The 57,671-nt window shown below is 41.5% G+C and carries 53 protein-coding genes and 4 pseudogenes; 17 read left to right on the plus strand and 40 right to left on the minus strand.

All coding sequences use genetic code 11. The annotated features are described in order from the left end of the window. Nucleotides 1-193, plus strand: a pseudogene (locus B9T29_RS14690) (IS982 family transposase); the annotation flags it as partial. Between the two features lie 292 nt (nt 194-485). Here the strand turns inward: B9T29_RS14690 and B9T29_RS14695 are convergent. From B9T29_RS14695 to B9T29_RS14730, 8 genes are all read right to left on the minus strand, one after another. Then, entirely contained in the window at nt 486-1,070 is a 585-nt protein-coding gene (locus B9T29_RS14695) for a TetR/AcrR family transcriptional regulator (protein ID WP_228146623.1), read from the minus strand. A gap of 153 nt (nt 1,071-1,223) precedes the next feature. Continuing rightward, nucleotides 1,224-2,567 (minus strand): DcaP family trimeric outer membrane transporter, encoded by a 1,344-nt coding sequence (locus tag B9T29_RS14700; protein WP_086176640.1) that lies wholly within the window; start codon nt 2,565-2,567, stop codon nt 1,224-1,226. A 147-nt stretch (nt 2,568-2,714) separates the two neighbouring features. Continuing rightward, nucleotides 2,715-4,352, minus strand: coding sequence for a cyclohexanecarboxylate-CoA ligase (gene aliA / locus B9T29_RS14705; protein WP_086176641.1), 1,638 nt, complete (start codon nt 4,350-4,352; stop codon nt 2,715-2,717). A gap of 150 nt (nt 4,353-4,502) precedes the next feature. Then, a complete protein-coding gene (gene aliB / locus B9T29_RS14710) occupies nt 4,503-5,660 on the minus strand; it encodes a cyclohexanecarboxyl-CoA dehydrogenase (protein WP_086176642.1) in 1,158 nt (385 codons plus the stop codon). A gap of 13 nt (nt 5,661-5,673) precedes the next feature. Further along, nucleotides 5,674-6,456: a 2-ketocyclohexanecarboxyl-CoA hydrolase gene (badI, locus tag B9T29_RS14715; protein ID WP_086176643.1), complete on the minus strand. Its 783-nt coding sequence runs from the start codon at nt 6,454-6,456 to the stop codon at nt 5,674-5,676. 114 nt (nt 6,457-6,570) lie between these two features. Beyond that, nucleotides 6,571-7,338, minus strand: a complete 768-nt coding sequence (gene badH, locus B9T29_RS14720) for a 2-hydroxycyclohexanecarboxyl-CoA dehydrogenase (protein WP_086176644.1) — start codon at nt 7,336-7,338, stop codon at nt 6,571-6,573. Nucleotides 7,339-7,826: 488 nt separating this feature from the next. After that, nucleotides 7,827-9,023: an acyl-CoA dehydrogenase gene (locus B9T29_RS14725; RefSeq protein ID WP_086176645.1), complete on the minus strand. Its 1,197-nt coding sequence runs from the start codon at nt 9,021-9,023 to the stop codon at nt 7,827-7,829. Nucleotides 9,024-9,047: 24 nt separating this feature from the next. Beyond that, nucleotides 9,048-10,202 carry an acyl-CoA dehydrogenase family protein gene (locus tag B9T29_RS14730; protein WP_086176646.1) on the minus strand — a complete coding sequence of 385 codons (1,155 nt, stop codon included), beginning with the start codon at nt 10,200-10,202 and terminating at the stop codon, nt 9,048-9,050. A gap of 254 nt (nt 10,203-10,456) precedes the next feature. Here B9T29_RS14730 and B9T29_RS14735 point away from each other — a divergent pair, with 254 nt between their 5' ends. The 4 genes from B9T29_RS14735 (at nt 10,457) to B9T29_RS14750 (ending at nt 15,036) form a co-directional block, all read left to right on the plus strand. Further along, complete coding sequence (locus B9T29_RS14735) at nt 10,457-11,236, plus strand: enoyl-CoA hydratase (RefSeq protein ID WP_086176647.1); 780 nt, start codon at nt 10,457-10,459, stop codon at nt 11,234-11,236. Between the two features lie 42 nt (nt 11,237-11,278). Next, on the plus strand, nt 11,279-12,799 hold the full coding sequence (locus B9T29_RS14740; protein WP_086176648.1) for a 3-hydroxyacyl-CoA dehydrogenase: 1,521 nt from the start codon (nt 11,279-11,281) through the stop codon (nt 12,797-12,799). A 32-nt stretch (nt 12,800-12,831) separates the two neighbouring features. Continuing rightward, a complete protein-coding gene (locus B9T29_RS14745; RefSeq protein ID WP_086176649.1) occupies nt 12,832-14,040 on the plus strand; it encodes a 3-oxoadipyl-CoA thiolase in 1,209 nt (402 codons plus the stop codon). 141 nt (nt 14,041-14,181) lie between these two features. Next, a complete protein-coding gene (locus B9T29_RS14750) occupies nt 14,182-15,036 on the plus strand; it encodes an IclR family transcriptional regulator (protein ID WP_086176650.1) in 855 nt (284 codons plus the stop codon). 178 nt (nt 15,037-15,214) lie between these two features. On the opposite strand, the gene B9T29_RS14755 is transcribed toward B9T29_RS14750, so the two are convergent. From B9T29_RS14755 to B9T29_RS14765, 3 genes are read right to left on the minus strand one after another with little or no spacing between them, the layout of a single operon-like run. Then, nucleotides 15,215-16,147 (minus strand): electron transfer flavoprotein subunit alpha/FixB family protein, encoded by a 933-nt coding sequence (locus B9T29_RS14755; protein WP_086176651.1) that lies wholly within the window; start codon nt 16,145-16,147, stop codon nt 15,215-15,217. 17 nt (nt 16,148-16,164) lie between these two features. Further along, nucleotides 16,165-16,917 carry an electron transfer flavoprotein subunit beta/FixA family protein gene (locus tag B9T29_RS14760; protein ID WP_086176652.1) on the minus strand — a complete coding sequence of 251 codons (753 nt, stop codon included), beginning with the start codon at nt 16,915-16,917 and terminating at the stop codon, nt 16,165-16,167. A gap of 1 nt (nt 16,918) precedes the next feature. Beyond that, entirely contained in the window at nt 16,919-18,274 is a 1,356-nt protein-coding gene (locus tag B9T29_RS14765; RefSeq protein ID WP_086176653.1) for an MFS transporter, read from the minus strand. A 295-nt stretch (nt 18,275-18,569) separates the two neighbouring features. Between B9T29_RS14765 and B9T29_RS14770 the strand changes: the two genes are divergently transcribed. The 3 genes from B9T29_RS14770 to B9T29_RS14780 all read left to right on the plus strand — a co-directional run bounded on the left by B9T29_RS14770 (nt 18,570) and on the right by B9T29_RS14780 (nt 20,692). After that, on the plus strand, nt 18,570-19,337 hold the full coding sequence (locus tag B9T29_RS14770; RefSeq protein ID WP_086176654.1) for an enoyl-CoA hydratase/isomerase family protein: 768 nt from the start codon (nt 18,570-18,572) through the stop codon (nt 19,335-19,337). 64 nt (nt 19,338-19,401) lie between these two features. Beyond that, the gene (locus B9T29_RS14775; protein WP_086176655.1) at nt 19,402-19,899 is read left to right on the plus strand and encodes a MarR family winged helix-turn-helix transcriptional regulator; all 498 of its coding nucleotides are present in this window, start codon (nt 19,402-19,404) and stop codon (nt 19,897-19,899) included. Nucleotides 19,900-19,993: 94 nt separating this feature from the next. After that, a complete protein-coding gene (locus tag B9T29_RS14780) occupies nt 19,994-20,692 on the plus strand; it encodes a nitroreductase (protein ID WP_086176656.1) in 699 nt (232 codons plus the stop codon). Between the two features lie 38 nt (nt 20,693-20,730). Here B9T29_RS14780 and B9T29_RS14785 read toward each other — a convergent pair whose 3' ends face one another. The 9 genes from B9T29_RS14785 to B9T29_RS14825 all read right to left on the minus strand — a co-directional run bounded on the left by B9T29_RS14785 (nt 20,731) and on the right by B9T29_RS14825 (nt 27,294). Then, nucleotides 20,731-21,954 carry a CaiB/BaiF CoA transferase family protein gene (locus B9T29_RS14785; RefSeq protein WP_086176657.1) on the minus strand — a complete coding sequence of 408 codons (1,224 nt, stop codon included), beginning with the start codon at nt 21,952-21,954 and terminating at the stop codon, nt 20,731-20,733. Between the two features lie 620 nt (nt 21,955-22,574). Continuing rightward, nucleotides 22,575-22,739: a hypothetical protein gene (locus B9T29_RS16650; protein ID WP_228146624.1), complete on the minus strand. Its 165-nt coding sequence runs from the start codon at nt 22,737-22,739 to the stop codon at nt 22,575-22,577. Nucleotides 22,740-22,991: 252 nt separating this feature from the next. Continuing rightward, nucleotides 22,992-23,609 carry a cytochrome b/b6 domain-containing protein gene (locus B9T29_RS14795; protein ID WP_086176659.1) on the minus strand — a complete coding sequence of 206 codons (618 nt, stop codon included), beginning with the start codon at nt 23,607-23,609 and terminating at the stop codon, nt 22,992-22,994. A 240-nt stretch (nt 23,610-23,849) separates the two neighbouring features. Next, nucleotides 23,850-24,185 (minus strand): carboxymuconolactone decarboxylase family protein, encoded by a 336-nt coding sequence (locus B9T29_RS14800; protein WP_086176660.1) that lies wholly within the window; start codon nt 24,183-24,185, stop codon nt 23,850-23,852. 54 nt (nt 24,186-24,239) lie between these two features. Then, entirely contained in the window at nt 24,240-24,635 is a 396-nt protein-coding gene (locus tag B9T29_RS14805) for a rhodanese-like domain-containing protein (protein ID WP_086176695.1), read from the minus strand. Nucleotides 24,636-24,735: 100 nt separating this feature from the next. Next, on the minus strand, nt 24,736-25,515 hold the full coding sequence (locus B9T29_RS14810; protein ID WP_086176661.1) for a sulfite exporter TauE/SafE family protein: 780 nt from the start codon (nt 25,513-25,515) through the stop codon (nt 24,736-24,738). Between the two features lie 70 nt (nt 25,516-25,585). Continuing rightward, a complete protein-coding gene (locus tag B9T29_RS14815) occupies nt 25,586-26,458 on the minus strand; it encodes an MBL fold metallo-hydrolase (RefSeq protein WP_086176662.1) in 873 nt (290 codons plus the stop codon). Between the two features lie 2 nt (nt 26,459-26,460). After that, nucleotides 26,461-26,877, minus strand: a complete 417-nt coding sequence (locus B9T29_RS14820) for a DUF6691 family protein (protein WP_086176663.1) — start codon at nt 26,875-26,877, stop codon at nt 26,461-26,463. Beyond that, entirely contained in the window at nt 26,878-27,294 is a 417-nt protein-coding gene (locus B9T29_RS14825) for a YeeE/YedE family protein (protein ID WP_086176664.1), read from the minus strand. 111 nt (nt 27,295-27,405) lie between these two features. Here B9T29_RS14825 and B9T29_RS14830 point away from each other — a divergent pair, with 111 nt between their 5' ends. Continuing rightward, nucleotides 27,406-27,726: an ArsR/SmtB family transcription factor gene (locus B9T29_RS14830; protein WP_086176696.1), complete on the plus strand. Its 321-nt coding sequence runs from the start codon at nt 27,406-27,408 to the stop codon at nt 27,724-27,726. Nucleotides 27,727-27,991: 265 nt separating this feature from the next. After that, nucleotides 27,992-28,615 carry a class I SAM-dependent methyltransferase gene (locus B9T29_RS14835; protein WP_086176665.1) on the plus strand — a complete coding sequence of 208 codons (624 nt, stop codon included), beginning with the start codon at nt 27,992-27,994 and terminating at the stop codon, nt 28,613-28,615. Nucleotides 28,616-28,751: 136 nt separating this feature from the next. Here the strand turns inward: B9T29_RS14835 and B9T29_RS14840 are convergent, their stop codons facing one another. From B9T29_RS14840 to B9T29_RS14855, 4 genes are all read right to left on the minus strand, one after another. Further along, nucleotides 28,752-29,252 carry a Dps family protein gene (locus tag B9T29_RS14840; RefSeq protein ID WP_086176666.1) on the minus strand — a complete coding sequence of 167 codons (501 nt, stop codon included), beginning with the start codon at nt 29,250-29,252 and terminating at the stop codon, nt 28,752-28,754. A gap of 43 nt (nt 29,253-29,295) precedes the next feature. Beyond that, nucleotides 29,296-29,745 (minus strand): universal stress protein, encoded by a 450-nt coding sequence (locus B9T29_RS14845; RefSeq protein ID WP_086176667.1) that lies wholly within the window; start codon nt 29,743-29,745, stop codon nt 29,296-29,298. A 169-nt stretch (nt 29,746-29,914) separates the two neighbouring features. Continuing rightward, a complete protein-coding gene (locus tag B9T29_RS14850; RefSeq protein ID WP_086176668.1) occupies nt 29,915-33,370 on the minus strand; it encodes an MASE3 domain-containing protein in 3,456 nt (1,151 codons plus the stop codon). Nucleotides 33,371-33,580: 210 nt separating this feature from the next. Then, entirely contained in the window at nt 33,581-35,143 is a 1,563-nt protein-coding gene (locus B9T29_RS14855; RefSeq protein ID WP_086176669.1) for a sensor domain-containing diguanylate cyclase, read from the minus strand. Between the two features lie 416 nt (nt 35,144-35,559). Between B9T29_RS14855 and B9T29_RS14860 the strand changes: the two genes are divergently transcribed. Continuing rightward, a complete protein-coding gene (locus B9T29_RS14860) occupies nt 35,560-37,308 on the plus strand; it encodes a hypothetical protein (protein WP_086176670.1) in 1,749 nt (582 codons plus the stop codon). 479 nt (nt 37,309-37,787) lie between these two features. Here the strand turns inward: B9T29_RS14860 and B9T29_RS14870 are convergent. The 5 genes and pseudogenes from B9T29_RS14870 to B9T29_RS14890 all read right to left on the minus strand — a co-directional run bounded on the left by B9T29_RS14870 (nt 37,788) and on the right by B9T29_RS14890 (nt 41,427). Continuing rightward, nucleotides 37,788-38,679, minus strand: a pseudogene (locus B9T29_RS14870) (ArsO family NAD(P)H-dependent flavin-containing monooxygenase). A 177-nt stretch (nt 38,680-38,856) separates the two neighbouring features. Continuing rightward, a complete protein-coding gene (gene arsH, locus B9T29_RS14875) occupies nt 38,857-39,561 on the minus strand; it encodes an arsenical resistance protein ArsH (RefSeq protein WP_086176697.1) in 705 nt (234 codons plus the stop codon). A gap of 22 nt (nt 39,562-39,583) precedes the next feature. Beyond that, entirely contained in the window at nt 39,584-40,618 is a 1,035-nt protein-coding gene (gene arsB, locus B9T29_RS14880) for an ACR3 family arsenite efflux transporter (protein ID WP_086176671.1), read from the minus strand. 11 nt (nt 40,619-40,629) lie between these two features. After that, the gene (locus B9T29_RS14885) at nt 40,630-41,100 is read right to left on the minus strand and encodes an arsenate reductase ArsC (RefSeq protein WP_086176672.1); all 471 of its coding nucleotides are present in this window, start codon (nt 41,098-41,100) and stop codon (nt 40,630-40,632) included. 6 nt (nt 41,101-41,106) lie between these two features. Then, entirely contained in the window at nt 41,107-41,427 is a 321-nt protein-coding gene (locus B9T29_RS14890; protein ID WP_086176673.1) for a metalloregulator ArsR/SmtB family transcription factor, read from the minus strand. A gap of 184 nt (nt 41,428-41,611) precedes the next feature. Between B9T29_RS14890 and B9T29_RS14895 the strand changes: the two genes are divergently transcribed. Further along, nucleotides 41,612-42,067: a universal stress protein gene (locus B9T29_RS14895; RefSeq protein WP_086176674.1), complete on the plus strand. Its 456-nt coding sequence runs from the start codon at nt 41,612-41,614 to the stop codon at nt 42,065-42,067. Between the two features lie 85 nt (nt 42,068-42,152). Here the strand turns inward: B9T29_RS14895 and B9T29_RS14900 are convergent, their stop codons facing one another. From B9T29_RS14900 to B9T29_RS14950, 10 genes are all read right to left on the minus strand, one after another. Further along, complete coding sequence (locus B9T29_RS14900; RefSeq protein ID WP_086176675.1) at nt 42,153-42,392, minus strand: thioredoxin family protein; 240 nt, start codon at nt 42,390-42,392, stop codon at nt 42,153-42,155. Nucleotides 42,393-42,411: 19 nt separating this feature from the next. Next, complete coding sequence (locus B9T29_RS14905; protein ID WP_086176676.1) at nt 42,412-43,431, minus strand: permease; 1,020 nt, start codon at nt 43,429-43,431, stop codon at nt 42,412-42,414. Then, nucleotides 43,432-43,719, minus strand: coding sequence for an ArsR/SmtB family transcription factor (locus B9T29_RS14910; protein WP_086176677.1), 288 nt, complete (start codon nt 43,717-43,719; stop codon nt 43,432-43,434). 118 nt (nt 43,720-43,837) lie between these two features. After that, nucleotides 43,838-44,272: an arsenate reductase (glutaredoxin) gene (gene arsC, locus B9T29_RS14915; protein WP_086176678.1), complete on the minus strand. Its 435-nt coding sequence runs from the start codon at nt 44,270-44,272 to the stop codon at nt 43,838-43,840. 325 nt (nt 44,273-44,597) lie between these two features. After that, complete coding sequence (locus B9T29_RS14920; RefSeq protein ID WP_086176679.1) at nt 44,598-46,775, minus strand: TonB-dependent siderophore receptor; 2,178 nt, start codon at nt 46,773-46,775, stop codon at nt 44,598-44,600. Nucleotides 46,776-47,167: 392 nt separating this feature from the next. Next, on the minus strand, nt 47,168-47,725 hold the full coding sequence (locus tag B9T29_RS14925) for a hypothetical protein (RefSeq protein WP_086176680.1): 558 nt from the start codon (nt 47,723-47,725) through the stop codon (nt 47,168-47,170). Between the two features lie 721 nt (nt 47,726-48,446). Then, nucleotides 48,447-49,049 carry a GTP cyclohydrolase II gene (gene ribA, locus B9T29_RS14935; protein WP_086176681.1) on the minus strand — a complete coding sequence of 201 codons (603 nt, stop codon included), beginning with the start codon at nt 49,047-49,049 and terminating at the stop codon, nt 48,447-48,449. A 391-nt stretch (nt 49,050-49,440) separates the two neighbouring features. Further along, on the minus strand, nt 49,441-49,644 hold the full coding sequence (locus B9T29_RS16655; RefSeq protein WP_228146627.1) for a hypothetical protein: 204 nt from the start codon (nt 49,642-49,644) through the stop codon (nt 49,441-49,443). 159 nt (nt 49,645-49,803) lie between these two features. Next, the gene (locus B9T29_RS14945) at nt 49,804-50,703 is read right to left on the minus strand and encodes a ParB/RepB/Spo0J family partition protein (protein ID WP_086176682.1); all 900 of its coding nucleotides are present in this window, start codon (nt 50,701-50,703) and stop codon (nt 49,804-49,806) included. Nucleotides 50,704-50,721: 18 nt separating this feature from the next. Continuing rightward, complete coding sequence (locus B9T29_RS14950; RefSeq protein ID WP_086176683.1) at nt 50,722-51,507, minus strand: ParA family protein; 786 nt, start codon at nt 51,505-51,507, stop codon at nt 50,722-50,724. A 905-nt stretch (nt 51,508-52,412) separates the two neighbouring features. Between B9T29_RS14950 and B9T29_RS14960 the strand changes: the two genes are divergently transcribed. The 3 genes and pseudogenes from B9T29_RS14960 to B9T29_RS14970 all read left to right on the plus strand — a co-directional run. After that, nucleotides 52,413-53,582, plus strand: coding sequence for a replication initiation protein (locus tag B9T29_RS14960; protein ID WP_086176685.1), 1,170 nt, complete (start codon nt 52,413-52,415; stop codon nt 53,580-53,582). Nucleotides 53,583-53,859: 277 nt separating this feature from the next. Further along, nucleotides 53,860-53,966, plus strand: a pseudogene (locus B9T29_RS14965) (type I restriction-modification system subunit M N-terminal domain-containing protein); the annotation flags it as partial. Nucleotides 53,967-53,993: 27 nt separating this feature from the next. After that, nucleotides 53,994-54,688 (plus strand): annotated as a pseudogene (locus B9T29_RS14970) (type I restriction enzyme subunit R domain-containing protein); the annotation flags it as partial. A gap of 789 nt (nt 54,689-55,477) precedes the next feature. Here B9T29_RS14970 and B9T29_RS14980 read toward each other — a convergent pair. Further along, entirely contained in the window at nt 55,478-55,924 is a 447-nt protein-coding gene (locus B9T29_RS14980; RefSeq protein WP_086176686.1) for a hypothetical protein, read from the minus strand. Between the two features lie 350 nt (nt 55,925-56,274). On the opposite strand from B9T29_RS14980, the gene B9T29_RS16665 reads away from it, so the two are divergent. Beyond that, nucleotides 56,275-56,433 (plus strand): DUF6448 family protein, encoded by a 159-nt coding sequence (locus B9T29_RS16665; protein WP_228146626.1) that lies wholly within the window; start codon nt 56,275-56,277, stop codon nt 56,431-56,433. A 260-nt stretch (nt 56,434-56,693) separates the two neighbouring features. Beyond that, complete coding sequence (locus tag B9T29_RS14985) at nt 56,694-57,608, plus strand: cation diffusion facilitator family transporter (protein ID WP_086176687.1); 915 nt, start codon at nt 56,694-56,696, stop codon at nt 57,606-57,608. Nucleotides 57,609-57,671: the final 63 nt, after the last annotated feature.

Consider the following 57,671-nt stretch of genomic DNA (forward strand, 5'->3'; position numbering starts at 1 on the left):
CTCAATATCAGATGAATATCACTTAAAGTAGCGTAATAAAATAGAGACTTTATTCAGCCTGTTAAAAGGGAAATATCATTTGGTGACGAGTAAAGCGAGAAGCATTGAAGGATACTTAGCTGGAATTTATGCCTCTTTATGTGCTTACCAGTTATGCCATCAAAACAAGCCAGCTATTCAAGTAATGGAATGATTGGCTTAAACAGGATTTGGGTTATAGATAGAATTATAAAAATCTAATCTATTTTGAGTTGATAATAAAATCTTAAAATTGATTCTATCTGCTACCTTTTTTATGACAACTACAACATTTAAATTTACAACCAATCGCTTAAACCAATGTACATGCCCTGATAAAAAACCTTATGTCATTTTCTGGGATGAATCAGTTAAAGGATTAGGATTAAAAACATATCTAACAAGCTTACTCAAATATCAAAGCACCTACTAGCTGCTTGCTCAAAAATAATGTATAGATTTCAAGCTTAAATATTCATGACTTGGTCGATGTAAAAGTTGATCAATTTCTCTTTATTCAGCACTGATAGTTTACAATTGTTTGAACTGATCAGCAGAGCAGCCCCATAGGTAATACTCCAAATATAAGAAAAATAATCACGCACAGAAAATCCACTTCCCACCCGTTTTAAATGCTCCGCTGTAATGTCTTTCATTTCAACAATTCTTTTTTCCCGTATCGCATATAGCTCTTGAAACAAGGCATTGAGGTTTCTTTCCTTATTGGTAATTTTTTCTTCTAAATGATGAAATTTAATTGTACGAAGCGACGCATACAAATGGTATTTCATATACGTAGATAAAAACTTATGAATATTTCCATCGTGTTGTATGGAAATTTCGAGCAGACGTTTTTCGTTTTTTATTAATATTTCAAGATATAACTGGTTTTTACTTTTAAAGTATTTATATACCGTCCCTTTTGCCAGATCCACTTGTTTTGCCAGGTCTAAAACTACCAGCTCATGTTCACTTTCAATAATGATCTGTTCTGCAGCCTCCAGAATATTATGGATATTCATCAAGTGTCTTTGCTGTTTAGCTAAATTCATAAGGAATAAACCGCGATATATTTGATAGGATTTATTATTGGCTATTGAATCGTTTCAACTCATTTAAATATCCACCCTGCTATAAACCCTATTTAAGCTTTAAGCGCATAAAATTTATAACAAGATGGATAATCAAATGAACGGCATGATGAATTAAAAATCATAAATCGCTGTAAAATTCAGTCGATTATCGATACCCTTTTTATCATTAAATGTTTTACGCTCACCATACATATACTCCAGACCAAAATTCACTGGTTTCACTGGATTATAAAATAAATTGATCCAGCCTTCTTTCAGCTCGGCATTTTGGGTTTCATCATTATGCACCAGCTGTGAAAAGGCATTATTATCATCTGCTTTCATATAGCCAAAGCCTAATGTTGAGCGGATTTTAGGCGTGATTTTTTGCGTTAAACCGACGCTAATCGCATCAAACTGATTGGCACGCATTTTATTATTTTCATCAAAGACATAGGCCATATTAGACCAAAGTAAGTTTTTGGTATCTCCTTTAATGTGGTTGTAGTCGAAACGAATTAAGGTATTTTCCCCAGCCTGATATTTTCCGCCTAATGCCATACCCCATGCTAAGAAATCATCATTGCCTTCATGATTGGTTGCTTTTTGTGTAATGAAAGCACGTCCAGAAAGCGCCGAACCATTATCAAATTTATAATTCACACGTCCAGTTGCTGATGGTAATTTTAATTTCGCATCGGGATCTGTTGTAAAATTCTGCGTACCTGTACGTGTCACCGTTTCAGCTTTGGAATCTTCCACGCTAAATGCCAAATTCAGGTTAGGGTTCACAGGGACTGAATATTTGATTTGCGGTACACGGGTTAATGACCCACCAACAGAAAGTGATGCATCTACCGTTTCAGGGAAATATTCTACAGCGTTAAAGTTAGACCATGTTTGACCCAAGAGCCATTGATCATAAGTCATATAGGCATGACGAATACGGAAAGTATCACGCCCAGCTCCACCAAAAAAATCCATTTCTACCTTACCGCCAACTGCGTGATCGCCAAGTTGAGATGTTTTAAAATTAAAACCAAAACGTGTGGCATTTAAAGTACTTTGAAATTTATCTGAGTTTTTGTGTTCAGCATCTGTTCCTTCCAGCGGTACAGCACTGATTAAGTTATACATGGTGCTTGGACCTTTCATTTGATAACTCATGTCCGCGCGCACATTGCCGTATAGTTCAAATTCAGCACCGCCCTTTGTCGTATGCTTTAAAACAGGTGCTGGTGATTTTTGTGGTGCAGCACTTTCAACCAATACAGGCACAGCTGCCATTTTCTGTTCATTGAACTTTTGATCATTGGCTTTTTGCTGTTGTTGCACCAATTCCTGCAGGGCTTGGACTTGCTGCTGCAATTGTGTAACTTGCTGTTCCAAACTGACCTTTGCATGAGCCAATGACGTGAAAACCAATATGGATAAGGTCAGAGTGCTTTTAGCAAAAAGCTGTACATTTTTTTTCATTGTTAAAGTCCTTTTATTCCCCAAATGTTTAATTTTGGATACTCACATTTTTTACAGACCGAAAAAAACTATTGATAAATATAAAAAATAATATTTATCGAATAGATTTGTTCAGATTTTGGTTGGTAAAATACGTCTCTGTATTTGTTAATTCTTTAATAATTCACGAATTTTGAATTTTTGAATTTTGCCCGATGGCGTCATTGGAAGTTCATCCCAAATTTCTAGCCGTTCTGGTAAATACTGATTGGCCAGTTGATGCGTTTTCAAAAATTCCAATAGTGATGGCAGCGTCAGCTCATGTTCTGGATTTTTCAGTTTGACTACTGCACAGGCTTTTTCCCCCATACGCTCATCTGGATACGGTACTAAAGCGACTGTCGCAATCTCAGGATGTAGGTAAATAAGAGATTCAATTTCTGCAACTGGAATATTCTCTCCGCCACGGATAATCACATCTTTTTTACGTCCCGCAATGCGGATATAGCCTTGTTCATCTTGATAAGCGATATCCCCAGTATCAAACCAATCTTCGGCATCAGTTTCATTTAATTGTGGACGTTTTAAATATCCGCCAAAATTCGAACAGCAACGAATCATCAGTGTGCCCGATTGCATCGGGGATAAAGTTTTACCATCATCACCGACAATTTTCACTTCAACACCAGGCAATGGCAGTCCATCGGTATTAAATGAACGCTCATCATCATCTTCAGGGCGCGTCATGGTCACTGCGCCGCACTCGGTCATTCCCCAGGCCGAAATCACTTTAACCCCCATATTCTGACGCGCTTTTTGCACCAAAGTACTTGGAATTGGCGCACCTGCACACAAGAATAATTTCAAACTATCTAAGGATTGATGGCTATCCAAAACAGCCTCAGATAAATCATTTAAAAATGGTGTAGATGCCATGGTAAATGACACTTGATGCTTATGAATCAGATCAATTGCGGTATTAACGTCCCATACATCTTGCAATACAGCTTTGGCTTTGAGCAATACAGGCATAATTAGGCCATACATAAAGCCCGTTTGATGTGCCATTGGCGAACCCATGAAGATCACATCATCTTTATTTAAATGCAGGCGTTTAGCATAAGGTACAATATTGGAAAATAAGGTATTTGCGGTATGCATTACACCTTTGGGTTCACCCGTGGTTCCCGAGGTAAAGACCAGCTGAGCAATATCATCTGCTGTAATGGTGACATCATTTAAGGTGTTGAGAATCTGCGGATCACTGTCTAAACCATGATTAAGCAGCAATTTTTCAAAACTGTTTTCGCCCTCACCGCCGATGACAACGACATGCTCAATACTTGGAATGTTGCTTTGAAGCTTATTCGCCTGTTTTTCATAGTCAAATTTTCGGAAGATTTTCGGCACAATAAAGACTTTACTTTCCGTATGTTTCAACATGAAGGAAAGCTCGCGCTCTCTGAAAATCGGCATGAGTGGATTCAGCACTGCACCAATGCGACGGCAAGCAATATAAAGCAGTGTGAATTCCCACCAATTGGGCAATTGGCATGAAACGATATCTTGTTTTTGCACCCCCAGACGCTTCAAGCCTAAAGCCATTCGATTTGCTGTATGCAGCATTTCACGGTAAGTAAAGCTGGTTTCAGACTGATCTTCTGTCTTATAGCTCACTAAGCCAATTTTATCTGGATACTGGTGCACTGCTTCATTTAAGGATTGCAGGATAGTTTTATTCAGCCAGTAGCCTTCTTGAATCATTTTTTCCCTGCGAGGGGGTAAAAGAACCGCATCGAAATCCATTCCATAACTCCAATTTATAATTATCCAACCGTTTTATTTCAAACCGCTTAATTGCCAGCGCACAGCTGCTTTTCTTATTTCATTTCAAAATGTGCCTATTACCCAAAAGTAAATTCAGGTAATAGACATATAAAACTGTTTCACGTTTGTTTACGCTGGCACTGCCTTACGTCCCGCTTTATGTCTGGCAATAATCGTTTTCATAATTTGCGCAGTGCCATCGCCAATTTGAAAACCAAGTACATCACGCATACGCTGTTCCATCACACCACGGTCATAACCTGCATGGCCGAAAGTTAGCAAGCATTGGTGCACAACATCATAAGCCAATTTCGGACCCCACCATTTGCACATGCCCGCTTCTGCGGTATGCGGCAAGTGATTATCTTTCAACCATAAAGTCTGTAAACATAATAAACGGGCTGCTTCTACTTGAGTTTCATAGTCCGCTAATGGATGTGAAACACCTTGGAATGCTGTCAATGGTTTACCAAAAGCTTCTCGCTGCGCAGCATATTGCCAAGCCTCATCCAAAGACACACGTGCTACAGCCAGTACTTGCAAACCAATCAATGCACGGGAAAAGTCAAAGCCCTGCATCACTTGAACGAAGCCCTTATTCTCTTCACCCAAGCGGTGATTAACCGGAACCCGCACATTGTCAAAGAAAATTGAACCACGGCCAATTGCACGCTGACCATGACAATCGAAACGGGTCGTGGTGATGCCCGGTAAATCCATCGGCACTAAAACAGCCGTCACGCCATGTGCACCTGATTCAATCGTACCCGTACGTCCAAAAATGACCGATGCATCAGCTTGGTCGGCAGCAGAAATTGAGGTCTTTTCACCATTGAGCACGTATTCATCGCCATCACGTTCAATTTTAAGACGCAGGCTGCCTGCATCTGAACCGCCGCGCGGCTCGGTTAATCCAATGGAAAAAATCGCTTCACCAGCAGTTAACTTGCGCAGCCATGGCTCTACTACTTCTGGATCGCCATGTTCCGCCAAAATTTGACCATTCAGTGATGCTAATAAATTGATATAAGAAAAGCTTAAATCGGCTTTTGCAACGGCTTCATGAATCACGCCAGCTGCCAATCGCCCCATGCCTTGTCCGCCATATTGTTCAGGCAATTCAGGTGCGATGAAGCCCATTTCCCCCATTTTTTTGACTAAATCACGGTCAAAAATTCGGCTTTGATCACGTTCTAAAAAACCTGGAGCAATATACTTTTGCGCAAATTTTTCAGCAGTTTCTGCTAAGAACTCTAAATCTTCAGTGATGTAAGGATTTTTACTCATGGCTTGTTTCTCCTTACTTAAAAAATTTACGGAATTCAGGTGTGCGTTTTTCTTTTAGCGCATTGACACCTTCACGCGACTCTTCTGTATCGTAATAAAGCTTCAAAGCGTACATGCCCATGCCTGCAATGCCTGCTTGATGTGCGGTATCCATGTTGAAGCTGCGTTTAGCAATGGCAATTGCCGTTGGGCTACGTTCACAAATTTCTTCTGCCCAAGCTTGTACTTCTGCGTCTAATTGATCTGCAGGTACACATTTATTGGCTAAACCAATGTCGACGGCTTCTTGACCTTTATAGCGGCGGCATAAATACCAAATTTCACGTGCTTTCTTCTCACCGACCACACGCGCTAAATACGCTGTACCAAAGCCCGGATCTACTGAACCCATTTTTGGACCCACTTGACCGAAAATTGCATTTTCAGAACAAATGGTTAAATCACAAATGGTAGCTAAAACGTTACCACCGCCAATTGCATAGCCTTGTACACGGGCAATCACTGGTTTAGGCACATCGCGAATAGCGGTATGCAGCTCTTCCATTGGCAAACCAATCGTACCGCGACCATCATAGTTGCCGTCATGTGCAGATTGATCTCCGCCGGTACAGAAGGCTTTCTCGCCCGCGCCCGTCAATACAATTGCACCGATTTCACGGTCATAGCCTGCTTTGTTGAGTGCACGGATAATTTCGTCACAGGTTTGTCCACGAAAAGCATTCATTTTTTCTGGGCGGTTAATGGTGATCCATGCCACGCCATTTTTTACTTCGTATAAAATATCTTCAAAATTCATGATCTTTTCCTTTCCTTGAAAACTGCTTTTAACTTTTACTGCATATATTTTTTAGGACTTGCAAATTCAATAGAGTCCATTGCTCAGTACTTAACTCTGCGCGTTGCAAGTCACTTAACCATTCATGGTTAAACCACCAGAAACACTCAAGACTTGTCCTGTAATAAAGCTTGCGTCATCACTTAAGAAAAATGCGATAGATGAAGCAAGATCATCCGGCTGACCTAAACGGCCTAGCGGGATAGCGCGTGTAAATGCTTCACGAAGTTTTTCAGGATTTGATGCGCCTTCAGTTACGCCAGCTAAAAGTGCTGTATCTGTTGGGCCTGGGCAAATTACATTGACTGTAATGTTATTGCGCGAATGCTCACGCGCTAAAGTTTTAGAGAAAGAAAGCAATCCACCCTTACACGCTGCATATACCGCTTCGCCTGATGAACCCACGCGCGCTGCGTCTGATGCAATATTAACAATACGTCCTTGATTGCGCTCAACCATGCCTTTGAGTACCGCGTGGTGCATGTTCAGCATGCCGACTAAATTGATTTGAATCAGTCTTTCCCACTCTTCAGGAACAGATTTAATGAACGGTTTGAAGATGTCCCAACCTGCATTGTTTACAAGACCATCGATTGGGCCAAGCTCGGCTTCTGTTTGCACAATCGCCTGATCAACGACTTGTTTATTGGTAATGTCGCACTGCACTGCAAGTGCATTCCCGCCTGCATTTTGAATATCCGTTACCACCTTTTGTGCAGCGTCAATATTCATGTCAAATACTGCAACTTTTGCGCCTTCCTGCGCTAAGCGTTTACATGTTGCACTGCCGATACCGCCAGCACCGCCTGTAACAATAATGACTTTATCCTTTAGGCCTTTCATACCAGTATCCTTTCTTCGTGTTATTTGGAATTATGATCTTCTAATCAATAAATCCAACATAGACAAAAAGGAAATTAATTTCAATTATTCATTGTTATATTTTGCTATACGAAATTTTATAAAACACACTAAATAAAACATATCTTATTGTTATTTATTATATTTATTTAAAATACAGGCTTATTGTTGAAATAACTTGTTACATATTTAGATGCGATTTCATTTTTAAAGCATAAAAGTTAAAAAAATGACATCTTTACTTATGCATATAAATTTAAAAATGAGACTTAAATATAAATATATTCCGCATAATGAAATTTAATATTTTTGTCATAAAAAGGCTTTAAGCTGATTTATGGACATAAAAAAAAGGCATTACAGTGAAAGTAATGCCTTTAAAAAAACAGCCTTTTAAAATAACGCGCAACTGTCCATGGTTTATTTTAACAATGGATTGCTGGGTTCTTTTTAAAAGTGAGCGTTACGGTTCAATTGCAAAATGCTGCAATACCCGTTTGCGCTCGCCCGAGAATCAATGCATGCACATCATGAGTCCCTTCGTAAGTATTCACTACTTCAAGATTCACAAGATGACGTGCCACACCAAATTCATCAGAAATACCATTGCCGCCCATCATGTCACGTGCAACACGGGCAATATCAAGCGCCTTACCACAGTTGTTTCGCTTGATCAGTGAGGTGCCTTCTACCGAAGCAATACCTTCATCTTTCATACGACCAAAGCGTAATGCTGCTTGTAAACCCAAAGCAATTTCAGTTTGCATATCTGCGAGTTTCTTTTGAATCAGCTGATTGGCCGCCAACGGTCGTCCGAACTGCTTTCGATCCATAGTGTATCGGTGTGCGGTATGCCAGCAGAATTCGGCGGCACCCATTGCACCCCATGCAATGCCATAACGAGCACTGTTTAGACAGGTAAATGGACCACGCAATCCGCGTATTTCAGGGAAGGCATTTTCTTCAGGGACAAATACATTATCCATGACAATTTCACCCGTGATTGATGCACGTAATCCGACTTTACCGTGGATCGCAGGCGCTGAAAGCCCTTCCCAGCCTTTTTCTAAAATAAAACCACGGATATCACCGACATTCCCCTCAGCAGACACTTCCTTCGCCCAAACCACAAAGACATCGGCGATTGGACTGTTAGTAATCCACATTTTCGCACCCGTTAAACGGTAGCCGCCATCAACTTTCTTGGCACGGCTAATCAGGCTGCCTGGATCTGAGCCATGATCCGGTTCGGTTAAACCGAAGCAACCAATGTATTCACCTGTCGCCAGTTTCGGCAGGTATTTCTGTTTCTGCTCTTCTGAGCCAAATTCATTAATCGGCACCATCACCAGTGAGCTTTGCACACTCGCCATAGAACGATATCCCGAATCGACATATTCAATTTCACGCGCCACCAAGCCATAACTGACGTAGTTTAAACCTGCGCCGCCATACTGTTCTGGAATAGTCGGGCCCAGCAAACCTAGCTCCCCCATTTCACGGAAAATGGTTGGATCGGTTTGTTCATGACGGAACTGTTCCAGTACACGCGGCTGTAAGCGCTCTTGGCAATAGGCATGCGCTGAATCACGGATCATGCGCTCTTCTTCAGTCAGTTGCAGCTCTAATAAAAACGGATCTTGCCAGTTAAACTTTGCATTTTTCATTTTGTTTTTCCTCAATTTATCGTGTTATTCAGTCGCTGCTTTGATCATGTCACGCGCAATAATAATCTGCTGAATCTGGGTGGTACCTTCGTATAAACGGAACAAACGCACATCGCGGTAAAAGCGTTCGATTGAATACTCACTGATATAACCTGCACCACCATGAATCTGTAAGCAGCGGTCTGCAACACGGCCGCACATTTCTGTTGCAAACATTTTCGAGCAAGATGCTTCTGTACTGATGTTTTCACCTAAATCACGGCGGCGCGCAGCATCTAAAACCATGCATTTGGCTGCATAAATTTCAGTTTTAGAGTCAGCCAACATACCTTGAATGAGCTGGAAATTTGCAATCGGCTGACCGAATTGCTTACGTTCAATGGCATAGTTCAAAGCATCATCAAGCATTCGCTCCGCCATACCAGCGCTATAGGCAGCAATATGTAAACGTCCTTTATCCAGGACTTTCATCGCCGTTTTAAAGCCCACACCTTCAACACCACCAATCAGCTGATCCTTATGCACGCGGCAATTATCAAAAATTACATCACAGGTATAAGAGCCTTTTTGACCCATTTTTTTATCAATTTTACCCAGTGACAAACCTGCGGTACCCGCTTCTACCAGAAAGGCTGAAATGCCCGCTGCGCCTTTAATCTCAGGATTGGTGCGGGCCATTACAGTAAAGGTCTGCGCACGCGGAGCATTGGTGATAAAACGTTTTGTGCCATTTAACACATAATAGTCGCCGTCTTTCACAGCTGATGTTTTTAATGCTGCGGCATCTGAACCTGAATCTGGTTCGGTTAAGCAGAATGAACCGATAATTTCACCGCTGGCATAGCGCGGCAGGTATTTCTGTTTCTGTTCTTCCGTACCGTCAATCAAAATACCGCTTGAACCGATACCGTTATTTGTCCCGATTAAAGAACGAAATGCAGCAGAAGTATGACCAAGCTCAAAAGCTACACGGACTTCTTCTTCCATGGTAATGCCAAGGCCACCAAACTCTTCTGGAATCGTTAAACCAAAAAGCCCCATTTCACGCATTTGCTGCACAATATGTTCAGGGATCGCATCTGTTTCATCAACTTCATGCTCTAGCGGTCTTAATACATTTTTCACAAAATCACGAAGCGTCGATAGCAACTGCTCTAACATCTGTTCGTCACGAATCATTTTTTCTCCTAGTCCATTTTTAGGATGAGACTTCCTTTAATTATCAAAATAGGCATTTAATTTCGTTATACGAAATACATTATCAATATTTTCCTATAGTGACAATTAAAATTGTGTATATTTATAAAAATAATTACAAAATTTTGCTTTTATTTTAGATATTTTATTTTTTATTGCTATTTTGATTGAACAATGAACAAATTTGGCTTAAATTATTTTGTAAATTAAATTTTGCTATACGGAATTTTATAAAAATGAATCAAAATGCAGTTGTTCAAATTGATTATGCACTTCCTGCAGTAGCAACAATAAAAATTAACCGCCCTGAAGCTAAAAATGCACTGAATACACAAGTGCGTAAAATGCTTGCTGAGGCTGTTGCTCAGCAAGTTGAAAATGATGATATCCGAGTGATTATTTTAACTGGTGGTGATGATATTTTTGCTGCAGGCGCCGACTTAACTGAACTTGCGGAAGCAAGTTCAATGGACGTGTATTTACGCCGAACTGAACGCTACTGGCAAACCATTGCCAATTGCCCAAAACCGATTATTGCCGCAGTCAATGGTTTTGCTTTGGGCGGCGGCTGTGAACTGGCAATGCATGCCGACATTATTATTGCAGGTCAAAATGCACAATTTGGTCAGCCGGAAATTAAAGTTGGCATTATGCCTGGTGCTGGCGGCACACAGCGTTTAGTTCGCGCAGTCGGTAAATTTCAAGCTATGCGCATGATTATGACGGGCTGCCTTATATCTGCAGATGAAGCCTTCGCCATGGGTCTAGTTTCTCAAGTCACAGCGGATACTGAGACATTAAATACCGCTTATAAAATGGCGCAGCAAATCGCCAAGCTTCCTTCAATTGCCCTAGAGCAAATTAAAGAGGCGGTTTTACTCAGTGAAGATGTGCCTTTGCATGCTGGGCTGTCCTTTGAACGTAAAGCGTTCCAATTGCTCTTCAGTACTGAAGATCAAAAAGAAGGCATGGCAGCATTTTTAGAAAAACGCAAACCGAACTATCAAGGTAAATAATAAACATCAGCGCAACATTGATTAAACGCTATTGAGGTCAACATGGAAAGACGAATCAAAAACATTGGAGTGATCGGTGCAGGAATCATGGGAATTGGCATTGTTCAAATTGCCGTTCAAGCCAATCATGCTGTTTACTTATATGATGCACAGCCAAATGCGGCGAAAAATGCTTATGAAAAATTAAATACGACATTCAGCCGATTGGTCGAAAAAAATAAAATTTCTCAATCTGAACTTAAGCAAGCTTTATCCAACTTACATATTGTCGAAAATATTCAAGATCTGCATGCGTGTGATTTGATTATTGAAGCAATCATTGAAAAATTAGACATCAAGCAAACGCTGATGAAACAGCTTGAGAGCATGGTCAGTCCGCAATGTATATTGGCGTCAAATACTTCTTCCCTGTCCATTACTGAAATTGCCGCAGAATGCCAGCATCCTGAACGGGTCGTTGGCTATCACTTCTTCAATCCTGTACCTTTAATGAAGGTGGTTGAAATCATTCAAGGCTTACATACCGATACACAGATTATTGAACAGCTCTCAGAACTTGCCCGCAATATGGGACATCGCCCTGTACGCACTAAAGATACTCCAGGCTTTATTATCAATCATGCAGGCCGTGCTTATGGCACTGAAGCGCTTAAAATTTTAAGTGAAAATATCGCTTCAATTCCTGAAATTGACCTTATTTTGAAAAAATCACTGGGTTTTAAAATGGGGCCATTTGAGCTGCTTGATCTCACCGGCTTAGACGTTTCTCACCCTGTCATGCTGTCGATTTACAACCAGTATTATCAAGAGCCGCGTTACCGCCCAAATGTATTAACACAGCAAATGCTGATCGGTAAAAAATTAGGGCGTAAAACAAGCGAAGGATTTTACAAATATATTGATCAAGTCAAACAAGAGATTCCGATTGTTCAAAAATATTCAGCAAATTGTCATGACCTAAAAACAGTTTGGCTCAGCACTGAATTTAAAGATGACTTTGAAAAGCTCTCTGCATATTTAGCTCAAAAAAATATTCAGATTAATCCAAATACCCAACCAGATGCCGATGATTTGATTTTAATTGCCAATTATGGCGACGATGCAACACACAGTGCGTTGTGTTTAGAGGTCAATCCTGAACAGGTGGTCTGCATTGATATGCTGGGCAATTTTGAACAATGCCGCACTTTAATGCCAAGCCTCATCACCAAACAGAAAATGATTGAAGCTGCGCTAGATCTATTCAGCCAGCCAGACTGCGAAACCATTGTGATTGATGAAAGCCTTGGTTTTGTCTCGCAGCGTGTGCTTGCCATGGTGATCAATTTGGCGTGCGATATGGCACAGCAGCAAATCGCGACGGTTGAAGATATTAATGCTGCCGTAAAACTTGGACTCGGCTATCCATTTGGCCCAATTGAATGGGGCGATGTGATTGGCAAAGAAAAAATATTACGGATTCTGGAACGCATCTCTAGCATTAGCCACGATCCGCGCTATCGCCCGAGCCCATGGTTACAGCGCCGCTGCAAACTAAATTTATCACTGATGCATCAACAATAAATTTTAAATTAAAACTTCAAGGAAAGAATAGTATGAACGCTTATATTTACGATGGTTTACGTACCCCAATTGGCCGCTATGCAGGCAGTCTTGCCAGTATCCGTCCTGATAATCTGGCTGCTCTGGTCATTAAATCCTTAGTGCAAAAAACGGGCGTAGATGCTGCTGATATCGAAGAAGTGATTTTAGGCAACACCAACCAAGCCGGTGAAGATTGCAGAAATGTAGCTCGTCATGCTTTATTACTGGCAGAGCTGCCGGTCAGTGTTGCAGCTCAAACGGTCAATCGCTTATGCGCCAGCGGTTTAGCGGCAGTGGTTGATGCAGCCCGTGCCATACACTGCGGCGAAGGCAGTCTTTATATTGCCGGCGGGGTTGAAAGCATGTCCCGTGCGCCCTTTGTTTTGGCCAAAGCTGAATCGGCGTATAGCCGTGACGCGAAAATTTTTGATACCACCATAGGCGTGCGTTTTCCTAATCCTGCTTTAATTAAAATGTATGGCAATGACTCCATGCCGGAAACAGGTGACAATGTTGCAGAAGCTTATGGCATCAGCCGTGAAGAATCCGATCGTTTTGCAGCAGCATCACAAGCCAAATATGAACAAGCCAAACAAGAAGGCTTTTTTAAAGATGAAATTTTAGCAATTGAAGTGCCACAAGGACGCAAAGCACCGCCGAAAGTCATTGATGAAGATGAACATCCTCGCCCAACTTCGAACTTTGAAGCATTACAAAAATTGAAGCCACTATTTGAAGGTGGTGTCGTGACTGCTGGAAATGCCTCCGGAGTAAATGACGGTGCCGCAGCCCTACTGATTGGTAATGAAAGTGTCGAAGAAAAATACGGTATTCGCCCTTTGGCAAAAATTTTAGCCTCTGCATCTTCAGGGATCGAACCGCGCCTCATGGGTGCAGGCCCTATTGAAGCAATCAATAAAGCTTTAAAACGCGCCAATCTCAGCTTAGATGACATGGATATTATTGAAATTAATGAGGCCTTTGCACCACAAGTTTTATCTTGCCTGAAAGGCTTAAATGTCGAGTTTGATGATCCGCGGGTAAATCCAAATGGCGGTGCAATTGCGATTGGTCATCCATTGGGCTGCTCGGGTGCACGTCTTGCCTTGACTGCAGCGCGTGAATTAAAACGCCGCAGCAAAAAATATGCTGTCATCAGCTTGTGCATTGGGGTTGGACAAGGTTTAGCCATGGTTATTGAAAATACCCAGCTGAATTAAATGCATTTAAAAAATAGGCATTGCTCTAAATAATAAAGTTCGCTATACAGATATCTTCAAGTCAAATCTTTAAAAAGTTTTGTATAGCGAAATTTATTGATATTATATGTTATATATTGTTTGACTAACGAATGGAACACTATGAATCATCAAGATGAGATTACTCCTGAGCAATTAGAAAAAAAAATAAATTTAGATGAAATTCGCCTTGATCCTATTTCACATATCCATCGTGAAAATAATCCCCAATTTATTGCATCTCTTGCACGCGGCTTAGAAATTCTGCGCTGTTTTACCGCAACCACTCAAATTCTAGGTAATCAAGAACTCTCACAATTAACAGGCTTACCAAAGCCTACGATTGCACGGATTACCAACACACTGGTTTCCCTTGGTTATTTAAAACAATTACCGAATTCAACAAAATACACATTAGATACAGGTGTTTTGGCTCTGGGCTATGCATCTTTATCAAATATCTCTGCGCGCATACATGCCCGTCCTTATATGGAAGAAATGGCCAAATATGCGCAAGCGCCAGTAGCGATGGCAACCCGTGATCGTTTAAATATGCTGTATTTAGACGTGGTGCAGGCTGAGTCAAATTTAACCATGCGCCGCCCAATTGGTTCAACAATCCCTTTACACAATACTGCAATGGGCCGTGCGTGTTTGGCTGCGCTGCCTGAAAACGAACGCAATTTCATTATGGATGCCTTATCAAAACGCCATCAAGATGAATGGCCAATGATGAAGCGGGGTTTAGAACGTTCATTTCACGATTATCGAAACTATGGTTATTGCCTTTCCTTGAGTGAATGGCATAAAGAAGTCAATTCTGTTGCTGTACCTATGGTGCATCCAATTCATGGTTTACTGGTCTTTAACTGCGGCGCACCAAGCTATTTGGTCAATCAAGAAAAGCTTGAAAATGAAATTGGGCCGCGTCTGATTTACATGGTTCAAAATATTGAAGATGCGTTAAATGCGCTTTAAAAAGGCTTTTTTTAATTCCGCGATGTCATTCCGTAAGTGAGATCACTCGATACTAAGATTTGATTTGACCCACCTCAGTCTATATACATTTATTTAGCTCACTTGAATTAATAGTAACCCATTAAAAAGCCAGTCTGTTTATACAGACTGGCTTTTTAATTTAAGTCATCAAATATCTTTAAATATGAGATACCCATTCTGGAACTACAGTGTTCAAGTCACCCACTAACCAGTAGTCAGCTACTGCATTGATTGGTGCTTCTTCATCTTTGTTGATCGCAACGATCACTTTAGATTCTTTCATACCCGCCAAATGCTGAATCGCACCAGAAATACCGACAGCGATATACAGGTCAGGCGCAACGATTTTACCCGTTTGACCCACTTGCATGTCGTTAGGAACGAAACCGGCATCAACTGCAGCACGTGAAGCACCTTGCGCAGCACCCAATTTGTCAGCCAATGGATCAAGTACAGTGTGATAGTTTTCACCTGAACCCACACCACGACCACCAGAAACCACGATGCGTGCAGCGGTTAATTCCGGACGTTCAGATTTTACGATTTCTTCTGAAACGAATTTAGAAAGACCCGCATCGCCAGTAGACGCAGCAGCTTCAACGCTAGCCGCACCACCATCGCTTGCTACAGCATCAAATGCCGTACCACGAACAGTCGCAACAACAACAGACTCAGCAGACTCTACAGTGGCAATTGCGTTACCTGCATAGATCGGACGTTTAAACGTTTTAGGGCTTTCAACAGCAATGATGTCAGTGATCATGCTGACATCTAACAGTGCAGCTGCACGTGGCAGTACGTTTTTACCATTTGAAGTAGATGCAGCAAGGATATGGCTATAACCTTTACCCAATTCAGCAACGAGTTTAGCCACGTTTTCAGCCAACTGGTTTGCATAAGCAGCGTCGTCAGCAAGTAATACTTTGCTTACCCCTGCAACTTTAGCGGCTTGGTCAGCGACAGCTTGCGCGTTCGAACCAGCTACCAATACAGTGATATCACCACCGATTTTTTGAGCTGCAGCAACAACGTTTAAAGTTGCACCATTAAGTGCTTTGTTGTCGTGCTCAGCGATAACTAAAATACTCATGATTTTATCCTTCTGTATTAGATCACTTTCGCTTCGTTTTTAAGTTTGTCAACAAGCTCATCTACAGATTTCACTTGTACGCCAGCTTTACGTTCAGCAGGAGCTTCAACTTTAACTGTTTTAAGTTTAGTTGTCGTAGTAACACCGAAATCTGCAGGAGACTTGGTATCCAGCGGTTTTTTACGCGCTTTCATGATGTTTGGCAGAGCTGCATAACGTGGCTCGTTCAAACGTAAGTCCGTGGTGATGATTGCTGGAAGTGCAAGCTCAACAGTTTGTAAACCGCCGTCAACTTCACGAGTGACCTGTACTTTGTCGCCATCAACTTTCACTTCAGAAGCGAATGTACCTTGACCTGCGCCAAGTAGAGCGCCAAGCATCTGACCAACCTGGTTAGAGTCGTCATCAATGGCCTGTTTACCTAGAAGGATTAATTGTGGTTGTTCAGCTTCAACAACACCTTTCAGGATTTTAGCAACTTCCAAAGCACCGAGTTGGCTGTCATCCGCTTCAACCAGAATACCGCGGTCAGCGCCAAGCGCCATGGCAGAACGGATTTGTTCTTGCGCTTCTTTAGGACCAATAGAAACCACAACGATTTCTGAAACAGTTCCTTTTTCTTTTAAACGAACCGCTTCTTCCACTGCGATTTCACAGAATGGGTTAATTGACATTTTAACGTTGGTTAAGTCAACACCACTGTTGTCCGGTTTAACGTGAACTTTAACGTTGGCATCAACCACACGTTTTACAGCAACCACTGTTTTCATTTTACGCTTCCTCAGCTTTTAAATTAAAATTGGTTTTACTCTGTACTTGCGCCATATCTGCACGTCTATGATTAATTAAAGATAAAGCCACAGCGCCAATTAAACCTGCCAAAGCAATCACAAAAAAGTTTTGCTGAATCGGTAAATTTAAAGCCACAATAAAACCAATTAATAGCGGTGCGCCAATTGCGCCTAAACGCCCAACACCTGATGCCATGCCAATTCCTGTTGAACGGATCACGCTTGGATAAAATTGACCGCAGTATGAATATGCAACGATTTGCGCACCTGTTGAACAAGCGCCCACAACAGCAATAATCAAATACAGCATGGTAATCGGCATAGGTAAGGTCATTAAATACAGAAAGACACTGCCCAAGGCATACATAATGACCAGCACCCATTTAATGTGGAAGCGGTCTGCTAACCAGCCGCCGCCGACTGCGCCAACAATTGCGCCAATATTCAGAGCTATCACAAAAGTAAGTGCTGAACCCAATGAATAGCCTGACATTGCCATTAACTTGGTGAGCCAAGTGCTTAGTGCATAAACCATAAACAAGCAGGTAAAAAATGCCACCCAAAACATCAGCGTACTAAAAGTACGTCCGTCACTGAATAACAGCCCCACTGTTGGTTTTAGATTACTATTTGATGAACCATTGACAAAAACTGCATCCGCAGGGAATTGTGCTTGCGGTGCAATTTGCTCTGCAATCTTACGCAGTTCAGCCTGTTTATTGTGCTTCACCAAATAAACCACAGATTCCGGCATAGATTTTAAAATAAAAGGCAGCAAAATGACCGGTAGACCTGCAGCATAGAACACCACCTGCCAGCCATGTTGCACAATAAACTGCTTGCCTAAAACCGCCGCTAAAATTCCGCCTACGGCATAACCCGAAAACATCAATGAGGTCATGACATTACGCACTTTCTTTGGTGAATATTCCGTCATTTGCGCAACCACATTCGGCATCACACCACCAATGCCTAATCCCGCAATAAAACGCACGATACTGAATGTCACAGGATCATCGGTTAAACCTGCAATCGCAGTAAAGGCACTGAATAAAAATACACAAATGGCAATGGTTAAGCGACGGCCAATTTTATCGGCGAGACCACCAAAAAAAATAGCACCAATCATCATTCCAAATAGCGCTGAACTCGCCATAAATCCAGCAGTTGAAGCACTTACATTCATTTGCTCCATAATCGAAGGTAAAGCTGCACCTGCAACAGAAATATCATATCCATCGAGAATAATAACCAGCATGCACCATATTAAAACTGTGGCATGAAAACCGTTGAATTTAGCTTCACTCGCTAAATTCTGCATATCGACTTGACTCATCAATCAACTCCTTGATTGTTATTGTTGTTTTAGTTCATTACTGTTTTTAGCAATCTATCAGCTATAGGCACCCAATTGTATTCTGGATATTTCTGACAGAAACTAAAACCCGAACTTGTTGAATAAACAGTCAGTTCAGATTAGTGAATTATTTTTTTATGTCAATACCATTACATATATATAAATATAAAACCCTAATAAACGGTATTTTTTTAATTAATTTATATTTATATATTGACATAAATAAGATTCAGCCTATGCTTTTTATAAATCTGATTTTCCAAGGAAATGGAACATGCCTGCTGAACTTCACTATGAAAACAATATTGCGGTTATTCGATTGAACCGCCCTGAAGCAAGAAATGCATTAAATGCAGATATGATTGAAAAATTACAGGAAATTGTGTCCGAAATTTCAGCACTGAATCTGCGTGCAGCCATTTTCACGGGTGAAGGCAAAGCCTTTTGTGCAGGTGCAGACATTACAGAATTACTGAATAAAAGTCCTGCAGAACATCTGCATAAAATACAAACAGGTCAGGCATTATTTCAGCAAATACATGAATTAAAATTTCCAACACTGGCCTGTATTCATGGCATAGCTTTGGGTGGCGGACTTGAACTGGCTTTGGCTTGTACATTTAGAATATGCAGCCCTGATGCAGGTCTTGGACTTCCTGAAATAAAACTCGGTTTAATTCCTGGCTATGGCGGAACACAGCGCTTACCGCGTTTAATTGGCGTATCAAAAGCGCTTGAAATGGTTGCCAGCGGCAAAATTGTGTCTGCAGAAGAAGCCTATAACATCGGCTTGGTGAATCAGATTATAGAAATGCAAGATCCGATTGCAAGCGGAAAAGCCTATTTAGATTCATTGGCAATGCAATTTCCAGCAGCGATTCAGCAAATTATGCAAGCGGTTCAATCCGCATCCGATTTAAATCTTCATCAAGGACTTGAATTGGAAGCCGAACTTTTTGTGGAATGCAGCCAAAGTGCTGATGCTGCTGAAGGCATACAGGCGTTTTTAGAAAAACGGGCAGCGAATTTTTCTCAAAAATAACTGTACTTATATTCTAAGCCGATATACTAGCTGCAAATATCAATAGAAAACGTGCTTAATAACTATGTCTGATTCAAAACTTGGAATTTACGATCAATCTTTATATATGATTCATAATCGGCTGTTTTTTCGATTATTTCAGGTAGGCAATAGTCTTGATCGCCAATGTTTAAATGAACTTGGTATTTCACCCGTTCATTGGGCTGTGATGGGCGCGCTTTCACGCCCGCACCTCAATAATGCAGGCATGTCATTTTCCGATTTAACCGAATACTTAGGGATTAGCCGGCAAAGTTTAGACAATGTTTTAAAACGATTAGAGCGTGAAGGCAGTGTACAGCGTGTCACCTCTCATCAAGACAAACGGGCTAAAAATGTAGCTCTCACGCCATCCGGACAACAAAGCTGGCTCGACTTACAGGAACAATTTTTTCAGTTCTACCGTCAAGCAATGTCTGGCTTTGCCTTGGATGATTTAGCCAGTTTAATTCACTTACTCAACAAGTTGAATACAGGCCTCAAGCAGATTGACCTTGCACGACCTGATGCTGACACGAATTAATACGATTTTTATTTCTAGCAATGCCTAATGTTTGAACTGATAAAATTTATAAAGTTACATAAAATCAAAATATGAAGATTAAAAGGAGTTTCGAATGCAGCAACATAACTTGGTGGATCAAACCATTAGCTCAAGGCATTCTGTACGTGCTTTTAAAAATACCCCACTTGATACACAGACCATCAAAGATATTTTAAACATCGCCTGCCGTGCACCGTCAGGCAACAATATTCAGCCTTGGAAAGTTTATGTTGTGACTGGCCAAAAACGCAAAGAGCTGATTCAGCAGGTCTGTGCAGCGCAAAGTCAGATTTTTGAGCAGCCTGAAACTGCGAGCCGTCATCAAGAAACGTTTAAGTATTATCCCGAGCAATGGACGTCGCCATTTATTGAGCGCCGCCGTGAAAACGGCTGGGGACTTTACGGTTTGCTAGATATTAAAAAAGGTGAACAGCAGAAAATGCAGCAGCAACATTTACGTAATTATCAGTTATTTGATGCTCCCGTAGGCCTATTTTTTACTTTAAGCACGACTTTAGAAACTGGCTCAAAAATGGACATTGCGATGATGATTCAAAATGTCATGATTGCAGCCAAAGCACGTGGAATTGATAGCTGCCCTCAAGCCGCATGGAACCCATTTCATCAAATTGTAGCCAAGGTTCTTGACATTCCGGAAAATGAAGAATTAGTTTGCGTTGTGGCGTTGGGATATGCCGATCAAACTCAAGCAGTGAATCAATTACATACACCGCGTGTTCCTGCCGAAGAGTTTGCTGTTTTCTGTGATTAAAATCAAAAGATTAAAAGGCACATAACGTGCCTTTTACTTTAGCCTTGCTGAATGATATTTTTATGCTTTAAAGCTTTCAATTCATCTTCAGAAACAAAACGGTTTAAAATTTTGTCAGTATCCTCACCCAAATAAGGGGGTGCTTTAACATATTGGACTGGGGTTTTAGACAATTTAATGGGTGAACCAATTGAAAGATAATCGGAACGTAATGGATGCTCCATCCTGACGAGTATTTTACGGGATATCACCTGCTCTTCTTCTAATGCTTGCTGTAAATCATTAATCATACCAACCGGAACCTTCACCGCGTGAATACGTTCGATCCAATACTGTGCGGGTTGAGTCATAAAATGCTGCTGCAATAACGCGGTAATTTCTTCACGATGGGTCACACGGTCCTTATTTTTTACAAATTTCGGATTTTGAGAAAGTTCTGGTAGGCCAATACTGTCACATAACATCTGAAACTGCTGGTCATTACCGCAAGCGATAATAAACTCACCTTGCTTCGCCTTAAAGACTTGGTACGGGACAATATTGGCATGTGCATTCCCTAAACGGCCCGGTATTTTTTCTGACGTTAAATAATTCATTGCTAATACCGAAAGAGAAGCCACTTGAGTATCTAGGAGCGCCATATCAATATGCTGACCTTCACCAGTACTCACTCGTGAAAGCAATGCGGCCTGAATGGCAATTGCAGCATATAAGCCTGTAGTTAAATCTGCAAATGCCAGACCTGCCTTCTGCGGCCCACCTCCGGGTAAATCATCACGTTCACCTGTGACACTCATCATGCCGCCCATGCCTTGTATAATAAAGTCATATCCCGGTTCAGCGGCGCGTGGGCCTGTTTGTCCGAAACCTGTGATCGAACAGTACACTAATTTAGGATTGAGTTGATTCAGGCTTTCATAATCCAGACCATATTTTTTTAATGAGCCAGCTTTGTAATTTTCAATCAGCACATCACAGTCTAAGACCATTTTTTTAATTAGCGTCTGACCTTCTTCTGTTGCAATGTCAATGGCGACTGAATACTTTCCTCTATTCGCAGATAGATAATAAGCAGATTCACCAGTCTCATCACCCTGATCCTTTTTTAAAAAAGGAGGTCCCCAGATACGGGTATCATCTCCCTGAAAAGGTCTCTCAACTTTAATCACCTCTGCGCCTAGATCTGCTAGTATTTGACTACACCACGGCCCTGCCAGAATTCTACTTAAATCAAGAACTTTAAATCCTGTTAAAGCACCCATAATTTTCCTCAATTTTTCTAGTTAGTTTTAGACTTCCATTCATTAGGTGTACTGAATCCCTAATTTGCCATTAAAATTATAAAATTGTTTGAAAAAAAACTAACTGGCATAAATCACTTAAATTGTTAAAAAACATTAATTTATCAGGAATTAGATCAATAGGTAATAAAATATAAGTAGCAATTATTACTGCTAAAATTTTTATAAAATTGGATGTTCGTTTATCTTTTGCAATGAGCCAAACAACTAAAATGTCTTTTTTTAATTAATTTAGCCCATTGTTTGATTGTTTGATTGTTTGATACCTACTGGATATTAAAAAGCCATCGAGATCTAATCCTAAGAGAGTTTTCTTAAATTGATATATTTTTTGTTTTTATTAAAAATTTATAAAATTAACACAATAGCTGTTATCTGAAATTCAATAGCTAGAAACCATTTAAAAACAATATATGCAGAATTTCCCACGTTTTAATGTAGGGGTAGCCCATGCGGACCAACGGATTATGAGTTGATTCTGTCACAGCAGCGTATGCGGCATTGCTGCTGTGGCTTCATCAATCCATAGCAGCAGACAGCGCAGAATGGGCTGGGTTTCAGACCCGTCATGCTACGAGCGATCAATGATCAAACAGGGTATATAAAAGAATAATCAGGCCCACCAAAATGTACGGACATAAGTACAATGCCAAAGCTGCAGGCCAAGTCCAGTCCCATCCATAATGTACCCCAAGCACCCCCACAGTCGTACCAACAACAGGAATCCCCGCTGTAATAATCGCCACGATTATTCCCACTATACCATGCCAATCAAGTACCTCATTGAAATAGGTATAAACTCCAAAAAACTGAATAATGGTGATTATCCAATAAGCTAAAAACTTAATGACTTTCATTACTCCACCCCCTATCAGAACTCATCCCATTTAAACGATCCATTCCATCAATGCTTTGTCATTTGATGTTATGAACCCTCTCAATGTGTCAAAGGAGATGTTTGAATATCATCTCCTTCTCTGTTCTGCGTTCTTATAAGCTTAGCTAAAATAGAAAAACCAGAAAGCAATCAACACACCCAGTGAAAAGAGTGCAGCAAACAGGGTGAACCATGAATGCGATTCGGTCCCCCAAAACATCCGTTTTGCCAGCCATTTTTTAAGCAGAACACTATTCAGTGTCAACGCTACCAAATGCAGCAACACACTGGCTAAAAACAGATTGGCAAAGAGCTCATGAATTTCTTTTAAAGTGTGGCTATAGGTATAGTCGGTAAAAAAGCCGGCCAGTACCGTTAAAGGCAGCAGGAGAAAAATACCCAGTATGCTGAGCTGAAACAGGCTGGAACTGGCGGCTTTTAAAAATGTTGGCGAAAGCCATTGCTGCGGCTGTGCCCAATAACGCTGTACAAAGGGCTTGATCACCTGCCATCGTCGGCTTGGCGCTGAAGGCTGAGTATGGGCCAGTCGAGGAGCGCCAAACTGCCATAAAATTCTTAATATCAGACTGATTCCGAGGGTATAGCCAAAGGCCATATGGATTTGATGCCATTCTTCTGCATCCCCAGTCAGATAAGCCCCGGTAAAACTCAACATGATGACAATATGCAGAAACCGGATCAATAAATCCGTTGAAGAAGTGGTTGTACGCTGAAGCATAAAAAACCTGTGCTGACTTTATTTTAAGTGCAGCATAGCAACTCAAGCTGAGTTGAATCTTAAGATACAGCCAAAAAAAGTGCGCTTGTTAAAGCGCACTTTTTAGCATGAGGAAATCGTATCAAGATCAATGCCAAGAAGCCCCAATAAGCAGGTTTTTTTGTGATTTGTCCAGCTGTTATTCCATCAGCTTGATTCTAAGCTCGGCAGGACTGCCAGCCCTCTCGGCCCCTTATCCAATCAGCTAGAAAACTCTTTAAAGGCATCCAGTGCATTTGCGGCATACATTAATGACGGTCCACCACCCATATATACAGCAACACCTAAAAGCTCTTCCAGCTTCTGCAGGGTCATCCCCATTTTAACCAGAGTTCTGACATGAAAACCGATACAACCATCACAACGCGATGCAACACCAATCCCCAGAGCAATCATTTCCTTGGTTTTGGGATCAATCACGCCGTCGCGCATAGCCGTCTGGGACAACTGATTAAAACTTTTCATTAAATCAGGTGAATCCTGAGTTAAGGTTCTTAAACTGCCTGAAATGTTCTGGGTTAATTCTTTGTATTTCATCACTGCCTCTCACATTAAACAATCAACAATAAAGTTGTTCACCTATTCCATAGCTTATTTTTCTACCGGATAGCCCTGTTGCAGCCAAGCCTGATAACCACCCTGCACAGACTTGACCTGGGTAAACCCCATATCCTGTAAGGTATCGGTTGCCAATGCTGAGCGCCCACCCGTACCACAGATCAGATAGATCGGCTGATCTTTAAGATGTTCCAGTGCCTGCAGGGTATCGCAATGATGGCTCGCCACAGGATGCTGGTGAATTCTCATTTCTAAAACACCACGAGGATAATTCACGGCCCGGTCTATCGCTGCCGCCTGAAATTCATCCGGTTCCCGAACATCAATCAGAATGGTTTTATGGTTTTTCAGCGCTTCAAACAGTTCATCTACGCTCACTTCCTGAATCCGGCTTTTTGCATTCTGGATCAATTGCTCTGCAGTTTTCATCATTTTCATTCTTCCTCAGCCATTAAAATCACATTTATATTTTATAAACTATGATTAGGTAGATTAAAAGCGGTTTAGTTTAAATTCCCAACCAGCTGTTTTAGCCCATAAGCGCTGAATAGATTAAATACATCGCCACCCCCATCACGGTCGTGGCAAAAATTTTCTGCACCTGATTACTGTCTATCCGGTGAATCGCACGACGTCCTATTAACATGCCCACAATACAAGCCAGAACGAAAGTCAGCGTGACCGAAACAGGGTATTGAAAGCCATCCAGTACGTGTACATAAATACTGACACCGCCAATCAGGAAAATAATCATCAGCGAAGTTGCAACGATGCTGCGCATATCCAGGTCAGTCACTTTACGCAGTGCCGGAACAATCACGAATCCCCCACCCACCCCAAGCAAACCGGTCAGTAAACCTGCCACAACACCAATGGCGCCGAGAGACAATGCGGTTTTCATATTCCAGATCAGGCGACCAGTCGTTTGATTGACCTTGCACAGTGCATTTCCATGATCATGGACTTTATTAAAGAAGATCCGGTAAGCGATGATCAGCATCACCAAACTGAAAGCCAGCGTGAGCCATACAGGAGAGATAATTCCAGCCAGATGCACGCCATAACGCGCTGAAGGAATACTGATCAGCGCAATCCAGAACGCGGCACGATAACGCACGATGCGCTTGGACAAACCTTCAAATGTTCCAACCAGTGCTGATAGGGTCACTGCCAGTAAGCCTACAGGTGCAGCCTGTGCTACCGTCCAGCCCTGACTTGCCATCAGTGCCGGTACAGCCAGAATACCGCCACCCGCACCGGTTAAACCCAGCAAGCCACCGATGGCCAGCCCTTCCAGTATCAACCACATCACACCTATACCTCTCTTGACTCCAGTGATTCAAAACAAAAGAACCTGCTGGTTTAATCCTGAAACTTGCCTATTTGAAGTAATTCAGCGGAAGCTTTAAATAAGAAACCCCATTCTCTTCCGGTTCAGGGAACTGTCCTGCTTTCATGTTGATCTGAATCGAAGGCAGAATCAGTTTGGGCATACTCAAACCTGCATCGCGCTTGTTACGCATCTCGACAAATTCAGCTTTGGTCGTGCCATGATGAATATGAAGATTGCGGTTTTTTTGCGTCTGGATATCCGTCTCACACACATAACTATCCCGTGTTTCTGGCAAATAGTCATGGCATAGAAACACCCGGGTAGTCTGCGGCAATTCGAACAGGCGCTGTACCGAATCAAACAGCATGGCAGCACTGCCACGCGGAAAGTCACAGCGTGCCGTGCCATAATCCGGCATAAACAAGGTATCACCCACAAACACGGCATCACCAATGACATAACTCAGGCAGGCCGGCGTATGTCCAGGGGTGGGAATGTTATATGCCTCGATGGAACCAAGCTGGAATTTCTCATCATCCTCAAACAGGTAGTCAAATAACTGCTGGGTATTCCATTGCTTGATATCTAGATGGTAGATGGCAGCAAAGGTTTCCTGGACCATCGCAATTTTCTGGCTCATGGCAATCTTGCCCCCCAGTGCAGCTTTGAGATACTGCGCCGCGGTCAAGTGATCGGCATGGACATGGGTTTCCAGAATCCACTCGACGGTTAAACCTTGCGCTTTGACATAGGCAATGATCTGATCAGCATGTGTGGTCGAGGTGCTAGCAGATGCAGCATCATAATCCAGCACACTGTCAATAATTGCACAGGCTTTCGTTGAAGGATCACTCACCACATAACTGAACGTATTGGTATCTTCATGGAAAAAGTCTTTTACAACTGGGGAATTTGACATGATTAGGCTCCTGCCCACTTACGGTGAATCAACACGCCTGCAAGCATCGCGACAATAAAATACAGAACCTGATAATGCCCAAGACCAATCAAGGTAAAACTGGGTGCAGGACATATCCCGGCAATCCCCCAACCGATACCAAAGAGCAGGCTGCCCGAAATCAGTTTAGGATCAATCTTGTTATTCTTTGGCAAATCGATCGGTTCATTAAAGATCGTTTTCGGTGCCTGGCTGCGTAGCGCTTTTTGAAAGGGAATAAAGGCTACAGCAATTGCACCCATCATCACAAAAGCCAGGCTGGCATCCCAGTCCCCAAACAGATCTAGGAAGTCGAGCACTTTTTCCGGATTCGACATCCCGGAGACCATCAGCCCCACAGAAAACAAACCGCCGAAAATGAAAGCCAGAAAATTCTTCATTTAGAAAGCTCCTGTGATATGGCGAATGATATAAACCGTGACAAAACCAGCGAACATAAAGCTCATGGTGGCCAGGATAGAACGCTTCGATAAACGGCTCATCCCGCAAATCCCATGACCACTGGTACATCCTGAACCCAGGCGCGTACCAAAGCCAACCAGCAGACCCGCGATGATCATCATCAGCGGACTGGCATTCAACTCGATCTCAGGCTGGACAAATAATCCATAAATAAAGGGCGTGACAATCAAACCTGACATAAACCAGATTGCAGGGGTTTTAAACACGGTCTGTGGATTCAGTACCTGTCCAATCAATCCGCTGATCCCTGCGATACGGCCATGCACATAGAGATAGCCGACCACCGCTACTCCCAGTAATAATCCGCCGAGAAATGCGATGAGAAAATCATGCATAATAAATCTACTCATTTACAATATATGTTTTTATATTATATAATAAATAAAAATATTCAAGCGGAAATGCTGATTTTTTTGTATCTCATCATGGCTTATCAGGACACCTACATGAACCCTGCACCGTTAAAAGCACAAATAGACTTTTCACAAGTTGAGTTGGTCAGTGATTGTCTGAAAGTTTTATCCAACCCTGACCGTCTTAAAATTCTCTGTGTCTTGGTCGATGGCGAGCTGAATGTACAGCACATAGAACAACGTACGGATATCCACCAACCCACCTTGTCACAACAGCTGACTGTATTAAGAAACAGCCAGATCGTATCGACACGACGGGAAGGCAAACAGATTTTTTATCAATTCAGCGATATACGGGTGCTAAAAATCATGCAGACCCTATATGAAGTGTACTGTAGCCAAGATTGTGATTGATATAACTCCCCCATTTTCAGATCACTCCTGGCCAAACAGATTTTTCAGGGATTCTAAGAGCAAAAGCCTTTAGCTGATTTGCTCATTTAAAGAATTCATTTTTTTAAATTTGCGCTTATTTTCTTTTAGTCGTGCATGTTGTTTGGCATTAAAAAATTTAGATCATGCTGCAAGATGACAAAGCTGTTGTTGTAGCGACATGTGTTTGGGGTAGCTACAATCGATGAGGTATTTTTAGATTTTACTGAATAGCAGGGTGATACAAATGCATCAAGAATGGGACAAACGTTATCGAGAAACACGACATTTATATGGCTCAGAAGCAAATGTATTTATTCAGGACATCAGCCAGCATTATACGATTTCTGGCCGTACCTTGGCTATTGCAGAGGGTGAAGGGCGTAATATCCTATATTTAGCACGTACAGCAAGAGAGAAGCATTTAGCATTTAGTGCCGAGGCGTGGGATTATTCTCAAGTTGCTCTTGAAAATGCGCAGGTATATGCACAAGAACAAGGGATTGAATTGCAAACCCGGCAGGTCGATTTGACTACAGTGAAATGGCCAGAAGATCAATATGACAATATTCTGTGTGTATTTGGTCATGTCGATCCAGCTACCCGATTAAAAAACTTGCAGGGTGTACGTCAGGCACTAAAAAATCACGGTCATTTTATTGGTGAGGTATATTCCAAAGCGCAATTTGCTTATAAAACCGGTGGTCCTGGCAATCCTGATTTTCTGTATGATCCTCAGGAGATTTTAGAAGTATTTCAGGACGATCATATTGTTCACTTTTTTGTCGGAGATGTAGAACGTTATGAAGGAAAATTGCATCAGGGCAAAAGCCATGTGATTCAATTTATGATAGAAGTGATCAAACAGTGAAGCTGACCATTAAAGTATGGGTGAGTCACTCTCAAATTTATCTATAAAAAAATGAGAACCATCTATTTTTGCAACAGATGGTTCGCTTGATTGATCAGCTTGCGGAGATATCTACTGGTTGAATAGCAGTAGATCATTACTCTTCTAACAGGCTTCTTAACATCCAGGCTGTTTTTTCATGGACTTCAAGTCGTTGTGTGATCAGATCCGCGGTTGGCTGGTCATTAACTTCATCCACGATGGGAAAGAGACTTCGAGCAGTTCGCGCAACAGTTTCATGGGCATTGACCAGCAGGCTGACCATTTCCTCGGCTTTAGGAACACCTTCTACTTCTTTAATTGCAGTTAATTTTACAAATTGTTTATAGGTTCCTGGAGCAGGAAATCCCAATGCCCGAATTCGTTCAGCAATAATATCCAGGGCATTCCATTGTTCGGTATATTGCGTCATAAACATGTTATGTAAGCTATTGAATTGTGGCCCAGTCACGTTCCAATGAAAGTTATGGGTCATCAAATACAAGGTATAGCTATCCGCTAGCAGTTTGGATAACCCTTCAACAATTTTGGCACGATCACTATGAGAAATGCCAATATCAATTTTCATTGTTTTAGATTCTTTTTTAGAATTCGCCATTTTTGAGACTCCTTATACTTTAAGTGTATATTTTATATAGACATTAAGATTTTATGACCATCACTGGCAATTCCGTTGAGCAAAGTACAGCTGTGGCCACACTTCCGAGTCTCCATTTTTTAAAACCTTTACGCCCATGCGATCCCATTACAATGAGATCAGTTTCAAGCTGTTTGGCAGTTTCAACAATACCTTCTTCAAGCAGTACGCTTTTTAGGACTTTTGTTTCTGCTTGAACGCCCGCCGCATAGGCAATTTCACTTGCTTGCTTTAATATCTCTTCTGCATTCGCATAGGCCTGGATAAAGTGTTCTTTCATTGGAGCAGATACATAATAGTAATAGAAATCTGCATCTGTAAATGGATCTTCTGAAACCAGACTAATTAAGGTCAACCTGCTATTGAAGAGCTTAGCAATTTCGACCGCATGTTTTACCGCTGAGAAAGAAATTTTTGAACCATCGACTGGTACTAAAATATTCTGGTATGACATTGGTGAAACTCCAAATATTTACCTTTTATTGAATTATAAATAACATAAGCTTGCTAGAGCTTCAATTTAAAGCATTAAAAAATATAAAATTCTATCCTGACTGTTACTCAACTTGAAAAAAAGTGAATAGCTTTTGGGCTGCTATTCACCTGATGATTATCTAGCCTGTTTAACTGGGCAGGACATATCCCTTTTCATTAATTAAACGTACTGCTGCATCACAAACTTCCGCATCATAAATCGTCCCGCGTCCACGTAAAATTTCTGCCAGAGCCACCTCAACCCCCAAAGCCGCACGATAAGGACGATGCGAAGCTATTGACTCAATCACGTCTGCCACGGTCAGAATACGCGCCTCAGGATAGATCTCATCACCTTTTAATCCTTTAGGATAACCGGTGCCATCCATCCGTTCGTGATGCTGGCCAATGATTTCAGCAATCGGAATATTGAAAGGAACATCCTTGAGAATTTCATAACCGGCCTGTGCATGGCCTTTCATCATTTCCATTTCCAGATGGGTCAGACGAGAAGGTTTGGTCAGAATCTCGGAAGGAATAGAAATTTTACCGATGTCATGTACCAGCCCAATTTCTTCCATCTGCAGACAGCGTTTTTCATCCCAGCCCATTTCTTTGGCAATCGCACGGGCAATCAAGCCTACACGGCGTTCATGGCCTGCGGTATAAGGATCGCGCAATTCCACCATAATCGATACCGCCTGCAAGGTGCCATACATGGTGGCCTCCAGCTGTTCCAGCTGCCGGGCAATCTGGTCTTGTGCCTGCTTTTGCTCGGTGATGTCTTGCGCCATTACAATCGCGGCAGGCAAACCATCATCCCAAAGGATAGGACGGGCATACAGGGAAAATTCCCGGATCTGGCCATTTTGATGTCGCACGGGAATCGTGTAAGGCAGGTTCGAGTGTTCTGCCGGCTGTGCCTTATCCTCAGCTTGGTGAATCAGCGCCAGAGTATCTGGGGTCGCATCGCTAAACTCCTGAATATTATGTCCGTTGAGCTCTGCGGCAGATCTACCCAGCAGGTTGGCATAACTTGGATTGACGTATAAATACTGATTGTCGCGCAGTACATACATTCCGACCACGGTTTGTTCCACCATGCTACGGAAACGCTGCTCGCTGTCTCTTAATGCCTGCTCGGTTTGCCTGATAGCGGTCAGATCAGCCCAAGCCAGAATCGCATCATTACCAACAATTGCCAGCGTGCGCTGCGCAATACGCTGACTACCGTCTTTTGCCAGCAGGGTAATTTCAGGAAACTGCACCTGTTTGCCATTTTTCGCCAGCTGCAAGGCCGCTTGCCAGTTTTGTTGCATAAACTGTCTTTGTTCTGCATCTGGTGCCACTTTTTTCAGCCAGGCTTCCCGATCCTGGAAATCCTCCAGGCTGTATCCCAACCATTTTTCATAGGCCAGATTGACTGCAAGAATGCGTTCATCCTGTATGGAAATAATATGCATCGGTACCGGCGACTGTAAAAACACCTGCTGGAAACGTTGTTCCATCTGCTGCGAATAGGTTTCAGCTGTTTGACGCTGCTGCTCAGCCGAAAAACGTTCCAGCGCAAATGAAATATCTCTGGATAGATTTTGCAGCAGCTGAATTTGCTCCTGATCAAATTCCACCTGGCCTGTGGTGTACAGCCCGACCAGCCCCCAGAAATGGCCTTGTAACAGCAACGGCGTTAATGCCGCTTGACGGATCTGCTCCTGTTTTAAATACTGTCTCCAGGTCCGGTATTCTGGAGAAACACTGTCATCAGGATTATTGGCTAGGGTATAGGTATAAACCTCCACATCCGGGCTGGTATTTTTCAACTGATTCAACGGAGTATTCTGCTCCTGCTGCAAGGCAGTCTGCAAAGTGGGCAAAATGTTGGCGCTAATATTATGATGGAACTGAATCACCAGTGGACTGTCCGCCTGATCATCAACTTTTAGCGCAATCAGAATTTTGGCAAAACTACCCAGCTTCAGCAGCACCTGCTGCAACTCAGTTAGCAACTGTTGCTGGTTCTGACTATGCGCAATCACCCGGTTGGTTTCACTGAGCAGCTGGTACAGATAGGTTAAACGTGCTACCCGCCCCTGGGACTGTAACCGGATATAAACATCGGTAATCTGGCTGGTGATGTGATCGATTAAACTCTGTTCTTCATCCAGAAAAGCGGGCACATCCGGTGCCTGAGCATACCAGATGGTTAAGTTTCCGAATTTCTGGGTGTCATTGCCAAAGGCCGACTGCAGATAGGGCATCTGGGCAGGAAGCTCGGTGCCAAAAATGCCCCAGTCACTGTCAATCCTCAGATGAATCCTTTCCGGAGAGGAAAATCCAGAAGGAATGATTTCCATGGCTTTGTGCAACAGCTTGGCCATGTCGCTATGCGTGTTATTGCAGAGCTGGTTGATCTGGTTCAGACAACGTACTTCTTTGACCCGTTTTTGTACATCCTGCAGCAAAAGCTGGCGGTCTGTAATATCATGCACCACCATAACCCAGACCGGTTTTTTGCCCAGGCGTTCCGCAAAGGGGGCGACATGACACTCGACCGTTTTGCGGTCCGGCAAGGTCAGCTGGATTAAAAACTCTTGCGGTGCCTGCTGCAGTCTGGAACACACCGGACAATCCTCGGTCTTTACACGAGGATCATGTACCAGTTCATGCACGGAACATCCGGTCAGTTGTGCCGCAGCAATACCATGCAGCCGGGCTGCCGCCAGATTGACCTGCTGAATAGTGTGGCTGGAACTGACAATATAGGTCGGATCCGGAATGGTGTCATAGGTACTGGCCGCCTTGGACAGCATGCTAAAAGGCTCTTTGATGGTCGACTCGACCAGTGCCATATAAATAAACCAGTAGGAATAAACTTTCAGGATATGCCCCAGCAGATTGGCATCGGCATATACGGATACATATTGGGTAAAGGTAAATTCAGAGGCCATCATGGTCAGCATGGAAAGGCTGACCCCAAACGTCAGTTGGGCCGATAAATATTCGCGGCGGCGCCAGACCAGTATTATCGCCAGTGCCAGCACCGCAATAATCAGATATTCACTGTAAATTTTAAAAGGGGTAAGACCCTCCCCATCAACAAAGGCCGTTGGGAAAAAACCCAACATGACTGCAGTCACAATCCCGATACTGAGCAGACCAAAAAACAGATTCAGCGCGACGGGCTTGATCGCGCGTGTCAGCATGAACGGTGCGGCAAGCATGGCAAAAGCCTGCAACAGGCGGGCGCCAATCCATAATTGCGTGGCCTGATTGGCACTGTCCAACGGAAGAATCTGCATGCCTTTGTAGAGCAGGGTATGGAACAGATCAATAAAGCCACACCAGCCAATGGCAATCGCAATGAAAACTACAAAATAATTTTTAGTAAAATGCCGCGATACTACAGTCACTATCAGCGCCGTAAGCGCGATAATGATGGAAATCAGTTCCGCCACGGTATGGGTAAACAGGAAACCAAAACTTTGATTGGTCCACCAGATCAGCAAGACAAAAATCGTCGGAGGAATGACCATCATATAAGGAGAAATAAACGACTTGAGGTCGAATACATCCGGTGAAAATAAGTCACGAGATGATTTAGGCATAAAGTTCCCCAATAAAGTTAGAAAATGGTCTTATGTCATAGCGCTGTTTAAAATTTTGTATTGTCTGAAAATTCACATGTTTATTATAACATTAGGCCGGTGTAAATAATCTGTGAATACCTGGTGGCATGAGAGCTGCCTACAGCCAATCGCATATATCAGATACCTCCAGGTCTCTCCGTCGTGTTTGCATCAGTTAGATAGCTGAAATTAACGCGTGCAGTTACGTCCCTCACGCTTGGCCTGATACAGCTGCTGATCTGCCATTTTCAATACCTCTTCCACATCCTCAGAACTATGCGGCCAGTAAGCGATACCAATTGAAATGGTCACTGTTCCCATGTCATCCATTTCGGTGAGCCCAACCGCTGTTCGTAGCCGTTCTGCCGCCTGAAAAACGGTGGTCGGGTCTGAAGCAGCCATTAAAATAATAAACTCCTCTCCCCCTGAACGGCAGCAGATATCATTGTCACGGAAATGATATTTCATCAGTCTGGCCAATTTTTGTAAGACGATATCGCCTTTGTCATGGCCATAGCTGTCGTTTACATTTTTAAAGAAGTCGATATCCACGGCCAGCACAGCAAAATCCGTACGCATACGCACAAATTCTTCAATAAACAGGTTCATCCCGCGGCGATTATATAAACCGGTTAGCGGATCGGTATTCACCGACTGATTCAGCTCATCAATTTTTTCATTAAAATTCTGAGAACTGAGCATCAGGGAATTTTTGAACTGATCAACCTCAAAATATACAGGGTCAATTGTATTAATTTTTTCCTGAATCTCCGGCTGATTGAGCATACTGGCCATTTTCGCCAAATGGTTTAAAGGCAGTGCAATAAAACCGGATAAACGCCAGACCACAAAGAAAATGAAGAAATAAAACAGGGTAATCCCGATGGATACTTTGATAATAATACTGTTGGCTTGAGCAAACAGCTCGTCAATCGGCTGCTGCGATACCACAATCCAGCTCACGCTGGCAATATGTGAAAAACCAACCAGACTATCTATTCCTTTACTGTTCATCAGACGGAAAGCGCCATCCTGTTGCTGAAGCATGGTTGTTAATCCATCACTGGCCTGGACTTGCTGGCCAATTTGCTGAGTATCGGCATGAAAAATGATGCGTTTTTGGTCATCCATCACATAGGTATAATTTTTCTTGTAGCCATATTTGGATGCCAGCATTTCACTGACCAGATTCTTGCTCTGCAGATAAATCGTGCCCGCAATAAAGCCCAAGTATTGCCCTTGGGCATCGAAGATCGGTTCAGAAATAATCACGATCAATTTTTTGGTCGAAGACCAGTAGGGAGAAGAAATATAAGTTTGCTTGCGTTTGATTGACTCGGTGATGCCATAGGTTTTATAAACCTGTTTAGAATCAATATTTAAGGTGGTCGGGAAAAATGAAATGATATGTCCTTCCCGGTCAGCCAGAAAAACACTGTTGAAATTTCCTGACTGGCTTTTCAGGCGTGCCGTTTCACTATTCCGCAGGCTGGCACTAGCAAAATCTTGACCGAGCAGCTTGGCGCTAAAGCGTAAATTTTTTAAGATTTCTTCAAACTGATAGTTGGTATGGGCAGCAATCCTGGAGGAATATTCGGCATTCAAGGCCAGAGAGTTGTCGATCAGGCGCTCTTTCACGGTATAGTTAACAAAAAATAAGGCAAAGATAAACAGACAGGTCACGCTTAAAACCGTTAAAAGTAATATTAAGCTGCGCAGATTTAAACGAGGCGCCAGTAAAACCTGTCTCAATAGGGCAATTCCAAGTCATTATTTATGATACTTATATCACAAAAAAACTGAAGTCTATTGCTTATTTCATGAACATCTGCATTAGTACAGTAACCCGAAAATGGTAGTCAGTTTTCCCTGCCATGCTTCAGATACCTAGAGTTCAGTCAATGAGCTATAGAGGTAATCTTGAAGGTATTGCTGACACAGTTTGCTATGGATGGAAGGCTGATTTATTGGTCTTAGGCATTGAATGAAATTTCTGGTTCACACTATTTGCACTTCTACTCTGCTTTTAGATCTTTTAACAAATAAAAAATACATTTATTTAGATTTTTTTCACGTAATAAGGCCAACTAATCCTTGTTTTTGTGATATAAATCACAGTGCTGCATCTCTCTAAAAGTTTGAATTCACTACAATGGTTTTGGATCTCCATGCAAACATATATTCCTTATCAGCTGCGGGTAAAATTAAAGCAAATTGACCCTATTCTTGATAAGCATTGGCAACAACAACTGCAGTCCATCCTCTCTGCGACACCGCAGACATTGCATCAAAAAATAGAGGACCAGTACTTAAAAGCCAAGAATATCTCGTGGAACTACCTGACCCAGACTTTTGAGTTTAAAGGTCATACTAGCCTGAAAAATCTTCAGCTTGACACGAAAAACTCCGAATTACTGCAACTTGCAGATCGAATTAATAGCACCTTCAGCTATCTGCAAGGCTATCAAAGCGATTTTCAGGTCGCAGATTACCTGGAAACCATTGTCCGTGAAATTAATCAAATCGATCTGGACAATCAAAAAGATATTCAGGCACAACAATTAATCAAACAATCATTTCTCTATGATGCTGCCCTGATTATTCGGGACTTAGATTTTACTGTTTCTGAAAATCACCGGCATTTGGATATTGAGCAAGTCCGAACTTTTATCTTTGAAGTCTTCATGAAAAGTGAAGTTCTGGGAAGCTGGTTTGCCCATATTTTACCGAGTGAATATGCCGAGCAGGAACTGGCGATTTTTCAGGATTATTTTATTCAGCAACAACGCATTCGTGACTTTGAAATTGTCAAAACATTTCAATATTATTTTGTCCTGAGCAGCTCTTACGACAGTTCAGCTTCGACCTATTCAATTCGCCGCTTTTTAACTGAAGAAAACTTTGGTAAAGAAGACCGATTCTATATCAGTGGTTTGGTTCTTGACCCACAACAGCTGGATCAAGCAGATTATTTTGAAAATTTTAAACAACTGATGAACCGAATCATTGGTATTCAACGCAAAATGAATTCGCATATTGTGGAACTGGTTGAATCCCTCCATGAATATAATCAGCACAGGCTTATCCCGAGTTTAAAAGAAATTTTAAATATTCAAAGTTTTTCCATCGATCACCTGGTGAAAGAACATCTGGAAATCCTAGAGAAAGACTTATCCTTAAATATTCTTGAACCTTTTCTAAAAGGCTTAAAAAACAGTGTGCAGCATACCGATGAACTAGAATATTGCTATTTAAATATTTTAAGGCTAATCAATGAGTTTCTACATCAGCTGGAAATTTTATCGCAGCAACCGATGCTGCAGTTTAATCCGCATGCGCGTCTGTTCAAATATCGCTTAATTGCCTATTTAAAATTACTGGAAAAACGTCGCACCCAAATCTTTGTGATTTTTCATGATGAGTTTCACTATCAGCAACAGGTGCGGGCCGTTTCAGCACCCACCCAGGAAATTAGAGAACTGCTGAATGCCGCGATTGAACAAACTCGCGAGATCCAGCAGCAAATACGCCAGTTAGAACGCGAAATGCAAAATACCGAAAATAGCAGTTTTCTTAAACGGTTGTTTAAAAAAGCTGAAAATCATGAATTTAAGATCAATCAATTAAAACAGAATCTGATTGAGGTTCGTGATCATTGCTATCTCAGAATTATTGCCATGCAAAAGCAGGCTTCTCAGGAGAGTGTTTATCTGGAAGCAAAGAATTTAATTCCAGTGATTGACTCTAAACTACGCCATTATGCTTTTGCCAATGGTGAAAATGGGGTGACACGTTTGCCACTTCTATTACAGTTACCTGAAGACCGGGATAGCTTCAATATGCAAAGCATTCTCATGGCTTTAAATCATGAATTTCTGCTCTCTACTAAAAGTTGGGGAATGCCACAAAAGGCTTAGGCAAGACTGGTGAACTATCAAGAGGAAGGTAACTCAACGAGCTGATTTAAGAGTTGATTTTGGTGCTGAAAAAGTTACGGCAAGCTGGTTATTTGGACAGATCTTTAAACCCGGTCCTTCCCTACTCAACAGGCATGATTAATTTTTTAGAAAATTTCATATCGACGACCTGGCATGAGCTGAGACAACACAAGCACAAGCTGGAATGAAGATTTCGTGAACTACTCGATGATGCAGAAATTGATTCCATGGAAGATCAAGAAAAATTTAAATTTTTACCTAAAAAAGGCGAACTGAGCACCAAACCAATGCAAGATCTGTTATGAAAGCTTATTCATGAGCATAAGAAAGAACAACTCGAGCAGCAATCTCAACATTTCATCATGAGCGTATAAGGCACAGGCTCATTACTTTTGTAGGGCTGATTGGAGACAGATTTTATGTACTCAATCTGCTCCTTTGAGCCAGAATTAAATCTCTTAGGCTAGAAATACGGCGATGTCTTCCGCCACCGCCCTAGCTGTGCGGGAAACCCCGACCAGCGTTGCCGAAGCAGCACCGGTCCATTCTCCATAGCCCAGCAGCCATAAATTCGGCACCTGAACCGAACGGCCATTATAAACCGCGATGGTATGGTCCTGATGAATAATCCTGAGGCTACTGAGATGATTGAGTGCCGCTTTAAATCCGGTACACCAAATCACCGCATCCACCTGTTGAGCAGACCCATCGTCCCAAATCACGCCATGTTCTGTAAATGCTGAAAATGGACGCTTGCTCTGTAAAACGCCTCGCTCACGTGCCGCTTTGACTGAATCAATCATGACAATATCGCCCAGCCCACCAATCGGCTGCTCGATGCTTCTCCCTTCCTGCTGGGCTTTCAGGCGCTCAGTCGCCCTTAAGAACAGGATACGGCCGTCGACATCATCTGCCAGAAACTGCGGTGGTGTCTGGGTGATCCAAAGCGTTTCGGCAACCAAAAATACTTCTGCCAGAATTTCCACCGCCCACCACCATGACTTTTTTGCCCTTGAATGGTTCGGCATTAAGATAATCTGCCGAATGCAGTTGCATACCCTGAAAATGTTCACGACCGGCATATTTGGGAATAAAGGGTTGACTCCATGTTCCCGTGGCACTCAACACTGCTTTGGTTTTCCAGCATCGTTCCCCGGCATAGACCTCTACATACTGGTCCTTGCTTTCCACAATATCCACATGCACGGGACGAATTACGGGAAAGTGATAGTGCTGTTCATAGGCCGTCAAATAGTCGATCACTTCGTTACGGGCCGGATAGGTCTGTTCGGTTGCCGGCATCATCCAGGAGGATAAACGGAATGTTTTTGCACTTTAAAAATAGGCCATGGAAAAAGCGGTCTGTCCAGCACCAATGATGATCACTTCTGTTACAGTCTGTGTTGCGTCCAAAAGCTTTTCCCCTTGCATTTTTCTATTGTTTTTGATGTAGCATCCCGCTTTTGCAGCGGGTGCCAGCCTATTTATCTGATTGATAGGACAGCATGAGTCAAAAACGAACCTACCCTACAAGCTGCGCTGATTTACCCGTTTGGAGAGCTCTTCAGCCGATTCCTTGCGTTCCGAATAACGGTTGGTCAGATAAGTACTTTGCCCACGGGTCAGCAAAGTAAACTTATACAACTCTTCCATCACATCCACGATCCGGTCATACAGAGACGACGGTTTCATGCGCCCCTCTTCATCAAATTCCAAAAAGGCCTTGGGAATGGAAGACTGATTCGGAATCGTGATCATGCGCATCCAGCGCCCCAAGATTCGCATCTGGTTGACGCTATTAAAAGACTGCGAGCCACCGCTGACCTGCATCAGTGCCAGGGTTTTGCCCTGCGTGGCACGAATGGCCCCCGCCGCCAGTGGAATCCAGTCAATCTGTGCCTTGAGAATTGAACTCATCGAGCCATGTCGCTCCGGTGAAGACCACACCATGCCTTCCGCCCAAGCTAAAAGCTCATGCAATTCCTTCACTTTAGGATGGTTCATGTCCGCATCTTCAGGCAGTGGCAGTCCCTTAGGATGAAATATTTTCACTTCAGCACCGAAATATTCCAGAATACGTCCCGCTTCAAGTACAGCCAAACGGCTATAAGAACGCTCACGATTCGAACCATACAGTAAAAGAATACGCGGTGGATGCTCAAGCTGCTTGGCTTGCACCTGTTCAAAGCTTGGTTTTTCCAGCAAGTCTAATTCGATATTCGGCAGTGTCATGAAAATTTCATCCCAATTGTTTTTAAGCAAAATATTTTTTCTTTAGCCACAAAGACACGCTGACCAAGGAAATCAGCACCGGCACTTCCACCAAAGGACCAATGATCGTGGTAAATGCGATCGGAGAAGCCAGACCAAAGGTGGCAATCGCGACCGCCAGCGCCAACTCAAAATTATTCCCTGCTGCGGTAAAGGAAATGGCCGTGGTTTTCGGATAATCATTACCCATCCATTTGCTCATAAAGAAGCTGACAAAGAACATCAATACAAAGTAAATGGTCAATGGAATCGCAATACGCAGTACATCCAAAGGTAAACTCAGCACATCCGCACCTTTGAGACTAAACATCGCCACAATAGTGAACAGCAGCGCAAGCAAGCTCAATGGGCCAATTTTTGGCAAGAATTTCGTCTGATACCAGTCCAGCCCTTTAGCTTTAACCAAAGACAGACGTGTCAGGAAACCCATCAGGAATGGAATACCGAGGTAGATCAATACTGCATTGGCTATGGTCCAAAAATCGACATTGATCACATGGCCTTCTACCCCAAAAAATGGCGGCAAATAAGTCAGGAAGAACCAGGCATAACTACTAAAGAACAGAATCTGGAAAATACTGTTAAAAGCCACCAGTGCCGCACCATATTGGTTATCCCCACAAGCCAAACCGTTCCAGATCAGTACCATGGCAATACAGCGTGCCAAACCGATCAGGATCAGGCCGGTCATATATTCCGGATAATCGCTCAAAAAGACGATTGCCAGGACAAACATCAGTACCGGGGCAATCAACCAGTTCTGGATTAATGACAAAGCCAGGGTTTTCTTATCCTGAAAAACTTGTGGCAGTGTCGCGTAATCCACTTTGGCCAAAGGCGGATACATCATGAGAATCAGACCAATCGCAATCGGCAGATTGACCGAATTCACGCTCATGGCATCCAGTGCTGTTGATGCTTGTGGAAATACCACCCCAATCGCAACACCCAATGCCATGGCCACAAATATCCATAGCGTCAGGTTGCGATCTAAAAAGGATAAACCTTGTTTAGACATAATGTGCTCGATTAAATATGGGAAATTTTATTGATTTCAGCAATGAGCTCAGGACGGCTCAATTTTTTTGCATCTAGAGCGAAAAATGCGTCTAAACGTTTATTAATATGCTCGACAGTGGTCAAGAAAGCCTGTAATTTTTCTTCTTCAGGCAAGTCTAGGTGTGAAGGATCAGATAGCCCCCAATGCGCCTTGATGGCTCCCCCCAAATATAGTGGGCAAGCTTCCTGTGCCGCAGCATCACACACGGTAATCACGACTTCTGGCTGATATTGTTCGCAAGCATCAATGGTTTTGCTGGATAAACCCTCAGTCGATAGACCTAGGTTCTGTAAGGTCTTGATCGTTAAAGGATGCACCTGACCGGAAGGTTTGCTGCCTGCACTGTAAGCCACCCAACCTTCTGGCGCACGGCTATTGAACAACACTTCAGACAGAATACTGCGGCAACTGTTGCCCGTGCACAAAAACAAAAATTTCATGAAAATTTACTCGCAATGGCTCTGGATCGGCAGAGCAGATGGATTCAATAAAACTGGAGCATGGCTACGTTTGAGCGCATCAAGAATTTCAAAGCACCACGTAGGGAGTTCAGGATTGATGCTGTAATACACCCACTGGCTTTGCCGGCGGTCGTTTAACAAACCACAAGAACGCAACAAGGCCAGATGGCGTGAAATTTTCGGCTGGCTTAACTGGAGTTTATCGGTCAGATCACAGACGCATTGCTCTTTATTTTCTGCAATCAGCATGACAATACTGAGACGTGTCTCATCGGATAAACATTTAAAAAACTGAACATGGTCCATAGCTGCTCCTATCCTGTTATGCAAATATATACATATCCGTATATATAGTAAATAGTATAAGTTCAAAATTATAAACGGATGATTATAATGAGGCTAGAAATATGCCGATCAAAAAATCTCCATTTCATATTTTGTGTTGTGAATAAAGAAAATTTTAACGATTAGAAACTTTAAGGAATATCGAATGACTGATAAAAATATTTTAGTACCCATTGACGGTTCTGATCCGGCGCTAGCGGCAGTCAAGCAAGCCTCGATTATAGCTGCTGCTATGGATAGCAAACTCACTATTACCAGCATCGTCGAAGAAAATCCGTTTACCAATACCGATTTTTATTACTTCGGTGCAGACTCAACGACCATGAAAGCATTTTTTGATGAAGCCTGTCGTAATGCAACACAGGCCTTAGTTGAAGCAGAGAAATTATCAGTAGACTCAGGGGCAAGTGAAGTTAAAACTCAACTGATTAAAGCTGAAGTTTCTGCGCAAACTATTGTAAAAGCAGCAGAGGAAGCAGGAGCTGCTCTGATTGTGATGGGATCGCATGGGCGAAAAGGTATCCAGAAACTCACTTTGGGCAGTGTGGCTGAAGAGGTATTAAAGCTGGCCAAATTACCGGTGTTAATTGTGAAACAATAACGAACCTGATTTTTTTTTGTTCATTCAATAAAAAAACCAGTGGCCTGAACCACTGGTTTTTTTTAATAAGGCGTGATTTCTGAAGTTATTTATTTTTTTCAATCAGTTCTGCTACAGCTTGAGCTTCCAGAACTTTACCACTCGACACGATTTTATTGTCAATAATCAGACCTGGGGTACTTAACAGACCGGTTTCAGCAATCTGCATCATGTCAGTGACATATTCAATTTCAGCTTGCACACCGGTGCTTTTGACTGCTTCCTCTGTCGCTGCCAAGAGTGCTTTACATTTACGACAGCCTGTACCGACGACTTTAATTTGCATATTTTATTCTCCAAACGTTTTATAAAAACCAGTAACCAAAAGTATTCAGGCTATAACCAATAATCAAGATCCCCACAAAAATAATCCCAACAAACAGGCTCAATAAGCGGGTTTTTACCACTTGTTTTAACAGGATCAGGGATGGCAAGGAGAGAGCTGTTACCGCCATCATAAAGGCCAATACTGTACCTAAGCCCACACCCTTCGCCACTAAAGCTTCCGCGATCGGCAAGGTGCCAAAAATATCCGCATACATCGGCATACCCACAATGGTCGCGACCAATACGGAGTACCAGTGTTCCTGGCCAAGCAAGGCCGTAATCCATTGTTCAGGAATCCAGTTATGAATCGCTGCGCCAATCCCTACTCCGATTAGCACATACAGCCAAACCTTGCTAAAAATTTCGACCACCTGTTCCCAAGCAAATGTACGCCGCTCTTTTGCAGTCATACTGAAATCTTCATCTCCTTGTACTGCCTGATTATGGGTTACAAACTCAGCCACATACTTTTCCATTTTTAAATAGCTAATCAATGATCCTCCTAAGACTGCCAGTATCAAACCGAGTAGTACATAAACTATGGCGATTTTCCAGTTAAAAATACTGGCCAATAGAATAATTGAAGCCAGATCAACTAACGGAGATGAAATTAGAAATGAAAAGGTCACACCCACTGGAAGCCCGGCACGGGTAAAGCCGATAAACAGCGGAATGGAAGAACAGGAACAAAATGGGGTAATGGTTCCGAGTAAAGCCCCCATGATATTGGCTTTAATCCCGGTCATTCGGCCTAAAATCTGTCGGGTACGTTCAGGCGGAAAATAACTCTGGATATATGACAGGGTATAGATCAAGACTGATAACAGAATAAAAATCTTGAACACATCATAGATAAAGAAATGAATACTGCCACCGAGCCGGGTTGCGACCGATAAACCGAATACATTTTCAACCAGCCAGCGTACCCCATTGGACAGCCAGGTCATTTTAAGCAGGACATCATTTAACCAAGCAAAGATCGCGATTATGCTTTCCATTCAAAGCTCCTGGTTTGGGCTGAATAAAAGCGCTTGTGTAAATACACACAGTTCTTCAGCACGAATGGGATTAAGAGAATAGTACATCCAGCGTCCATCTTTTCTACGCTGGACCAAACCGGAGTTGGTTAGGCATTTCATGTGGTGAGATAATGTGGACTGGGTAATTGCCAGATTTTGTAGCAATTCGCATGCACAACATTCCCCTGCCTGTAGCATCTGCAAGATCTGAAGACGGGTAGTATCCGTCAAAACCTGATACAGGGAAACTGCTTGCTCATTGTCCAATTATTTTTATCCATCAGTGACTTATCGTATTGAGTATGTAACTTATATCGATCATCGTCAATGTGTTTTTCGCATAAAAAAGCCCAACCAAGTTGAGCTTTTTCGTGTCGGAGTCTTTTTATTTCATACGATTACCGTGTTCATCAATGATGACTTCACCATCTTCTTTGGCAAAGGCTTTTAATTGTGGTGAAGGCAGGATATCCAGAACCAACTCTGACGGGCGACATAAACGTGTCCCTATATCTGTGACGACCAATGGGCGGTTAATCAGGATCGGATGCTCTAACATGGCATCAATCAGTTTCTCATCTGTCCAGCTGGCATCATCTAGATTCAATTCGGTATAAGGATCCACATTTTTACGCAACACTTCACGAACGCTTAAGCCGGAATCCTGAATCAGTTTGACCAGCTGCTCTTTCGAAGGTGGAGTGACCAGATACTCAATCACTTCTGGCTCAATGCCCGCATTACGAATTAACGCCAGCGTATTACGTGAGGTACCACAGGCCGGGTTATGATAAATTTGAACTTTGGGCATTTGATTCATGAACTTTCTCCCTATAAATGAATCCTAGCTTTATATATGAATATACATATATTCGCAATATGAAATATATGAGTTTATAGGATTCACCTGATAATGAAAGTCCATAAACATTTGACGCCGCTTCCAAGTAGAGCCGCCTCATGTCTATATTATTGGATCAGGTCATAGTGAACTGTACCCCATAAGTGGAGTATGCTTGACTCAAATAAGTTTTACCGAATACTTACAGTTAATGAGCTGCTGATGAGTAGTAAAAGATATCCAAATAAAAAACTGCCTGAGCTAAACACCCAAACAGTTTTCTATAGCAAAATCTAAGGTCAAATTAAAAATTTACAGTCCATGACAGTTGTGCTGTACGTGGTGCCCCAAGGAACAAATAGTCATCGCCGAAGAAACTACCCGCATCTCGCCAGTATTTCTTATTGAACAGGTTATCAATATTGAAGCGCAGCATATTGTCATAACCATAAGCTCGGAAGTTATAGCTTGTACCTGCATCAAATACGGTATAAACAGGTACTTTCACGGTGCCTGTTTTGTTGGCATATTTACTGCTGCTGTACTGCATGCCGGCCAATAAACGCCATCCCTCTACTTGTGGAACCTGATAAGACAGATGACTGGCGAAACGGACAGTAGGTACATTTTGAGTTTGATGACCCTGATACTCAGCTGTTTGTATTCCTGTGAGACGTGAACGGGTGAACGCCAAAGTCGAATTCAGATCTAGATTGTCACCTACGCGCCCTTGTAGACCCAGTTCCAGGCCAAGGTTATGCTGTTCACCATCCGAGACATAGTCACTCGCAGTATTGGTATATTGGTTGTCTTGGGTTAAATCAAACACTGCCGCGGTAAAGAGTACCTTCTGCCACTGCTGCTTAATCCCCAATTCATACTGGGTGGAATGTAGAGGGGCTAAAGTTGCAAAAGCATTGTTGGTATACCATGGAGCCTGTCCCCCATCACTCAAACCTTTGGCATATGACGCATACAGATGGGTGTGTTCCCCCGGCTGATACATTAAGGCCAGCTGCGGCAGGAAGCGGTTCAAATCGGTATCCCGGATGTTGTTGCCATTGGCATTATAAGCACTTTCATTGACATGCAAGAGTTTGCCACCCATTAAAACGGACCACACCTCATTGAACTCAATCTGGTCGAGTAAGTTCAAGGCCGTATGCTGGCTGTCCAATGATTTGTAATGATTGCCTAAAGTCTTATCACTTGGTGTGTAGGTAATCGGGTCAGTATAAATATTTCCTGTCGATTCAAGATTATCTGTTACAGGCAGGTTGATGGCATCATGTTGTGCATGCCGTTTATAGGTCTGTGACAGTTCCAGGCTAAGCTTATGTTGCCATGCGCCAGTGTTGAATTGGCCATTTAATCCTGCTTTAAACTGATTGGTCAGATAGCTGTCATTCGGACTACGGAAATCATAAATATCATAGTTGCCATTTTGGTCAAAGCTGTTGCCTAAACCTGAGTATTGGCAGATGCTGCTATAGCAACCCCACGGGAATGCTGAATAATCATCCACCACCACACGGCTTTGCGAAGCAGCCAGATTGGCTGTCCAGTTGTCATTGATCTGGTAAATATATTTTAAGCTGGTATTCAAGCTTTCATTGGTCACCGGTTGGCTCCAGCTTTGATAGCCAAGCAAACGGTCCCATTCAACACCCGTAGGTACCGTTTTACCATCCAGCAACTGATAGCCGGGTACGGAACGCTGACGTTGGCGCTGGGATTCGATATCAAATTCCAGTTTTGAACGATTCGAGATTTTCCAGTCTAAAGCCAAAGCACCAAACACGCGCTTGCCATCGGCATGTTCCACATAAGGATGAATCTCTTCATGTGCCAAATTCACGCGATAGCCAAACTGTTGATCTGCTCCAAGGAAACCGCCCAAGTCCGTTGCCACGCGGTTGCCGCCATGACTGTCGGCTTCAACAGTAAATGAGTGAATGTCTTGGGGGCGTTTGGTCACATAGTTCACCACACCGCCCGGCGTCGCCATGCCACTTTGAAGCGCACTGATGCCCTTTAAAATTTCGACCTGTTCTTTGTTTTCAAGCGCCACATTTTGCTCACCGCGCAGCAATTGACCATTGACTAAATAGCTTGATCCCAGATTTAAGGCAAAACCGCGCATGATAAAGTTCGGATAATAGCCAATCGGTGCATAGCCATCCCCGACTGCAGCGTCATTTTTAACTACATCCGTCAGGGTTTTGGCGTGCTGATCCGCGATACGCTCGGCTGTGATTGTGCTGAGCGATGCCGGAATTTCAGCCAGGTTTTGCTGGCTAAAACCGTATACATTCACCTGAGGTTGAGCATAGGCCGTTTGCGCAGTCACTGTGAGCTTTGCCAGTTGTGGGGTCTCATTCTCATTTGCAGCATGTACCCACACCGGGCTTAAGCCTAGACATGAAAATGAACCCGCAGTGAGTAATACTTTTTGTAAATGAGAAAATGAATACGTTTTCACAGTAGTTGTCCAACCCCAAAAGATAATCTTGCAGCATGCATTTTGCGGGCATGAGTATTCACAATTTTCTCAGATTGAACAAGCATTTCTACCACATATCCGAGATTTTTTATCTTGATTCCGATACGGCTTTTTAAACCAGGATTTCTGGGTTGGGTTTATCCTGCCAGTATTCAAATTTAAGCCGCAACTTGGGTGAAAGGTCTGCATCATTTAGCCGGTTGAATGCCATACCGGCATATACCTGAGACCTGATTTGAGAACGCTGAATCGCCTCGGGCCAAGTTTGATTTTGACCTTGTTTGTCTTTTGATTGGATTTAGCATTAAATCACAAGGACGGTATTGCTTAGCCTGTGCCTTTTATTCAAAGACAACAGGCTATTAATTTTATTAAAGCCTGCGCTGTAAATCTAAATGATTCAACTTACTATACTGCTGCTGCATATCATTAAATGCGTCAGAAAAACCAATTAATGAAACTTCATTCACAACCAGTTTAGCATTATGAGATACATTAAACTCGGTTTTTACCTCAAAACCACGCTTGAACTGATCTATAATGGCTTGAGCGTCACGGTATAAACCCTCACGCGCCTGCAAAACACTATTATTATCTACTTTAAGTAGTGTAATAGAATTTTTTGCATGGTTTATGCCAACACTTAAGCTGTAAGAATCGTTCATACGCATTACCGTAATATGGTTTTTACGCATTGTGCAAATTTTAGTATTTTCACTACTCTTTACCCAGCATTGAATATCCCAGCTTGCACGTCCCAATAACCGATTTTCAGATTTTTCAAGAGAGTCATTTATATGCTGATAATCTACCTGTTGTATTAAATAGCCCAACCGATCATTCTTCATGCTTATAGTTGCAGCTCCTGCCGCATTTGCAATCGTTAAACCTAAAACTGCCCCAAACAAAATATAAGTATTATTTAACATTAGTCTATATAAAAAGCTAAATTCAGCACACTATAGCAAGCTTTTAGCCTTTCACATCTTATACATTAATTTTATTTACTAAATTAAAAATCCATGATCCATTATTTTTATAATATACATTGTCTTGTCAATGTATAAGATTTAAAGCTAGCGTTCAGATGAAGATGGTATCTCTTTAATTTCATAGTTTTTAACTTTTAAACTAAAGATAATACCTTTAAGAGTGTTAATAGACGGTTGTCTCTCAATCAGGTATAAGGTTATTTTGGAATAAAAAATGCAATATGAATATAGATTTCAGAAGTTAAACCCATCAGCAAGGTTTTTTAACCGCCTTATTTCCATAAAATAAAGCTTTAGAATATGTGATATATAAAAGATCTCTTTCATAAATCAAAAATTAAGCTATTTGTTGTTGATTATTTGTACTGTAGAATTTTTAACATTCATGCATAATTTTTAGATGAAATACATCGACTCAAAACAGCTTTCTGAAACACAGCTTAAGCGATTACGAGCATCTCATGGTCAACGTTTTATTTAATGGTTGAGCAATTGCATAAGCATGTTCTAGCTAAAGGCAGACTACCCAAATTAAGCCTAGAGGATCAGATTCTGCTTTGTCTAGGATACTGGGAACAGTCCAAAAATCAAAGTTTCTGTAATCCTCATATATTTAAAAAATGATAAGAAGAATTGAGATGTGTAGGCTTAAGCTAGGCTAAAAATCACTGTTTTCATACAGATGTGCCATACGCTTTTGCTTTGTTTCTAAATAAGCTTTATTAAAATGATTTAAGCCTACCGTCAAAGGAACGCGGTTAACCACATTAATTCCTAAATCAGTCAATGCCTTGATTTTAAGTGGATTATTTGTAATCAACTGAACATCTTTAATTTGTAGGTAATCCAGCATAATGCTACACATGTCATACTGCCGGGCATCTGCAGGTAAATTTAACAACAGATTGGCATCAAGCGTATCATGACCTTGATCTTGCAGTGAATATGCACGAATTTTATTGGTCAATCCTATTCCACGCCCTTCCTGACGTAGATACAAGATCACCCCTTGCCCTGCATCATTAATCATTTTCATGGTCGCATGTAATTGTGAGCCACAATCACATTTTAATGAACCAAAAGCGTCCCCTGTGAGACACTCAGAATGCATTCTGACTAATACGGGTTTTACAGGAACCGTTTCTAATCCTTGAGCAAGAGCAATATGTTCTTCACCCGTTGTTTGATCTTGAAATGCTAGAATCTCAAAATTACCGAAAGCAGTCGGTAATTTAGATTTAGAAACAAATTGTATCGCCACTGATTCATCCAATTAAATTTTAAGAGTCAGTAAAAACACTGTTCATCAAAAAATAAAAGATCTGTCATATCAATTAAATTAAGATTGATTCAGTATTTTTGTATCTTCGAAATATTACATTTCGGATCTGATCATAGTGATTTCAAAGTGAATTTTATGTGAAACCCGAGAACATCTTGTTCACATTTTTAAACTGCTCTAGACGACAAAGCAAAAACCAAGAATTGAATACTTTCATCCTTTAAAATGAGGCGGGACTTCACTTTTTTGCATATTGGTAAATAGTGTCCAGATCTTTCTGTATAGAACCTGAAACTATACCCGGCAGGACTTGATTCACCTTAACGAATATTTTTTCAGGATAGCCGACCTGATAAGACGGGAGATCATTTTACATGAACTGATAAAGTTCTTTTGCTACAAACTCTGGTTTGTCTATTTTCACTCCTAGCTTAAGATTCATCTCAATCACATCAGGATGATTCATCCCCGTCTCGGTGGCACGTGGCGAGAAATATCTGAATAATGGGGGGTCTTGCTGTATTTCTGTGGAATGCACCACGTAAAGCAAACTTACTGGCACAATAGCTGACATAGCCCGGATAACCAATGCTGCCGAAGGTTGAACACATATTAATGATCTGTTCAAAATTTCAACCTATCATATCCACATCTATACTTTAGTGATGAAGCTCAAGTCTCGCCATTTCGCTTAAACCCAGCAGGTGTAGCAATTTGCTACACCTTTTTTCTATTACTGACTCAGCATTTTTTTCAACAGGTTTTCCAGCTCCTGTAAGTTTTGATCATCAAATTCACTTATTTTTAATGATACTTTTAAAGTATTGTGATCAAACTTGATATTGCCTGCGACTTTTCCATCATATTCAATTTTATGCACGATCGATGTTTTAATCGGTTGTTTGGTTTCTTTCGACTTTAGAATTTTTTCTGCCAATACTGCCAGTTTTGTTTGCTCTACTTCTTTTTTCAGTAATTTCGCCCAGGCTTCTAAAAGTGCTTTTTTAGCATTGCTGTAATTTTCTTCGTAATCCGAGAGAAATTTTTTGACAGCCGTGGCGGCAGTCCGCGCCAATAATGCCGGCTGTTGCTCTAAATCTGCAATCAGTTCTTTCGGTAATTTTTCGAAAGATAAATATTTATACATATCCTCACGGTTCATGCCTAAGGACTTTGCCAGTTTTTGCTTATTCTTTTTTAATTTCTCATCCAGAGAACTCAGACCTACATAAATTTCATAATCAGTTAGGTCTTCGCGTTTTAAGTTTTCAGCTAAAGTTAATAGTGCAACCTCTTCATCAGATGCATCGATGACAATCACTTCAATGGTGTTTTTATTGAGAATTTGATGCGCTTTCAAGCGTCGTTCACCAGCGATTAACTCATATTTGTCCTGGATCCGTCGGACTGCAATCGGTTGTAGTAAGCCAATTTCTTCAATCGAAGCAGCCAAATCTTCAATATCTTGTTGATTAAATATTTTTCGTGGCTGATTTGGACTAGGCTGAATATCTGTAATTTGTACATTACGACGCAGTTCTTTCACATCATTGACATGCTCTTGCTGAGCTTGTTGATGCTTTTGAGTATTTTGCTGAAGACGTTGTGCCAGCAATTCTTTTGTACTTACCATAATATTCTCAGAAGACTTTTATTCAACACGATGGATAATTTCTTTCGCTAAATCTTGAAAAGCTTTACGAACTTTAGAATTTTTATCTACACTGAATAAGGGCTGTTGTAAAATTGCTGCCTGATTCACTTTAGTACTCATTGGAATGGTCGTTTTTAACAATTCACCGACCTGGCTTAAAGCTTCATCTCTAATCAATTTACACACGTTTTGACGTTCATCATGTTTAATCAACAAAGCGCCTAAAAGTTTTAACTCAGGATTAACCCGTCTTATTTTACTTAAATGGTTAATCAAGTCAGTTACACCATACAAACCATATTGAGAACCTGATTCAATCGGTACCATAACATGTGTAGATGCTGCCAATGCATTACTGGTGAGCAGTTTTAGGCTTGGAGGACAGTCAATCAAAATGAAGTCATATAATCCTTTTAATAACTCCAACTTATTAGATAATTCTTCAGATGGTCTTGGGGCATCATCTTTGAGTTGATCTTCAGTTTTACCTAAAGTCAGTGATCCATAAATTAAAGAAACGTTTTTGAAATTGGTTTCTTCTTCTAAAGCATCAGATAATAGGCTTAAATCACCCACCAATAATTCAGCAGATGTAGTTTCCACTTCACTTGGATGTCTTGATCCGATATGTAAACTTGCATTGGCCTGAGGATCTAAATCAATCACCAATACTTTATTACCCAAGTCGGCTAGCTCTGATGCCAGATGAACAACAGTGGTTGTCTTTCCGCAACCACCTTTATGATTTGCCACCGCGATTATTTTAGTTGACTTAATTGTCATAATAGACCTCACTTGAGTTCATGTAATATAAAGAACTTTGTAGCAAGTTGCTACACCTTATTTACTTTAGCTTGAAGTTATAATCGGAAGTTTGATAAAAAACAAACATATTCTTTTTTTTATAAAATATAGCTAGCTAATTATAATTAGTATTAATTAATATAATTAGTTAATTATAATTAGAACACTTTTTTATTTTTTAAAATCAATATCTTATGAATTTAAAAGTGGAAGGTTTGTCACCGAAAAGTGGAAGACTTGTCACTGAAAGGTGGAAGACTCGTCATTGAAAGGTGGAAGGTCTGTCACTGAAAGGTGGAAGGTCTGTCACTGAAAGGTGGAAGGTCTGTCACTATGGTGGAAGACTTGTCACTGGTTTTTAAAAAAAATTAAATATAAGTGATAAAATTATTTGAATTCAATATTTTAATCTGTTGATAAGTTGAAATATTTGACTTTAAAGGTGGAAAGCTTGTCATTTTGATATTTTTATTCTGTGGATAAGCTGTTTGTTGCTAATTTCATCAAGGATACTGTGCATTTTCACTTCTGAGTCGGCTAAAAGTGGAAGCTTTGTCACTGTTAAGGTGTATTTTTTATTATACTTTCCACTTTATTGGGGTGCTTAGTGCATTTTTTCCCTTTTTATATGACTGAAAAATGTCTGAGAAATATTAAAAGTGGAAGCTTTGTCACTAAATGGTGCATTTTTAATTTTATTTTCCACTCAATGTTTAAAAAGTGTTTTAAATGACAAAACACAGTGACAAGGTTTCCACCATTAGCTTTGGGTTTGATGGCTTCTTGACCAAGGAGGGGTTTTGCCTGAGTTAAAATGGTGGATAATTTGCATGAGATTCCACTTTTGTGTATAACATGTAGAAAAGCACTTTTATTTTCCACTTATGAATAAGCTAAATGAAAAAGAAGAAATAGAATATTTACCGTACTGTATTGGGAATATTCGAAATAATGGCGTGGTCAGCACCAGCAACCGCCTGATTCGACCGATTGAACTATCATCCAATGAGTACAAAGCGCTGCTTTATGCGATGGCGGTTGCGAATTACGGTGAAAAAAATAATCAAGATCGTGAAATTACCGAGCAAACCTATATTTATTTGCATAAAGATGATTTAGGTGAATTGTTGGGTTTGGATAAAAAGAATTCCATTAATGTCGCGATTGACCGGATCTATAAAGAACTGTCATCTCGGGTGGCTCATTTTGTGATTGAAGAACCTGTAGATGAAACCAAGCGCAAAATAAAAAAAGTTCATTCTGTGGTACCGATTATTCGAGAACTGCGTTGGGAAGATGATGCTAAAAATGCCTTGCAAATCCGTTTTACCAGTGAAGTGTTACCTTATTTTACCCGTCTTGCAAGTGGCAATTTTACCACTTACCAATTGAAAGATTTATTTGCTTTAGACTCCGTGACCAGTATGAGTCTATATTCCTATTTTATTAAAAATGAGTTCAAGTACGCCAATCAAGAGTCTTATGAGGTTGAACTGTCACTGGAAAATATAAAAGCATTAACCGACATTGGTGAGAAGAAATATGATCGTTGGGTCGATTTCAGACGTTATGTGCTCGATAAAATTGTTGAAGAAATTAATGAAAGAACCAGTCTGAAGCTAGAATATGACACCATCAAAAAAGGCCGTCCTGTTGTGGGGGTCCGGTTTAGAATTGTGAGTGGACATACTGAAACTGTTATCCTGCAAGCTAATGAAAAGACTCAAATCTACCTGGATGTAGATTTTGATGATAATGCCATCGTGAAAGAGCTGGGGGCGAAGTTTGATATGACAGTACGCTCCTGGTATATCTATGCCAATGATCCGAATTATAAACAGTTCAGCAAGTGGTTTAAGACTGAAGGCTGCTTAACCGATTCTCAGGCGAACGTGATTGTGAACGATATTATGTTTCAAATGGATTTTGCTGTGGCGGGTGCATCCATGAATGATTTCAAGAGAGAGATGAAATATAAGCTCAAAAATGATCCTAACTTTGTTCAACAAAATCACGCGCGTTTGAATGAGATTTTTGGTAAAGAAATTATTTAAAAAGTGTAGCAACTTACTACAGGTTTTGTGGCGACACTTTAAATCATATTTTGGGATCATCTATTATTTTCAGCGTGTAGCAACTTGCTACAAGTTTTAGCATGTGCCCCCATTTCAATTCAATATTTGAAAAAGTAAATCAAAGCGACAAAAGAGGTCATATAGGGTGAGAAGCTTTTGATAATCAAGCTAAACTCTATCTATTGTTAAAAATTAAACTGATGGATTCTGCATGACCCAGGTATAACGGCAACAGCTACAAAAACAACTTTGGAATATTGCCAATACTTTACGCGGTAGCAGGAGGCAGATGAATTCCGTGATTACATTCTGGGTTTTATTTTCTTTAAATATTTGTCGAAAAAGTTAGTCAATTTTGCCAATGAATGACTGGATCGGGAAGAGTTCAGCTATCTTGAACTGTTTGAAAAAGTCCAGGCCAAAAAACAGCAACAGGACGAAGAGCAGGGGTAACTGTTCAAACCGCTTAGGATTGCCGCGAATGAAGTCGTCTCGTGGATGAGAAAAATGGGGAGATTCATGAAGAAGCGGCGGATATTTCTCGTCAGATCAATCGGTCCAGGCGGAATAAGCTGGACCGCTATATTGCCAAGTACAACCAGCAGTTTAAAACAAATTACAATTCTGGCGATCAGTTTTATGCCTATTACCGCGACATTGCGGACAGGGTCAAAAAGAAGCAGATCGATATCTGCCAGGTCATCACCATGTTCATGATCGGTTTTGACTCCAAACTTTTAAATACCTTGTATGTCGATAAAAACCTGAAATACCATGGTCTGATCCAGGCGTTTATTGAAGAGGATATGCTCAAGATGATCAATGGACAGAGCGTGCAAAGTGCCTGTGCTGCATTCTGGGATGTTTAGAAAGACCAAGCCCCTATCAGCTCTCTGTGAACAGGAAAATCTGAAGCCATGAAGAGTGTCCTGGAGCATTACGAGTTCACCAAATGCTTATCTCGAAAGAAAGAGCTGAAAAACTGGTTAAACTACAAGGTTAAACTGTTTGAAGGGGATAATGTATTTAGCAATCTGCTGGTGAAAATGCGACAGCTGATTGAGAAGTTTTATATCGGGTTTTAAAAGTACATAGCGAGGTGATCTGGCAGGATAATATAATGCTCTATCAGAGTGAATATTTAAACGGCTGCGCTTCAGTTGATTAGATTAACTGAGCTCATTAGCGAATGTATCAGCTGAAATTTTGATTCGATTTACAGCGATTTTTGCAGATATAGATTAATTTTTTACTCATCAATATAGTTGGCCTTTAGTATTCGTGATCATATTTTATTTCGAATGCCATCAGCGCATTGCAAGACTGTAACTAGTCCACTGTTACTTTCTATTTGTTCCACAGGAACTCCACCTGTCCAAACCATTAGAGGTATTCATAAAGTGACGCATCCAGTCCATATCACCGCCTGTCAAGGCATATAATACGCTATAGATACGAAGAAATAATAATGCCAGTTCGCCTTGCTGAGAAGCAGGATCTAACACAGGATTTCCTTTTTAGCCGGTTGATTGCTGTGTGATGTACATGAAGAATGCGTGCGAGTTGAGCTGATTTAAAATCAAGTTGTACCGCGGCATTTAGTACAGCCTTTGCTAAAATTACTTTTTTTATCTGATGGCTGTTTTAATAATGTACTCATGATAAACATCTCGTGTCATGTATTGTTATTTTCAGCCAAATCTTCATATATGAAGTTTACTGTGATTTCATTTGTGTGAGCATTCCTTGCATCTAAGTTTTTCAATCATTCTTTTTCTGAGAATCGGGATGTGGAAACACCCGATACATCAATGTCCATTATGCGATTTTGACTAAATAGGAGACATTGTTTACGCACAATATTTTTCATTTTTTCAATATCGTCTGTACATGTGTAGCTTGTCTGAAGGTTCTCGATCAACATGCGAGATGGTTTGCAGAAAATCTGCTTCCAGACCACAAAAGCCCCTGGATAGGGTTAAAGCAAAACTGAAAGTGCCATCGTCGTAGTTGCGAGCAGACAGGGAGTTAAAAGTACGGATGTGATGGAACGGCAAATGTCGAACTTCTAATACGATTGAAACTTTAAGTAAAGATTTAAGAACCAAATCGTAATACTTGCGATCAAGCTCCTCGAAACCTAAATCACTGCACATTTCTTCCCATGTAAATTTATCGTAGTTAGATTCACGATCTAACATGCGTAAATACAGGTAATTCCAAACCATCACACTTTCAATAGACTTAAACCCGAAAAAAGCGTAGTTGCTACCATTGATCGTACAGCATATATCTTTTTTAACTATTATTTTGTCTCCCACATAAAATCCTGATGTAGTTCAGAAAGTAAAATAAGTTGCTTGTTTGTTTGAGTCATATTGGTATCAAAAAGTAGATAGATTGCTTCAAAATAGAATAAAAAATGTTTTTTTAAATTCAATAATATATTGACTTATACCATGTTTTAACTGGCTCAGCTTAGATGATATATAGGGTCTAAAAAATTAACTGATTGACTTATTCCAACGAAAAAAAGTAAAAAGAAATGGATCATATTTCCATGATGTATCCTTGCTTTTGTATAGTAAATAGCCTAAGCGTTTAAAATATTGCCCAAATGTTTTCAAACAAACAATCTCAATATGAGGAAAAGAGGAAAGAAGCCAAGTGAATCGATGAGGATTACTTTTTAAGATTTCCTGTACGTGTTCACTTCGCTGGTGAAGGATTTACCGGGTTGAAACCAGCCAACCAGGTTGACTTGGGCGCCGCAGCAGCCGATCAGGCTCTTCAATCTGGCTCAGCACGTATCATGTACGGTTGCCGGTGACATACCATGTATTTTTTAGAGCGCCTCAATCAGCTTAGTTCTCATGCAGCTTCACAGCTACATCGTGAGCCCGCCCGCCATACAGAATAGAATTCGAAAGTTTGTTTTCGGTTAACTATATAGGGGCGGAAGTTTAAGACTCCCTGCAGGTCCACCTAGGATGTCTTGTAGAAGAACAATAAACACTTGATAAAATTTATAATCCATCATACTGATATATAATCGATTACAATCAAGTAAACTGAGCGACTGGAGCAGCGATGTCTGTACAGCATTTCGATGATGATACCCATGAAGATGATTTAATTAGTCCAGAAGAGCGTGCGCAGGCAGCAAGTAAAACCACGTGGGTAAGTGTATGGGTTAACCTGTTTCTATCGATCTTTCAGATTGTGGTCGGGATTTTTGCAAAGTCACAAGGCTTGATTGCAGATGGTATTCATACCCTGAGTGATTTGGTGGCTGATTTTATCGTCCTGTTTGCCAACCATCACAGTAAGAAAGAAGCCGATGAGGATCACCCTTTTGGCCATTACCGTTTTGAGACAGCAGCATCTTTTATTCTAGGCCTGCTGTTATTTGGAGTCGGGACGGGGATGCTGATTATGGCGACGAACAAAATTCTCAATCCAGAACAAATTCCCAAAGTACAGGCCGTTGCATTGTATATCGCTATGCTGGCTTTAGTAGGAAAAGAGTTTTTGTTCCGTTACATGCTGAAAGTGGCCAAAAAAGTCAAATCGAGTATGTTGGTGGCGAATGCGTGGCATGCCCGTTCTGATGCCGCTTCATCTCTGGTGGTGCTGGTCGGCATTGCCGGAAACCTGTTGGGTTATCCTATTCTTGATCCAATTGCTGCCTTGGTGGTCGGTTTGATGATTATAAAAATGGGCTGGGAATTTGGTTGGCAAGCATTAAGTGATCTCATGGACAGGGCAGCAGATGAACATGAAATCAAAGCAATAGAACAGACTTTTCTCTCCACTGCAGGTATTCGGGGTGTTCATAATATTCGTACCCGTAAAATGGGCGATATGATTATTGTGGATGCGCATATTGAGGTAGATGGCAATTTGAGTGTGCGTCAAGGACATGATATTTCAGTGAATGCGAGAAATCTGGTGATGAAGAAGCATCAGGTGATTGATGTCATCACCCATATGGATCCTGTTTAATTTATCTCGAGGCTATGGGGTACACAACTTAAGTAACTGGGCATTAACCACAGTGGATTGACA

Origin of the sequence: Acinetobacter sp. ANC 3903 (assembly GCF_002135315.1) — a bacterium.
In the GTDB taxonomy this organism is placed as follows: Bacteria; Pseudomonadota; Gammaproteobacteria; order Pseudomonadales; family Moraxellaceae; genus Acinetobacter.

Excerpts from the sequence above, each read along its gene's own strand:
- B9T29_RS14695 (WP_228146623.1), bottom strand. The coding sequence starts at position 1,070 with ATGAATTTAGCTAAACAGCAAAGACACTTGATGAATATCCATAATATT.
- B9T29_RS14700 (WP_086176640.1), bottom strand. The coding sequence starts at position 2,567 with ATGAAAAAAAATGTACAGCTTTTTGCTAAAAGCACTCTGACCTTATCC.
- aliA (WP_086176641.1), bottom strand. The coding sequence starts at position 4,352 with ATGGATTTCGATGCGGTTCTTTTACCCCCTCGCAGGGAAAAAATGATT.
- aliB (WP_086176642.1), bottom strand. The coding sequence starts at position 5,660 with ATGAGTAAAAATCCTTACATCACTGAAGATTTAGAGTTCTTAGCAGAA.
- badI (WP_086176643.1), bottom strand. The coding sequence starts at position 6,456 with ATGAATTTTGAAGATATTTTATACGAAGTAAAAAATGGCGTGGCATGG.
- badH (WP_086176644.1), bottom strand. The coding sequence starts at position 7,338 with ATGAAAGGCCTAAAGGATAAAGTCATTATTGTTACAGGCGGTGCTGGC.
- B9T29_RS14725 (WP_086176645.1), bottom strand. The coding sequence starts at position 9,023 with ATGAAAAATGCAAAGTTTAACTGGCAAGATCCGTTTTTATTAGAGCTG.
- B9T29_RS14730 (WP_086176646.1), bottom strand. The coding sequence starts at position 10,202 with ATGATTCGTGACGAACAGATGTTAGAGCAGTTGCTATCGACGCTTCGT.
- B9T29_RS14735 (WP_086176647.1), top strand. The coding sequence starts at position 10,457 with ATGAATCAAAATGCAGTTGTTCAAATTGATTATGCACTTCCTGCAGTA.
- B9T29_RS14740 (WP_086176648.1), top strand. The coding sequence starts at position 11,279 with ATGGAAAGACGAATCAAAAACATTGGAGTGATCGGTGCAGGAATCATG.
- B9T29_RS14745 (WP_086176649.1), top strand. The coding sequence starts at position 12,832 with ATGAACGCTTATATTTACGATGGTTTACGTACCCCAATTGGCCGCTAT.
- B9T29_RS14750 (WP_086176650.1), top strand. The coding sequence starts at position 14,182 with ATGAATCATCAAGATGAGATTACTCCTGAGCAATTAGAAAAAAAAATA.
- B9T29_RS14755 (WP_086176651.1), bottom strand. The coding sequence starts at position 16,147 with ATGAGTATTTTAGTTATCGCTGAGCACGACAACAAAGCACTTAATGGT.
- B9T29_RS14760 (WP_086176652.1), bottom strand. The coding sequence starts at position 16,917 with ATGAAAACAGTGGTTGCTGTAAAACGTGTGGTTGATGCCAACGTTAAA.
- B9T29_RS14765 (WP_086176653.1), bottom strand. The coding sequence starts at position 18,274 with ATGAGTCAAGTCGATATGCAGAATTTAGCGAGTGAAGCTAAATTCAAC.
- B9T29_RS14770 (WP_086176654.1), top strand. The coding sequence starts at position 18,570 with ATGCCTGCTGAACTTCACTATGAAAACAATATTGCGGTTATTCGATTG.
- B9T29_RS14775 (WP_086176655.1), top strand. The coding sequence starts at position 19,402 with ATGTCTGATTCAAAACTTGGAATTTACGATCAATCTTTATATATGATT.
- B9T29_RS14780 (WP_086176656.1), top strand. The coding sequence starts at position 19,994 with ATGCAGCAACATAACTTGGTGGATCAAACCATTAGCTCAAGGCATTCT.
- B9T29_RS14785 (WP_086176657.1), bottom strand. The coding sequence starts at position 21,954 with ATGGGTGCTTTAACAGGATTTAAAGTTCTTGATTTAAGTAGAATTCTG.
- B9T29_RS14795 (WP_086176659.1), bottom strand. The coding sequence starts at position 23,609 with ATGCTTCAGCGTACAACCACTTCTTCAACGGATTTATTGATCCGGTTT.
- B9T29_RS14800 (WP_086176660.1), bottom strand. The coding sequence starts at position 24,185 with ATGAAATACAAAGAATTAACCCAGAACATTTCAGGCAGTTTAAGAACC.
- B9T29_RS14805 (WP_086176695.1), bottom strand. The coding sequence starts at position 24,635 with ATGAAAACTGCAGAGCAATTGATCCAGAATGCAAAAAGCCGGATTCAG.
- B9T29_RS14810 (WP_086176661.1), bottom strand. The coding sequence starts at position 25,515 with ATGTGGTTGATACTGGAAGGGCTGGCCATCGGTGGCTTGCTGGGTTTA.
- B9T29_RS14815 (WP_086176662.1), bottom strand. The coding sequence starts at position 26,458 with ATGTCAAATTCCCCAGTTGTAAAAGACTTTTTCCATGAAGATACCAAT.
- B9T29_RS14820 (WP_086176663.1), bottom strand. The coding sequence starts at position 26,877 with ATGAAGAATTTTCTGGCTTTCATTTTCGGCGGTTTGTTTTCTGTGGGG.
- B9T29_RS14825 (WP_086176664.1), bottom strand. The coding sequence starts at position 27,294 with ATGCATGATTTTCTCATCGCATTTCTCGGCGGATTATTACTGGGAGTA.
- B9T29_RS14830 (WP_086176696.1), top strand. The coding sequence starts at position 27,406 with ATGAACCCTGCACCGTTAAAAGCACAAATAGACTTTTCACAAGTTGAG.
- B9T29_RS14835 (WP_086176665.1), top strand. The coding sequence starts at position 27,992 with ATGCATCAAGAATGGGACAAACGTTATCGAGAAACACGACATTTATAT.
- B9T29_RS14840 (WP_086176666.1), bottom strand. The coding sequence starts at position 29,252 with ATGGCGAATTCTAAAAAAGAATCTAAAACAATGAAAATTGATATTGGC.
- B9T29_RS14845 (WP_086176667.1), bottom strand. The coding sequence starts at position 29,745 with ATGTCATACCAGAATATTTTAGTACCAGTCGATGGTTCAAAAATTTCT.
- B9T29_RS14850 (WP_086176668.1), bottom strand. The coding sequence starts at position 33,370 with ATGCCTAAATCATCTCGTGACTTATTTTCACCGGATGTATTCGACCTC.
- B9T29_RS14860 (WP_086176670.1), top strand. The coding sequence starts at position 35,560 with ATGCAAACATATATTCCTTATCAGCTGCGGGTAAAATTAAAGCAAATT.
- arsH (WP_086176697.1), bottom strand. The coding sequence starts at position 39,561 with ATGACACTGCCGAATATCGAATTAGACTTGCTGGAAAAACCAAGCTTT.
- arsB (WP_086176671.1), bottom strand. The coding sequence starts at position 40,618 with ATGTCTAAACAAGGTTTATCCTTTTTAGATCGCAACCTGACGCTATGG.
- B9T29_RS14885 (WP_086176672.1), bottom strand. The coding sequence starts at position 41,100 with ATGAAATTTTTGTTTTTGTGCACGGGCAACAGTTGCCGCAGTATTCTG.
- B9T29_RS14890 (WP_086176673.1), bottom strand. The coding sequence starts at position 41,427 with ATGGACCATGTTCAGTTTTTTAAATGTTTATCCGATGAGACACGTCTC.
- B9T29_RS14895 (WP_086176674.1), top strand. The coding sequence starts at position 41,612 with ATGACTGATAAAAATATTTTAGTACCCATTGACGGTTCTGATCCGGCG.
- B9T29_RS14900 (WP_086176675.1), bottom strand. The coding sequence starts at position 42,392 with ATGCAAATTAAAGTCGTCGGTACAGGCTGTCGTAAATGTAAAGCACTC.
- B9T29_RS14905 (WP_086176676.1), bottom strand. The coding sequence starts at position 43,431 with ATGGAAAGCATAATCGCGATCTTTGCTTGGTTAAATGATGTCCTGCTT.
- arsC (WP_086176678.1), bottom strand. The coding sequence starts at position 44,272 with ATGAATCAAATGCCCAAAGTTCAAATTTATCATAACCCGGCCTGTGGT.
- B9T29_RS14925 (WP_086176680.1), bottom strand. The coding sequence starts at position 47,725 with ATGTTAAATAATACTTATATTTTGTTTGGGGCAGTTTTAGGTTTAACG.
- B9T29_RS16655 (WP_228146627.1), bottom strand. The coding sequence starts at position 49,644 with ATGTCAGCTATTGTGCCAGTAAGTTTGCTTTACGTGGTGCATTCCACA.
- B9T29_RS14945 (WP_086176682.1), bottom strand. The coding sequence starts at position 50,703 with ATGGTAAGTACAAAAGAATTGCTGGCACAACGTCTTCAGCAAAATACT.
- B9T29_RS14950 (WP_086176683.1), bottom strand. The coding sequence starts at position 51,507 with ATGACAATTAAGTCAACTAAAATAATCGCGGTGGCAAATCATAAAGGT.
- B9T29_RS14960 (WP_086176685.1), top strand. The coding sequence starts at position 52,413 with ATGAATAAGCTAAATGAAAAAGAAGAAATAGAATATTTACCGTACTGT.
- B9T29_RS14985 (WP_086176687.1), top strand. The coding sequence starts at position 56,694 with ATGTCTGTACAGCATTTCGATGATGATACCCATGAAGATGATTTAATT.